49 protein-coding genes, 1 other RNA gene and 2 pseudogenes (1 of these 52 running past the window's edge) are annotated in these 57,671 nt (G+C 60.1%); 25 read left to right on the top strand and 27 right to left on the bottom strand.

Going from position 1 to position 57,671, the window contains the following annotated elements:
* From recB to CGA21_RS26425, 3 genes are all read left to right on the top strand, one after another.
* Positions 1-3,004 carry the 3' portion of an exodeoxyribonuclease V subunit beta gene (recB, locus tag CGA21_RS26435; RefSeq protein ID WP_188265379.1) on the top strand. The gene continues 704 nt to the left of window position 1, outside the view, so only the last 3,004 of its 3,708 coding nucleotides appear in the window; the start codon falls outside the window, past its left edge; the stop codon is at positions 3,002-3,004.
* The gene (gene recD, locus CGA21_RS26430; RefSeq protein WP_188265378.1) at positions 3,001-5,100 is read left to right on the top strand and encodes an exodeoxyribonuclease V subunit alpha; all 2,100 of its coding nucleotides are present in this window, start codon (positions 3,001-3,003) and stop codon (positions 5,098-5,100) included. The genes recB and recD overlap by 4 nt, the downstream gene beginning before the upstream one ends.
* A 224-nt stretch (positions 5,101-5,324) precedes the next feature.
* Complete coding sequence (locus CGA21_RS26425; protein WP_110746664.1) at positions 5,325-6,335, top strand: acyltransferase family protein; 1,011 nt, start codon at positions 5,325-5,327, stop codon at positions 6,333-6,335.
* Positions 6,336-6,351: 16 nt separating this feature from the next.
* Here CGA21_RS26425 and CGA21_RS26420 read toward each other — a convergent pair whose 3' ends face one another.
* Positions 6,352-7,299 carry a LysR family transcriptional regulator gene (locus tag CGA21_RS26420; protein WP_110746665.1) on the bottom strand — a complete coding sequence of 316 codons (948 nt, stop codon included), beginning with the start codon at positions 7,297-7,299 and terminating at the stop codon, positions 6,352-6,354.
* A 150-nt stretch (positions 7,300-7,449) separates the two neighbouring features.
* Between CGA21_RS26420 and CGA21_RS26415 the strand changes: the two genes are divergently transcribed.
* Complete coding sequence (locus CGA21_RS26415; protein ID WP_110746667.1) at positions 7,450-8,976, top strand: CoA-acylating methylmalonate-semialdehyde dehydrogenase; 1,527 nt, start codon at positions 7,450-7,452, stop codon at positions 8,974-8,976.
* A gap of 10 nt (positions 8,977-8,986) precedes the next feature.
* Positions 8,987-9,874, top strand: a complete 888-nt coding sequence (mmsB, locus tag CGA21_RS26410) for a 3-hydroxyisobutyrate dehydrogenase (protein ID WP_179053853.1) — start codon at positions 8,987-8,989, stop codon at positions 9,872-9,874.
* Positions 9,875-10,034: 160 nt separating this feature from the next.
* Here the strand turns inward: mmsB and CGA21_RS26405 are convergent, their stop codons facing one another.
* Positions 10,035-10,379: a cupin domain-containing protein gene (locus CGA21_RS26405; protein WP_007946320.1), complete on the bottom strand. Its 345-nt coding sequence runs from the start codon at positions 10,377-10,379 to the stop codon at positions 10,035-10,037.
* Positions 10,380-10,654: 275 nt separating this feature from the next.
* On the opposite strand from CGA21_RS26405, the gene kynB reads away from it, so the two are divergent.
* A complete protein-coding gene (kynB, locus tag CGA21_RS26400; RefSeq protein ID WP_110746671.1) occupies positions 10,655-11,320 on the top strand; it encodes an arylformamidase in 666 nt (221 codons plus the stop codon).
* Positions 11,317-12,171, top strand: a complete 855-nt coding sequence (kynA, locus tag CGA21_RS26395; RefSeq protein WP_110746673.1) for a tryptophan 2,3-dioxygenase — start codon at positions 11,317-11,319, stop codon at positions 12,169-12,171. The genes kynB and kynA overlap by 4 nt, the downstream gene beginning before the upstream one ends.
* A 182-nt stretch (positions 12,172-12,353) precedes the next feature.
* Here the strand turns inward: kynA and CGA21_RS26390 are convergent, their stop codons facing one another.
* The 4 genes from CGA21_RS26390 to antA are packed head-to-tail and all read right to left on the bottom strand — an operon-like array spanning position 12,354 to position 16,721.
* Entirely contained in the window at positions 12,354-13,757 is a 1,404-nt protein-coding gene (locus CGA21_RS26390) for an amino acid permease (protein ID WP_188265377.1), read from the bottom strand.
* A 43-nt stretch (positions 13,758-13,800) separates the two neighbouring features.
* On the bottom strand, positions 13,801-14,820 hold the full coding sequence (antC, locus tag CGA21_RS26385) for an anthranilate 1,2-dioxygenase electron transfer component AntC (protein WP_188265376.1): 1,020 nt from the start codon (positions 14,818-14,820) through the stop codon (positions 13,801-13,803).
* Between the two features lie 18 nt (positions 14,821-14,838).
* Positions 14,839-15,330: an anthranilate 1,2-dioxygenase small subunit gene (gene antB / locus CGA21_RS26380; RefSeq protein WP_110746678.1), complete on the bottom strand. Its 492-nt coding sequence runs from the start codon at positions 15,328-15,330 to the stop codon at positions 14,839-14,841.
* Positions 15,330-16,721, bottom strand: coding sequence for an anthranilate 1,2-dioxygenase large subunit (gene antA / locus CGA21_RS26375; RefSeq protein ID WP_110746680.1), 1,392 nt, complete (start codon positions 16,719-16,721; stop codon positions 15,330-15,332). The genes antB and antA overlap by 1 nt, the downstream gene beginning before the upstream one ends.
* Positions 16,722-17,099: 378 nt before the next feature.
* Between antA and CGA21_RS26370 the strand changes: the two genes are divergently transcribed.
* Entirely contained in the window at positions 17,100-18,110 is a 1,011-nt protein-coding gene (locus CGA21_RS26370) for an AraC family transcriptional regulator (RefSeq protein WP_110746681.1), read from the top strand.
* Positions 18,111-18,239: 129 nt separating this feature from the next.
* On the opposite strand, the gene CGA21_RS26365 is transcribed toward CGA21_RS26370, so the two are convergent.
* Complete coding sequence (locus tag CGA21_RS26365; RefSeq protein WP_020796471.1) at positions 18,240-18,713, bottom strand: Lrp/AsnC family transcriptional regulator; 474 nt, start codon at positions 18,711-18,713, stop codon at positions 18,240-18,242.
* Between the two features lie 175 nt (positions 18,714-18,888).
* Here CGA21_RS26365 and kynU point away from each other — a divergent pair, with 175 nt between their 5' ends.
* The 3 genes from kynU to CGA21_RS26350 all read left to right on the top strand — a co-directional run bounded on the left by kynU (position 18,889) and on the right by CGA21_RS26350 (position 23,082).
* Positions 18,889-20,139 (top strand): kynureninase, encoded by a 1,251-nt coding sequence (gene kynU / locus CGA21_RS26360; RefSeq protein ID WP_188265375.1) that lies wholly within the window; start codon positions 18,889-18,891, stop codon positions 20,137-20,139.
* A 103-nt stretch (positions 20,140-20,242) separates the two neighbouring features.
* A complete protein-coding gene (locus tag CGA21_RS26355; protein ID WP_110746684.1) occupies positions 20,243-21,556 on the top strand; it encodes an OprD family porin in 1,314 nt (437 codons plus the stop codon).
* Between the two features lie 86 nt (positions 21,557-21,642).
* Positions 21,643-23,082, top strand: coding sequence for an amino acid permease (locus tag CGA21_RS26350; RefSeq protein ID WP_188265374.1), 1,440 nt, complete (start codon positions 21,643-21,645; stop codon positions 23,080-23,082).
* On the opposite strand, the gene CGA21_RS26345 is transcribed toward CGA21_RS26350, so the two are convergent.
* Positions 23,023-23,907, bottom strand: coding sequence for a LysR substrate-binding domain-containing protein (locus CGA21_RS26345; protein WP_188265382.1), 885 nt, complete (start codon positions 23,905-23,907; stop codon positions 23,023-23,025). The genes CGA21_RS26350 and CGA21_RS26345 overlap by 60 nt on opposite strands.
* A gap of 233 nt (positions 23,908-24,140) precedes the next feature.
* On the opposite strand from CGA21_RS26345, the gene CGA21_RS26340 reads away from it, so the two are divergent.
* Entirely contained in the window at positions 24,141-24,905 is a 765-nt protein-coding gene (locus tag CGA21_RS26340; RefSeq protein ID WP_188265373.1) for a sulfite exporter TauE/SafE family protein, read from the top strand.
* Here CGA21_RS26340 and CGA21_RS26335 read toward each other — a convergent pair.
* Positions 24,895-25,209, bottom strand: a complete 315-nt coding sequence (locus CGA21_RS26335; protein ID WP_188265372.1) for a putative quinol monooxygenase — start codon at positions 25,207-25,209, stop codon at positions 24,895-24,897. The two genes, CGA21_RS26340 and CGA21_RS26335, sit on opposite strands and share 11 nt — an antisense overlap.
* Positions 25,210-25,372: 163 nt before the next feature.
* Here CGA21_RS26335 and CGA21_RS26330 point away from each other — a divergent pair, with 163 nt between their 5' ends.
* The 9 genes from CGA21_RS26330 to CGA21_RS26290 all read left to right on the top strand — a co-directional run bounded on the left by CGA21_RS26330 (position 25,373) and on the right by CGA21_RS26290 (position 34,446).
* On the top strand, positions 25,373-25,963 hold the full coding sequence (locus tag CGA21_RS26330; protein WP_110746692.1) for an NAD(P)H-dependent oxidoreductase: 591 nt from the start codon (positions 25,373-25,375) through the stop codon (positions 25,961-25,963).
* Positions 25,964-26,105: 142 nt separating this feature from the next.
* Positions 26,106-27,017 (top strand): LysR family transcriptional regulator, encoded by a 912-nt coding sequence (locus CGA21_RS26325; protein ID WP_020796478.1) that lies wholly within the window; start codon positions 26,106-26,108, stop codon positions 27,015-27,017.
* Between the two features lie 103 nt (positions 27,018-27,120).
* A complete protein-coding gene (locus tag CGA21_RS26320) occupies positions 27,121-28,014 on the top strand; it encodes an NAD-dependent epimerase/dehydratase family protein (RefSeq protein WP_188265371.1) in 894 nt (297 codons plus the stop codon).
* Between the two features lie 209 nt (positions 28,015-28,223).
* A complete protein-coding gene (locus tag CGA21_RS26315) occupies positions 28,224-29,669 on the top strand; it encodes a SulP family inorganic anion transporter (protein WP_188265370.1) in 1,446 nt (481 codons plus the stop codon).
* A gap of 322 nt (positions 29,670-29,991) precedes the next feature.
* Complete coding sequence (locus CGA21_RS26310) at positions 29,992-31,341, top strand: gluconate:H+ symporter (RefSeq protein ID WP_033045481.1); 1,350 nt, start codon at positions 29,992-29,994, stop codon at positions 31,339-31,341.
* Between the two features lie 15 nt (positions 31,342-31,356).
* Positions 31,357-32,217 (top strand): MurR/RpiR family transcriptional regulator, encoded by an 861-nt coding sequence (locus tag CGA21_RS26305; protein ID WP_110746697.1) that lies wholly within the window; start codon positions 31,357-31,359, stop codon positions 32,215-32,217.
* A gap of 1 nt (position 32,218) precedes the next feature.
* Entirely contained in the window at positions 32,219-33,676 is a 1,458-nt protein-coding gene (locus tag CGA21_RS26300) for an N-acyl-D-amino-acid deacylase family protein (protein WP_110746699.1), read from the top strand.
* Positions 33,677-33,784: 108 nt separating this feature from the next.
* Positions 33,785-34,030 (top strand): FitA-like ribbon-helix-helix domain-containing protein, encoded by a 246-nt coding sequence (locus CGA21_RS26295; RefSeq protein ID WP_110746700.1) that lies wholly within the window; start codon positions 33,785-33,787, stop codon positions 34,028-34,030.
* A complete protein-coding gene (locus CGA21_RS26290) occupies positions 34,027-34,446 on the top strand; it encodes a type II toxin-antitoxin system VapC family toxin (RefSeq protein WP_110746702.1) in 420 nt (139 codons plus the stop codon). Before CGA21_RS26295 ends, CGA21_RS26290 begins: the two co-directional genes overlap by 4 nt.
* Positions 34,447-34,565: 119 nt before the next feature.
* On the opposite strand, the gene CGA21_RS30500 is transcribed toward CGA21_RS26290, so the two are convergent.
* Positions 34,566-35,429, bottom strand: coding sequence for a methyl-accepting chemotaxis protein (locus CGA21_RS30500; RefSeq protein WP_411157092.1), 864 nt, complete (start codon positions 35,427-35,429; stop codon positions 34,566-34,568).
* A pseudogene (locus CGA21_RS30495) lies at positions 35,424-36,350 on the bottom strand (methyl-accepting chemotaxis protein); the annotation flags it as partial. The pseudogene CGA21_RS30495 and the gene CGA21_RS30500, both read right to left, overlap by 6 nt.
* Before the next feature lie 386 nt (positions 36,351-36,736).
* Between CGA21_RS30495 and CGA21_RS26280 the strand changes: the two are divergent.
* The gene (locus tag CGA21_RS26280; RefSeq protein WP_188265369.1) at positions 36,737-37,408 is read left to right on the top strand and encodes a histidine phosphatase family protein; all 672 of its coding nucleotides are present in this window, start codon (positions 36,737-36,739) and stop codon (positions 37,406-37,408) included.
* A 26-nt stretch (positions 37,409-37,434) separates the two neighbouring features.
* Positions 37,435-38,280 (top strand): phosphatase PAP2 family protein, encoded by an 846-nt coding sequence (locus CGA21_RS26275; RefSeq protein WP_110746707.1) that lies wholly within the window; start codon positions 37,435-37,437, stop codon positions 38,278-38,280.
* Here CGA21_RS26275 and CGA21_RS26270 read toward each other — a convergent pair.
* Both CGA21_RS26270 and CGA21_RS26265 read right to left on the bottom strand, forming a co-directional pair.
* Positions 38,261-38,527, bottom strand: coding sequence for a DUF6124 family protein (locus CGA21_RS26270; protein WP_110746708.1), 267 nt, complete (start codon positions 38,525-38,527; stop codon positions 38,261-38,263). The two genes, CGA21_RS26275 and CGA21_RS26270, sit on opposite strands and share 20 nt — an antisense overlap.
* A 467-nt stretch (positions 38,528-38,994) precedes the next feature.
* On the bottom strand, positions 38,995-39,918 hold the full coding sequence (locus CGA21_RS26265) for a hypothetical protein (RefSeq protein ID WP_188265368.1): 924 nt from the start codon (positions 39,916-39,918) through the stop codon (positions 38,995-38,997).
* Between the two features lie 14 nt (positions 39,919-39,932).
* On the opposite strand from CGA21_RS26265, the gene CGA21_RS26260 reads away from it, so the two are divergent.
* The gene (locus tag CGA21_RS26260; protein ID WP_317451702.1) at positions 39,933-40,772 is read left to right on the top strand and encodes an APH(3')-II family aminoglycoside O-phosphotransferase; all 840 of its coding nucleotides are present in this window, start codon (positions 39,933-39,935) and stop codon (positions 40,770-40,772) included.
* Between the two features lie 189 nt (positions 40,773-40,961).
* On the opposite strand, the gene CGA21_RS26255 is transcribed toward CGA21_RS26260, so the two are convergent.
* The 13 genes and pseudogenes from CGA21_RS26255 to CGA21_RS26195 all read right to left on the bottom strand — a co-directional run bounded on the left by CGA21_RS26255 (position 40,962) and on the right by CGA21_RS26195 (position 56,488).
* The gene (locus CGA21_RS26255) at positions 40,962-41,234 is read right to left on the bottom strand and encodes a YkgJ family cysteine cluster protein (RefSeq protein WP_188265367.1); all 273 of its coding nucleotides are present in this window, start codon (positions 41,232-41,234) and stop codon (positions 40,962-40,964) included.
* Entirely contained in the window at positions 41,231-42,853 is a 1,623-nt protein-coding gene (locus CGA21_RS26250) for a DNA repair protein (RefSeq protein ID WP_223194271.1), read from the bottom strand. Before CGA21_RS26250 ends, CGA21_RS26255 begins: the two co-directional genes overlap by 4 nt.
* A gap of 66 nt (positions 42,854-42,919) precedes the next feature.
* The gene (locus CGA21_RS26245) at positions 42,920-44,020 is read right to left on the bottom strand and encodes a chemotaxis protein (RefSeq protein WP_188265365.1); all 1,101 of its coding nucleotides are present in this window, start codon (positions 44,018-44,020) and stop codon (positions 42,920-42,922) included.
* Positions 44,021-44,046: 26 nt separating this feature from the next.
* Positions 44,047-45,084: a helix-turn-helix transcriptional regulator gene (locus CGA21_RS26240; RefSeq protein ID WP_188265364.1), complete on the bottom strand. Its 1,038-nt coding sequence runs from the start codon at positions 45,082-45,084 to the stop codon at positions 44,047-44,049.
* Between the two features lie 321 nt (positions 45,085-45,405).
* Positions 45,406-45,615 (bottom strand): hypothetical protein, encoded by a 210-nt coding sequence (locus CGA21_RS26235; RefSeq protein ID WP_188265363.1) that lies wholly within the window; start codon positions 45,613-45,615, stop codon positions 45,406-45,408.
* 815 nt (positions 45,616-46,430) lie between these two features.
* Positions 46,431-47,687: pseudogene (locus CGA21_RS26230) on the bottom strand (integrase domain-containing protein).
* Positions 47,688-47,873: 186 nt separating this feature from the next.
* Positions 47,874-48,272, bottom strand: a transfer-messenger RNA (tmRNA) gene (gene ssrA, locus CGA21_RS26225).
* 96 nt (positions 48,273-48,368) lie between these two features.
* Complete coding sequence (locus tag CGA21_RS26220; RefSeq protein WP_083350114.1) at positions 48,369-48,644, bottom strand: hypothetical protein; 276 nt, start codon at positions 48,642-48,644, stop codon at positions 48,369-48,371.
* 247 nt (positions 48,645-48,891) lie between these two features.
* Positions 48,892-51,705: an FAD-binding and (Fe-S)-binding domain-containing protein gene (locus tag CGA21_RS26215; RefSeq protein ID WP_188265362.1), complete on the bottom strand. Its 2,814-nt coding sequence runs from the start codon at positions 51,703-51,705 to the stop codon at positions 48,892-48,894.
* Positions 51,702-52,373: a lactate utilization protein C gene (locus CGA21_RS26210; RefSeq protein WP_188265361.1), complete on the bottom strand. Its 672-nt coding sequence runs from the start codon at positions 52,371-52,373 to the stop codon at positions 51,702-51,704. The genes CGA21_RS26215 and CGA21_RS26210 overlap by 4 nt, the downstream gene beginning before the upstream one ends.
* Positions 52,373-53,827 (bottom strand): LutB/LldF family L-lactate oxidation iron-sulfur protein, encoded by a 1,455-nt coding sequence (locus CGA21_RS26205; protein ID WP_033044654.1) that lies wholly within the window; start codon positions 53,825-53,827, stop codon positions 52,373-52,375. Before CGA21_RS26205 ends, CGA21_RS26210 begins: the two co-directional genes overlap by 1 nt.
* On the bottom strand, positions 53,824-54,648 hold the full coding sequence (locus CGA21_RS26200) for a (Fe-S)-binding protein (protein ID WP_188265360.1): 825 nt from the start codon (positions 54,646-54,648) through the stop codon (positions 53,824-53,826). Before CGA21_RS26200 ends, CGA21_RS26205 begins: the two co-directional genes overlap by 4 nt.
* Positions 54,649-54,793: 145 nt before the next feature.
* Complete coding sequence (locus CGA21_RS26195; protein WP_110746729.1) at positions 54,794-56,488, bottom strand: lactate permease LctP family transporter; 1,695 nt, start codon at positions 56,486-56,488, stop codon at positions 54,794-54,796.
* Between the two features lie 263 nt (positions 56,489-56,751).
* Here CGA21_RS26195 and CGA21_RS26190 point away from each other — a divergent pair, with 263 nt between their 5' ends.
* Complete coding sequence (locus CGA21_RS26190; RefSeq protein ID WP_020796516.1) at positions 56,752-57,519, top strand: GntR family transcriptional regulator; 768 nt, start codon at positions 56,752-56,754, stop codon at positions 57,517-57,519.
* A gap of 59 nt (positions 57,520-57,578) precedes the next feature.
* On the opposite strand, the gene CGA21_RS26185 is transcribed toward CGA21_RS26190, so the two are convergent.
* On the bottom strand, positions 57,579-57,671 hold a 93-nt coding region (locus CGA21_RS26185), incomplete at its 5' end, for an IS3 family transposase (RefSeq protein WP_188263828.1).

The raw sequence follows: 57,671 nt of genomic DNA, 5'->3' as shown, positions 1-57,671 counted from the left end.
GCTTGAGCTGAAGATGCCGTGGCGCCAGTGGGCCGACGAGTTGCTGGCCCTGTGTCACGAAGGTGTCGCCAGCAAGAGTGTCGACGGGCGCAAGATGCAGGCGCGGTATTTCGAGCCCTGGTTCGAGAAAATCAAAGCCTGGGCCGAAGACGAGTCCCTTGAGCAACTGGACATCGGTACCGGCTTCACGCGCCTGACCCCTGACGGCATGGCAGAAGCCTGGAAGAAAGGCGCCGCGCCGGATCATCCGGGCCTGGACGCCATGCCCGCGCTCAAGGCCTGTCTTGATGGCTTGCCGACGCCCGATGCGGCCGTACTGCAACACGCTGCCCATTGGGTGGGGGCGCGTTTCGAAGAGGAAAAGCGCCGTCGTGCGGAAATGGGCTTCGACGACATGTTGCTGCGCCTGGACGCGGCGCTGCAAAGCGATGGTGGCGAGCGACTGGCGAGCTTGATCCGCGAACAGTTCCCGGTGGCATTGATCGACGAATTCCAGGACACCGACCCGGTGCAGTACCGGATCTTCGAGAGCATCTACCGCATTGAAGACAACAGCCCCGACAGCGGGCTGTTCCTGATCGGCGACCCGAAGCAGGCGATCTACGCCTTCCGCGGCGCTGATATCTATACCTACTTGCGGGCCCGTCAGGCGACCACAGGCCGCCTGCACACCCTGGGCACCAACTTCCGTTCGAGCCATGGCATGGTCGGTGCCGTGAATCACGTGTTCGACTATGCCGAGTCTCGCGAGTCCGGGCGCGGGGCGTTCCTGTTCCGGGAAAACAATGGCGACAACCCGGTGCCCTTCCAGCCTGTCGAGTCCCAGGGGCGCAAGGAAGTCCTGCGCATCGATGATCAGGCAGTACCGGCGTTGAACATCTGGCACCTGTGCGCCGAGCAGCCGTTGTCCGGTGCGGTTTATCGCCAACAACTGGCCGCCGCCTGTGCCAGCGAAATCACCGCCTTGCTCAACGGCGGACAACAAGGGGTTGCGGGCTTCGTGCGCGATGACCAGCCGCTCAGAGGCTTGATGCCTGCGGACATTGCCATCCTCGTGCGTGATGGCAAGGAAGCGCAGGCGGTGCGTACCGAGCTCGCCAACCGAGGCGTGCGTAGCGTTTATCTGTCGGACAAGGATTCGGTGTTCGCCGCGCAGGAAGCCCATGACGTGCTGACCTGGCTCAAGGCCTGCGCCGAGCCGGACGTCGAGCGGCCACTGCGCGCGGCACTGGCCAGCATCACATTGAATCTGTCGTTGGTCGAGCTGGAGCAATTGAACCAGGACGAACTGGCCTGGGAAGCGCGGGTCATGCAGTTTCGCCGCTATCGCGAGATTTGGCGCAAGCATGGCGTGTTGCCAATGCTGCGACGCTTGCTGCATGACTTCAAGCTGCCCCAGGCATTGATAGCGCGCAGCGATGGCGAGCGGGTCCTGACCAATCTGCTGCACCTGTCCGAGTTGCTGCAACAGGCGGCCGCCGAACTTGATGGCGAGCAGGCATTGATCCGGCATTTGTCCGAGCACCTGGCGTTGTCGGGCCAGGCGGGTGAAGAGCAGATCCTGCGTCTGGAAAGCGACGAGCAACTGGTCAAGGTCGTGACCATCCACAAGTCCAAGGGGCTGGAGTACCCTTTGGTGTTCCTGCCGTTCATTTGCTCGGCGAAACCGGTGGATGGCAGTCGTCTGCCGTTGCATTACCACGATGTCGCAGGCAAGGCCCAAGTGACCTTGAACCCCACGGCCGAATTGATCGCCCTGGCCGATGATGAGCGCCTGGCTGAAGACCTGCGCCTGTTGTATGTGGCCCTGACCCGGGCGCAACATGCCTGCTGGCTGGGCGTGGCGGATCTCAAGCGCGGCAATAACAACAGCTCGGTGCTGCACCTGTCGGCGCTGGGGTATCTGTTGGGCGGCGGTGCTTGCTTGAACGAGTCGGCGGGCTTGCAGGCCTGGTTGCGAGACCTGCAACAGGGCTGTCCGGCGATTGGTCTTGAACAAATGCCTGAAGCCTCCCGCGAGCACTACCATCCACCGCAGAACACCGCTGCGTTGCTGGCACCGTTGACCGTGCAACGCAAGGCCAGTGAAAACTGGTGGATTGCCTCTTACAGCGCCTTGCGCATCGGCGACAGCCTGAGCATCGGCAGTGACCAGGCGCCCGAAAGTGCACAGGCACAGAAACTCTTCGACGACGAACGTCTTGACCCGCATACCCCTCGAGAGATGGTGGCCGGCGGTGCCGATATCCATCGATTCCCCCGTGGCCCGAACCCGGGCACCTTTCTCCATGGGTTGCTCGAATGGGCCGGCAACGAAGGTTTTGCCGTCACCGGGCAAGCCGTGGAAGATGCGATTGCCCGTCGCTGCAATCGCCGTGGCTGGGAAGGCTGGATCAGCACGCTGAGTGAATGGCTGCAGCACCTGCTCAAGTCGCCGTTGCCGCTGGGCAGCGGCGAGGCACCGGTGGTATTCGGGCAGTTGACCCAGTACCGGGTCGAAATGGAGTTCTGGTTCGCCAGCCACAAGGTCGATGTGCTCAAGCTCGATGCGCTGGTGTGTCAATACACCCACAACGGTGTGCCTCGGGTGGCCGCCGAGTCGGTGTTGCTCAACGGCATGTTCAAGGGCTTCATCGACCTGACGTTCGAGCATGACGGCCGCTATTACGTCGCCGACTACAAATCCAACTGGCTCGGCGTCGACGACGCGGCCTATACCGCGCAGGCCATGGAGCAGTCGATTCTCGACAACCGCTACGACCTGCAATACGTGTTGTACCTGCTGGCCCTGCACCGCCAGCTCAAGGCCCGGCTTGCCGATTACGATTACGACCGGCATGTCGGAGGCGCGCTGTACCTGTTCCTGCGCGGTACCCGTGCGCCAAGCCAGGGCGTGTATTTTGCCCGCCCACCCAAGGTGCTGATCGAGCAACTGGACCGCCTGTTTCAGGGCAAGCCGCAGCCCAGGGTCGAACCCGCCTGGGAACAGGGAGAACTGCTATGAACCGCACCTTCGCCAATGTGCTGTCGACGCCATTGAGTGCCGACAGCCTGGCGCAACTCAGCCCTTTGACGTGTGCCGAAGACTTGTTGCTGCTGCTCACGCGTTGGGTCGAGCGCGGCTGGTTGCGAGCACTGGACAAGGCCTTCGTCGGTTTTCTTCACGAACTGGCTCCGAACGATGATCCGCTGGTACTGCTGGCGGCGGCATTGACCAGTCACCAGTTGGGTCATGGGCATGTGTGCCTGGACCTGTTCGAAACCCTCAAGGAGCCGGACTTTGCCCTGTCGCTGCCCCCGGAAGGCGACCTGCAAGGTGGCGCGATGTTGCTGCCATCGCAACTGCTGGAAGGGCTGGATGGCGCCCACTGGTGCAAGGTGCTGGCCGCCAGCAGCCTGGTTGCATTGGCGGCGGACGAGCGCGACAGCGTGCATCAGCGGCCTCTGGTGTTGGCCGGCAAGCGCCTGTACCTGCGACGCTACTGGACCTACGAACGACGTATCGACAATGCGTTGCGCGAGCGCCTGGCGGTGCACGAGAGTGCACCGGGGGACTTGTTGCAGCGCCTGACGGGGCTATTCGGTCCGGCCAGGCCCGGTGAGGTCGTCGACTGGCAAAAACTCGCTTGCGCCCTGGCGACTCGCAGCGCTTTCAGTATCGTCACCGGCGGTCCGGGAACCGGCAAGACCACCACGGTGGTGCGCTTGCTCGCCTTACTCCAGGCCCCGGCCGTAGAGGCGGGCAAGCCGCTGCGCATTCGTCTTGCGGCGCCAACCGGCAAGGCGGCGGCGCGGCTGACCGAGTCCATCAGCGCACAAGTGCGAACGCTGAAAGTCACTGAAGCCATCCGCGAGAAAATCCCCTCTGACGTCACCACCGTGCACCGCCTGCTCGGCAGCCGCCCGGGGACGCGACATTTCCGTCACCACGCCGGCAATCACTTGCCGCTGGATGTACTGGTGGTGGACGAAGCGTCGATGATCGACCTGGAAATGATGGCCAACCTGCTCGATGCGCTGCCGGCCCATGCCCGCCTGGTGCTGTTGGGTGACAAGGACCAACTGGCGTCGGTGGAGGCCGGTGCCGTGCTGGGCGATCTGTGTCGCGACGCCGAAGCGGGCTGGTATAGCCCACACACTCGACAATGGCTGCAAACCGTCAGTGGCGAAAGCCTGGCAGACAGTGGGCTGCAGGAAGACACCCAGGGCACCCATCCGCTGGCCCAGCAAGTGGTGATGTTGCGCCACTCGCGGCGTTTCGGCGAAGGCAGCGGCATTGGCCAGTTGGCTCGTTGGGTGAACCAGCAACAGCCCGCGCAAGCCCGCAAGTTGCTGGCGGCGCGAAGCCACGACGATGTGTTCAGCCTGTCCCTGCGCAATGAACAGGATCGGGCGCTGGAGCGCCTGCTGCTCGAAGGTCATGGTGAGGGGCCGCAAGGCTACCGCTATTACTTGAACCTGCTGCGCAACCAGCGTCCAGCGCTCGATTGTCCCCTGGAAGATGCGCGCTGGACCGATTGGGCCCGGCAGGTCCTGCAAGCGTTCGACGCCTTCCAGTTGTTGTGCGCAGTGCGCAAAGGCCCGTGGGGCGTGGAAGGCTTGAACCAGCGGGTGACCGACGCCTTGTTGAAGGCACGGCTGATCGACAGCGACCAGCAGTGGTACGAAGGCCGCCCGGTGCTGATGACCCGCAACGATTACGGTCTGGGCTTGATGAATGGCGACATCGGCATTGCCCTCAAGCTTCCCGAGCGCGAGGGGCCCGAGGCCGGGAAACCGGTGCTGCGAGTCGCGTTCCCGAGGAACGACGGCCAGGGCGGCGTGCGTTTTGTGTTGCCCAGTCGCCTCAATGATGTCGAAACCGTGTACGCCATGACCGTGCACAAATCCCAGGGCTCGGAATTCGCCCACACTGCGTTGATCCTGCCCGATGCCCTGAACCCGGTGCTCACCAAGGAGCTGATCTATACCGGCATCACCCGGGCCAAGGATTGGTTCACATTGATCGAACCTCGGGCTGGCGTCTTCGAAGAGGCGGTGCGACGTCGGGTCAAACGCTTGAGCGGGCTGATGCTGGAACTCAAGGAGGCGAGCGCCTGACAGCGCTCGCAGCGCATCTGCCAAAAAGTGGGCGTTGCACTTCACGCCATGAAAGCAACGTCAAAAAAACAGTTATTTAGCCAAATGCTCGCGACAAAATTTTATCATGGCGTGAAGTGTAAAGCGCAAAAGCTGGCCTAGACTTCAGGCTTGAATGGTCTGGCTTCATGAGATTTTCACTGCTACGACTATTGGGTTTTTATATCCAAAGAGCGAATGCCAATATGAGTGATAGTTCCGTAGCAGGCTCTCGATTAAACGTACTTGATGGATGGCGCGGAATAAGTATCTTGCTGGTACTGGCGTGTCACCTGCTACCACTTGGCCCAAAGTTTTTGCAGTTGAATTCTGCTGCAGGCGTCATGGGCATGGCTATATTTTTTACCTTGTCGGGTTTCCTGATCACAAGTTTTCTGCTCAATAACGACAGCGTCATTGATTTTCTGATTCGCAGGTTCTTTCGCATTGTGCCTCTTGCCTGGCTGTACATGGCAATTGTCTTGCCTATCATGAGCAGCCCTCCGGATTACTACATCGCAAACTTTTTGTTCTTTGCCAACTGGCCACCCATGTGGCTTGGCGAGGTAAACGGCCATTTATGGAGTTTGTGCATGGAGGTCCAGTTTTATGTGGCCATCGCCTTGCTGGTAGTCATGATGAGGAAAAGGTGGATGGTGCTCATCCCTTTTCTTGCCATCGCCGTCACAACCTATCGAGTCATGAATGATGCCCATGTCGTCATCAATACCTATTACCGCATTGATGAAATACTGTCTGGTTGCATACTGGCGCTGATCTATCACAAAAGACTGGGTAATAATCTTGTGAAGGCGCCGGCACAAATGCTGGTCGTGCAAATGGCTTTATTCGCCTTGTTTGTCGTGTCCAGTCATCCCGACGGTGGTTTCATGAACTACTTGCGCCCTTACATTGCCGCCGCAATGGTCGGGAGTACGCTGCTCAATGGCCGGACATTCATTGCCCATGTTCTGAACAACCGCATTCTGTTTTATATCGCCACCATCTCCTACGCGCTCTACGTTGTACATCCGCTGCTGGCGCATACCTGGCTGGGTAGCGGGGATACCATCGTTAAATATCTGAAGCGTCCGTTGTTGTTCGCCGCCATTTTCATCACCGCGCATATCTCAACCTTCTATTACGAAAAATGGTGGATAGCGTTCGGCAAGACATTGTCCAGGAAAGTGGCTGGCCGCCAACCGGTTACAACCTGAACGTTCTTGAACATCCTCAGTCGGCGAACAGCATCTGCCGACTGTCCCCCATCAACAGCGCCTGGTTCTGCTCGGTCACCGCGCGGATGTAATCCCACAACAGGGTAATCCGCTTGAGCTTCCTCAGATCCTCCCGACAGTACATCCAGAATTGCCGGGTGATGTTGATTTCCTGCGGCAACACCGGCAACAACCGTGGGTCCTGGGCTGCCAGGAAGCACGGCAGGATAGCCAGTGATCGCCCTTGTTGCGCGGCCACGAACTGCGCGATCACGCTGGTGCTGCGCAGATTGGCGCTGGCGCCGGGGAGCACGTTGGCCAGGTACAGCAGCTCGGAGCTGAACGCCAGGTCGTCGACATAACTGATGAACGAATGCTTGCCCAAGTCGGCCGGGCGGCGGATTGCCGGGTGCTTGTCGAGGTATTGCTGCGTCGCATACAGCTGCAGGCGGTAGTCCGTCAGCTTGCAGCAGACATAGGGGCCGTGTTCCGGGCGCTCCAGGGCGATGACGATGTCGGCCTCGCGCTTGGACAGGCTGATGAAGTGCGGCAGCGGCAGGATGTCCACTGAGATCGCCGGGTAGGCGTCGACGAAGTGACTCAGTTGCGGGGTAATGAAAAAGCTGCCGAACCCTTCGGTGCAGCCCATGCGTACATGGCCGGACAAGGCCACCCCGGAGCCCGAGACCTGTTCGCAGGCCATATGCAGCGTACTTTCGATCGACTCGGCGTAGCCCATCAGGCGTTGGCCTTCGGCGGTCAGGACAAAGCCGCTGGTCCGGGACTTCTCGAACAGCAGGGTGCCCAGCGAAGCTTCCAGTGAACTGATGCGCCGCGACACGGTGGTGTAGTCGACGGCCAGGCGCTTGGCGGCGGTGCTGGCCTTGCGGGTGCGTGAGACCTCAAGGAAAAACTTGAGGTCATCCCAATTCAGTGAACCCAGAGACGTGATGTTTTTTTGCATGATGGACCGGCTTTTATGTGCGTTCTTATTAGAAGTTTGCACATCTATACTCCAAAAACAGCCCGATAACCAATTCGTGGCACACGTCTTATCGCAGGGTGACTTTTCGCCCTGGCTCCTGAAATAAAAACAAAGATTCGGAGACCCCACATGAACGCTTCGCTTACGCCTGACGAGACCACCGTGCAAAAGGTCAAACTGTTGATCGACGGCCAGTGGGTCGAATCGCAGTCCACCGAGTGGCACGACATCATCAACCCGGCAACCCAGCAAGTGCTGGCCAAGGTGCCGTTTGCCACAGCTGAAGAAGTCGACGCCGCCATCAGTGCCGCCCATCGCGCCTTCCAGACCTGGAAGCTGACGCCGATCGGCGCGCGGATGCGCATCATGCTCAAACTGCAGGCGTTGATCCGCGAACATTCCAAGCGCATCGCGGCGGTCCTGAGCGCCGAGCAGGGCAAGACCATTGCCGACGCTGAAGGCGATATTTTCCGTGGCCTGGAAGTGGTCGAGCACGCGTGCTCCATCGGCAGCCTGCAAATGGGCGAGTTCGCTGAAAACGTGGCGGGCGGCGTGGACACCTACACCTTGCGTCAACCAATCGGCGTTTGCGCCGGTATCACACCGTTCAATTTCCCGGCGATGATTCCGCTGTGGATGTTCCCGATGGCCATCGCCTGCGGCAACACCTTCGTGCTCAAGCCGTCCGAACAGGACCCGATGTCGACCATGCTCCTGGTGGAGCTGGCCATCGAGGCCGGGATTCCGGCCGGCGTGCTCAACGTGGTGCACGGCGGCAAGGACGTGGTGGATGCGCTGTGCACCCACAAAGACATCAAGGCCGTTTCCTTCGTCGGCTCGACGGCGGTCGGCACGCACGTCTATGACCTGGCCGGCAAGCACGGCAAACGCGTGCAATCGATGATGGGCGCGAAGAACCACGCCGTGGTGCTGCCCGATGCCAATCGCGAACAGGCGTTGAATGCGCTGGTGGGTGCCGGTTTCGGCGCGGCCGGTCAGCGGTGCATGGCGACTTCTGTGGTGGTGCTGGTCGGTGCGGCCAAGCAATGGCTGCCTGACTTGAAAGCGCTGGCGCAAAAACTCAAGGTCAATGCCGGCAGCGAGCCAGGCACCGACGTCGGCCCGGTCATCTCGAAAAAGGCCAAGGCGCGAATTCTCGACCTGATCGAAAGCGGCATCAAGGAAGGCGCGAAACTCGAGCTCGATGGTCGCGACATCACGGTTCCCGGTTACGAGAAAGGCAACTTCGTCGGCCCGACCCTGTTCTCCGGTGTAACCCCCGACATGCAAATCTACACCCAGGAAATCTTCGGTCCGGTGCTGGTGGTGCTGGAAGTCAATACGCTCGACGAGGCGATTGCCCTGGTCAACGCCAACCCGTTCGGCAACGGCACGGGCCTGTTCACCCAGTCCGGTGCGGCGGCGCGCAAGTTCCAGAGCGAAATCGACGTCGGCCAGGTCGGCATCAACATCCCGATTCCGGTACCGGTCCCGTTCTTCAGCTTCACCGGTTCCCGTGGCTCCAAGCTTGGCGACCTTGGCCCGTATGGCAAGCAAGTGGTGCAGTTCTACACTCAGACCAAGACCGTCACCAGCCGCTGGTTCGATGACGACAGCGTCAACGACGGTGTGAACACCACCATCAACCTGCGTTAAGGAGCCGGACATGAACATTGCTTTTATCGGTCTCGGCAACATGGGCGCGCCGATGGCGCGCAACCTCATCAAGGCCGGCCATTCACTGCGCCTGGTCGACCTGAACAAGACCGTGCTGGCGGAGCTTGAACAACTGGGCGGCACTATCAGCGCTTCGGCCCGTGAGGCGGCGCAAGGTGCTGAACTGGTCATCACCATGCTGCCCGCTGCCGTGCATGTACGCAGCGTCTGGCTGGGCGAAGACGGTGTGCTCGCCGGTATCGGCAAGGGTGTGCCCGCCGTGGATTGCAGCACCATCGATCCGCAGACCGCCCGTGACGTGGCCGCCGCCGCTGCCAAGCAGGGCGTGGCCATGGCCGATGCGCCGGTCTCCGGTGGCACCGGGGGCGCCGCGGCGGGGACATTGACGTTCATGGTCGGTGCGACCCCGGAACTCTTCGCGACCCTGCAACCGGTGCTGGCGCAGATGGGTCGCAACATCGTCCATTGCGGTGAAGTGGGCACCGGACAAATTGCCAAGATCTGCAATAACCTGCTGCTGGGCATTTCCATGGTTGGCGTCAGTGAAGCCATGGCCCTGGGCGATGCCTTGGGCATCGACACCAAGGTGCTGGCGGGCATCATCAACAGCTCCACCGGACGTTGCTGGAGTTCGGAGATGTACAACCCATGGCCGGGCATCGTCGAAACGGCACCCGCCTCGCGCGGCTATACCGGTGGCTTCGGTGCCGAGCTGATGCTCAAGGATCTGGGACTGGCAACGGAAGCGGCCCGTCAGGCGCACCAGCCGGTGGTACTGGGCGCGGTGGCGCAGCAGTTGTACCAGGCGATGAGTTTGCGTGGGGAAGGCGGCAGTGACTTCTCGGCGATCATCAACAGTTATCGCAAGCCGCAATAAAAACTGTGGGAGCGAGCCTGCTCGCGATGGTCGTTAACAATGACGCGTGTTTCCTGGGTTCACGCGGCGCTCTTGAGTCCATCGCGAGCATGCTCGTATTGCATGTGCGCATCGACATTGACCGGGAAATCACGTCGGGTGATTTCCCGGTTTTTTTGCATCAGGCAAACACGAAGTACTTGCGCACGGTTTCCACCACTTCCCAGGTGCCTTTCATCCCCGGCTCAATGACGAAAATGTCACCGGCGCGCAGGTGGATTGGCTCTTTTCCTTCCGGGGTGATGATGCAGTAACCCTCGCGGAAGTCGCAGTATTCCCACTTCACATATTCCACGTACCACTTGCCTGGCGTGCAGATCCAGGTGCCCATGATCTTGCTGCCATCTTCGCTGGTGTAGGCGTTGAGGTTGACGGTGTGCGGGTCGCCTTCGAGTTTTTCCCATTTGCAGGCGTCGAGTACGGGCAGCGGATGGGTGTCGCGAAGAACGGTAATCGGTGCGGTCATGATGACTCCGGCGTTGGGGGAGAGCTGAAGACGCACCCTATAGGGCCTGCCGGGGGATCAGTTGTCTGTGCTCGACATCGAGGTATCCAGAAACGCAGCGACCCTCACCCGCTTGACGGCTGAAAGCCCCTGCAAGCCCATTGAAATTTCCACTCGATAAACCGCCGATATCTGGCAGTTTGTGCGAAAGCCCCAGGCTTTTTCGAATCTTTTTGCAAGAACATGCACAGGTATCGCTCGTATCATTCACTTCGGAAAAGGCCGAGAGCTGTGCAATGAAAAAAACAATGTCGTGGTGGGACATCAGCCCGCCCTTGAGTACCGCAACACCGACCTGGCCGGGAGATACGCCGTTTCAGGAAGAACGCGTCTGGACACTGGGGCCTGAATGCCCAGTGAATGTCGGGCGCATCACGCTGTCGCCGCACACCGGCGCCCATGTCGACGCGCCACTGCACTACAGCAAGGACGGCGCGGCCATCGGCGACGTGTCCCTCGATGTGTATATCGGACCTTGCCGGGTGGTGCATTGCCTTGGCAGCGGCGCACTGGTGCAACCCGGACAACTGCAAGGTCGCTTGGACAATTTGCCCGAACGCGTCCTGCTGCGGACCTACCAACGCGCGCCGTTGACCACTTGGGACCCCGAATTCACGGCGGTCGCCAAAGACACCGTCGACCTGCTCGCCAGTCTCGGCGTGCGTCTGATCGGCATCGATACGCCATCGCTGGACCCGCAGCAATCCAAGACCATGGATTCGCACAACGCCGTGGCGCGTCACGGCATGGCCATTCTCGAAGGCATCGTGCTCGATGACGTACCGGAAGGGGATTACGAGTTGATCGCGCTGCCGCTGCGCTTTGCCAACCTCGACGCCAGCCCGGTCAGGGCTATCTTGCGTCCACTGAATTCCACGCCACATGAGGAGCCTGCTCAATGAGCCAATGTCCGTATTCGTCTGCCAATCAGACAGAGGAATGGCATAACGCCGAGCTGAATTTTTCCGACTCCATGAGCTACGGCGACTACCTGGACCTGGGCCGTATCCTCAGTGCCCAGCACCCCTTGTCGCCGGATCATAACGAGATGCTGTTCATCATCCAGCACCAGACCTCTGAGCTGTGGATGAAGCTGATGCTGCACGAGCTCAAGGCTGCCCGCGAACACATGCGGCTGGGAGAGTTGCCGCCGGCCTTCAAGATGCTGGCGCGGGTTTCGCGGATCTTTGATCAACTGGTGCATGCGTGGACAGTACTGGCCACCATGACACCTACCGAGTACCACGCGATCCGGCCTTTCCTGGGACAATCGTCGGGCTTCCAGTCGTTTCAGTACCGTGAAATCGAATTCATCCTGGGCAACAAGAGCGCGACGCTATTGCGCCCCCACGCCCATCGGCCGGAGCTGTTGCAGGAACTCGAAAAAGCCATCGCCACACCTTCGCTGTATGACGAAGCTATTCGCTTGATGGCCAGCGCTGGCCTTGCGATTGACCCTCAGCGTTTCGAGCGTGACCCGACGAGCCCGACGCAACATGACGCCTCGGTAGAAGCGGCGTGGCGTGTGGTCTACAAGGATCCGTCGCGTTATTGGGACCTCTATCAACTGGCCGAGAAATTCATCGATCTCGAAGACTCATTCCGCCAGTGGCGCTTCCGCCATGTCACCACGGTCGAGCGGATCATTGGCTTTCAACCAGGCACTGGCGGCACAGAAGGGGTGGGTTACCTGCGCAAGATGCTCGATACCGTGCTGTTCCCGGAGTTGTGGCGGGTGCGTTCGACCCTGTGATCTGACGTTTTTATCCCTGTAGGAGCGAGCATGCTCGCGATGGAGGCCTACGATAACGCGGGAAACCTGACACCCCGCGGCGCGCTTTCAGGTTCATCGCGAGCAGGCTCGCCCCTACAGGGGACGCGCATTAAAAAGCCCCGGCATTCATTGAATGCCGGGGCTTTTTGTTGGGCCAAGGATTATTGCGCGACAGGCAAGCTGCGATCCCGCGCCACACGCATCCGGTAGAACCCGTAGATGATCAACACCCACACCGGGATAGCAATGACAGACGCGCGTATGCCCGGAATCATCCACATCACGCAGATGATAATGGCCATGAACGCCAGGCACAGGTAGTTGCTGTAAGGAAACCAGAACGACTTGAAGCTCGGCACGATGCCTTGCTGGCCCATGATTTTGCGAAACTTCAGGTGGGTCAGGCTGATCAGCGTCCAGTTGATCATCAACGAGGCGACTACCAGGGCGAACAGCAATTCCAGCGCCTCATGGGGCGCCAGGTAGTTGACCAGCACGGAGAGCATGGTGATCAGCGCCGAGATGCCCAGCGCCCGCAGTGGCACGCCCTGTTTGTTCAGTTTCATCAGCGATTTCGGCGCATCGCCCTGTTCGGCCAGGCCGTAGAGCATGCGGCTGTTGCAATAGACGCCGCTGTTGTAGACCGAGAGCGCCGCGGTGAGCACCACGAAGTTGAGGATGTGCGCGGCGGTATCGCTGCCAATCAACGAGAAGATCTGGACGAACGGGCTGCCGCTGTACGCATCGCCGGACGCGCCAAGGGTCTGCAGCAGTTGATCCCAAGGGTACAACGACAGCAGCACGGTGAGTGCGCCGACGTAGAAGATCAACACGCGATAGACCACCTGGTTGATCGCTTTGGGAATCACCTTCCTCGGTTCGCTGGCTTCAGCGGCCGTGATGCCGACGAGTTCCAGGCCACCGAAGGAGAACATGATGAATGCCATCGACATCAGCAGGCCGGTGGTGCCGTTGGGGAAGAAGCCGCCGTGGCTCCACAGGTTACTGACCGACGCCTGTGGGCCACCGGTGCCGCTGAACAGCATGTAGCAGCCCAGGACGATCATGCCGATGATGGCCACGACCTTGATGATCGCGAACCAGAACTCCATCTCGCCGAAGACTTTGACGTTCATCGTGTTGATCAGGTTGACCAGGACGAAGAACACCGCGGCGCTGACCCAGGTCGGGATTTCCGGCCACCAGAACTGCACGTACTTGCCCACGGCCGTCAGCTCGGCCATGCCCACCAGCACGTACAGCACCCAGTAATTCCAGCCGGAAAGGAAACCGGCAAAACCGTTCCAGTACTTGTGGGCGAAGTGACTGAACGAACCGGCTACCGGCTCCTCGACAATCATCTCGCCCAACTGGCGCATGATCAGGAAGGCGATGAATCCGGCAATCGCATAACCGAGGATCATCGACGGGCCGGCCGACTTGAGTACCCCCGCAGAGCCGAGGAACAGCCCGGTACCAATCGCCCCGCCCAGGGCGATCAGTTGAATATGTCGATTTTTCAACCCTCGCTTGAGCGATCCCTGTTGCAAGATTTCATCCGCCATCTCGTTCCCTTCTGGTTATTGTTGTCAGGCCTGGTTTGAAAGATCAGATATTACTCTCGGTGAACTTTTCGTAATACAGGTGAACGCTGTCCAGCGCCTGGGCCTGCAACCAGTCTTTGATCGACTCGACCATCGGCGGTGGCCCGCAGACGTACATGTCGACCGGCGCGTCGCGCAGTTCACTGAGGTCGAAATGCTCGGCAATGTAGCCGCGCTTGCCCGTCCACTGTGGCGATGGATCGCTGACCACTTCGGTGTAGCGAAACCCCGGAAGGCTTTCGGCATAAGCCTCGATACGTGCCCGTTCGCACAGGTCGGCAGCGTCGCGCACGCCGTAGTACAGGTGCACCGGCTGCGTGCAACCGCGCTCGGCGAGGTCGTCGAGCATGCCCAGCAGTGCCGACAGCCCGGTTCCACCCGCCACCAGGATCAGTGGTTTGGCCACATGCCGCAGATAGAACGCACCCAGCGGTGCCTCGAGCATGATTTCGTCGCCTACCCGGCAGCGTTCCCGGATGTAGTTGCTCATCACGCCGTCGGGTAGCAGGCGAATCAGGAACTGCAGTTGATTGTGCTCGCTCGGCCGATTGGCAAACGAGTAGGAGCGCTTGCTTTCAGTCCCCGGAATCGACAGCCGGGCGTACTGCCCCGGCAGAAAATCCAGTGGGCTCGTCGTACCGAGATCCAGGTGCAGGATCGCGGTGCTGGCCGAAATCTGCCTGACGCCGGTCACCGTTGCGCTCAGTTGTTCCGGACCCGAGGCATTGCACAGGCTGGATGCGAAGTCGAAATAAAACGCCGCATCGGACTTCACCCGGGTCTGGCAGGTGAGCATCTTGCGCTGCTGCAGGTCCAGGCTCGAGAGCGCTTCCTCGTCCACATAATCCTGGCTGTAGTCACCCGATTCGCAGCGACCCTGGCACGTACCGCAGACGCCTTCGCGGCAATCCAGAGGAATGTTGATGCCGTTGCGCAGGGCGGCGTCGAGCAGGATTTCGTTGGGTTGTACGGGAAAGAACAGCGTTTTGCCGTCGGCAAAGCTGAACGCCACTTTATGATTCATGCCTCGATCTCCTTGGATTCAGAGGTGGTAGAAGTCGAGTACCGAGTTGATGGTGTCGTTGAGCAGCAGCACATGCTTGCGGCTGATCAGCCAACTGTCGGCGTGGGGCTTGAGCCGGTAGGTTGCACGTCCGTAGAACTGCTCGGAGGTGGCCAGGCGATAGAACAGCGTGTGCCAGTTCAGGCGCACCTCCAGTTCACCGTTTTCAAGTTCGCCGATCCGCACGTTGCTGATCAGGTGCAAGGTGCGCGGCATCGGTGTCGAGGAGGCGGACTTGCCCGTGCGCAGGCGGAACACACGGTCTTCCAGGCCTGAACGGTTGGGGTAGTAGATCAGCGACATCTCGCGCTTGGGGTCGCGGGTGTAGACGTGTTCCGAGTCCCATTGCGGCAGGTGGAATTCGCTCTGCTCGTCGAACAGCTTGATGTAGGCGTCCCAGTCCTGGGCATCGCACAGTTCGGATTTGCGATAGAAAAACTGTTCGATCTGGTACTGCAATTGCGCATTCATCATTGCACCTCACGGAGTTTCAGGGATTTCGCGTCCAGGCCATCGAGCAGGAATTTCTGCCAGTTGCTGTGCTGGTTGACGTAGAGCCCTTCGTGGGTGAATTCGGTGCCGGTCATGGCCGGGGCGATGCCGATCGACTCGCTGTTGGGCGTGGCGCCGGTGGCCCAGCGGTGACTGCCGCGGGAAATGTCGCTCCAGCGCTCCAGGCGGGCCTGGAAACCGCGCTGGGCTTCACGGAATTCCACCAGGTCGTCGGGTGTACCCAGGCCCGACACGTTGAAGAAATCCTCGAACTGGCGAATGCGGTTTTCGCGGTCGGCGTCCGACTCGTTTTTCACCCCCAGGCACTGGCTGATGATCTCGGTCTTGTTCCAGGCCACCGGCCGGATGATGCGCAATTGCGAGCTGATCTGGTCGAGGAAAAACAGGCTCGGGTAGATGTTCAGGTTGCGCAGGCGATGCATCATCCATTCGGCCTTTTCCTGGCCGTGTTCTTCGACGAGGCGCGGCATGATGGTCGCGTAGCCGGAGCGCACGGACGGGTTCGGCATGTCGCTGAAGAGCACGCTGTGGCCATTGTTGAACGCGAACCAGCCGTCATCGGTGTTGGCGTCGCCAGCACCGAGCTTGCTGTAGTCCAGGGTGCTGGCGCTGCCGGTGCCGTTCTCGCTGTTGACCTGCTGGCGATGCTGCACCGTGGCCACGTAGTTATAGTGGACCGTGCTGACGTGATAGCCGTCGAGGCCGTTTTCGTTCTGCAGTTTCCAGTTGCCGTCGTAGGTGTAGGCCGACTTGCCGGGCAACACTTCCAGCTCACCGGTTGGCGACTGGGCGACCATCATGTCGAAGAACACCTTGGCATCGCCGAGGAAGTCTTCGAGGCTGTTGTCGGCGTGTACGTCGAGGCTGATGAACACGAAACCCTTGTAGCTCTCGATGCGCGCCTTCTTCAGGCCGCGCGTGGCCTTGTCGAAGCCTTCCGGATACTCGCCCGGCGCCTTGACCTTCACCAGGCGCCCGTCGCTTTTGTAGCACCAGGCATGGAACGGGCAGGTAAAGGTCGACTGGTTGCCCTTGCCGACGCGGGTCAGGGTCGTGCCGCGATGCTGGCAGGCGTTGATCAATGCGTTGAGCTGGCCATCGCCGTCGCGGGTAATGATCATCGGCTGGCGACCGGCGCGCATCGTGACGAAGTCGTGGTTATTGGCCAGCTCGCTTTCGTGGCAGGCGTAGATCCAGTTTTTCTCGAAGATCAGTTCCATCTCCAGATCGAACAACTGCGGCTCGGTAAAGATGTCCCGGGCGATGCGGAACACGCCTTCTGCCGGACGGAAGTCCAGGCAGCCCTGGATAAACGCTTTCCACTGCTCGACGTTTTTTTCGCCACTCATGGGTGTGCACCTGTTTTTTTTTTGGGGCTAATCGGTGTGCTCATTAGAGGGAGTGGGGCGGGTGGGGGTCTATCCGGTTTGTGGGCGAAGGCAGTCCGTAAAATTTGTGGGGTAACACCCACTCGGTATCAAACTGGGCAGCGACTACCCAGAAGGCGCACCAAACGATGAATGGCTGCACCTGTGTGCAGCAATCAGGTACTGTTTTGCGCAACGTCGAGTGCCTGTTGGGACACGTTCACCGGCTACGTTATCCACATAGTCGAGGATTGCTATCCACTCAGTTGGCGCTGGCGTTTTGTGGCCTGGAACTTGCGTTTTCCACGCCTGAGACGCGCCGTCAGAGCGCGCTGGAAAATAGCCCGTGGGTGCACCGTGATGAACACTAAAACCGATCCGCAGAGTCGCGACATTCGTGTCGACAGCGACGACCTCGAGGCCGCAAGAAGCTGGATGTCCGGTATTTGCGGGCCGCACCGACTCGTGACCTCGACGCCCGAGCGGATCCGCTTCCATCACAGTGCCAACACGTTCAAGTCGATGGCCACGACGCTGGGCACCATCGAATACGGCACCGATGTCACCATCGATATCGAGGATCCCGAGCGCTTCAGCAGCTACAGCCTGAGCCTGCCCCTGGTGGGCGAACAGGAGTTGAGCAAGAACGGCAGCGTGGTGAGATCCGACCGCGACCAGGGGGTGATCATTTCCCCCAATGAAAACCAGTTGCTGGCGATTTCCGGCGACTGCCGCAAAGTCCAGGTGGTGATTACCCGCGTCGCCATGAGTGAGTCTCTGGAAGGCCTGCTGCAGCGGCCCCTGGATGCGCCGCTGCGCTTCGAACCGATGATGGATGCGGTCGATGGCGCGTCCGCTTCGTGGTGGCGCATGGCGCGCTATTTCATCGCTGAGCTGGAGCGCAGTAGCGAACTCTACGAGCAAGTGGCCTTCACCCGGGACATTGAAAGTTCGCTGATCAAAGGCTTGATCCTCGCCCAGCCGAACAACTATTCAGAAGAGTTGCGCGAGGTGCTGGGCGTGAAGTTGCCGCACTACCTGATCCGGGCGCGGCAATACATTCATGACAATGCTCGCGAGGCTTTGCACCTGGAGGACATCGAAGCGGCTGCCGGGGTTTCACGCTTCAAGCTGTTTGAGGCGTTCAAGAAGTACTTCGCATTGTCGCCGATGGTCTACCTGAAGAAGTACCGCCTGAACGGCGTGCGTCAGGAGCTGCTTGAACACGGCTCGGCGCGCAATATTTCCGCGATCGCCATGGGCTGGGGGTTCACGCACCTGGGGCGTTTTTCCGCCGAGTACCGCAAGCTGTTCGACGAGTCCCCGAGCATGACCTTGCAGCGCAATGAAGCCCGGCGCCTGCGCGGCTAAAACACTTACATGTGGGAGCGGGCTTGCTCGCGAATGCGGTGGGTCAGTGAACATTGATGTCAACTGACACTGCCTCTTCGCGAGCAAGCCCGCTCCCACAGGTTTAGCAGTGTATTAGGCATTGCTCTCTTACTTGCGCACCACCAGGTCCAATAACGATTCACGCTCCTTGATCTTCTGCAGGACGATTTCCGAGCGGATATCAGTCACCCCCGCCGTGCGGTTCAAGTGGTTGACGATGAAGTCGGAGAAGTGTTTGAGATTACGCGCCTGGACGCGCAGCACATAGTTGCTCGCTCCCGTAATCACATACGCGGTGACCACTTCCGGCCACGACTGGACCTTCTTGATAAAGGTCTCGTGCCAATCCTCGACGTCCTGTCGCAACGACACATGGACGATAGCTTCCAGTTCGATCCCCAGCCGTTCGGCATTCAACACCGCGCGATAGCCGCTGATGATTCCCTCGCTTTCCAACAGGCGCAACCTTCGTAGACAGGCCGACGGCGACAGGGCGACTTTCTCTGCCAGTTCCTGATTGCTGATGCGGCCATCCTGTTGCAGTTGATGGAGGATTCGCAGGTCTGTCGAGTCGAGATTCATGGCTGGCGTAAATCCGCGTTTATGGGTGTTGGATTCGAATTTTATGCGAAATAACTACCTCGTAGCCGCTTAGTTTGCACGAAAATTCTCCAAGGCATCGTTCATTATTTCTCCACGAAAAAGGGGCCGACAACGCCTGCATAAACGCTACGACCTTCAAAGAACAGGACACCCGATGACAACAAGAAACGATTGCCTGGCGCGTGATGCCCAGGACACTCTCGCGCCGCTACGCCAGCAATTTGCGCTACCCGACGGTGTGATTTATCTCGATGGCAATTCCCTGGGCGCACGCCCGGTCGCGGCATTGGCGCGTGCTCAGGAGGTGATTGCCCAAGAGTGGGGCAATGGCCTGATCCGCAGCTGGAACACTGCCGGTTGGCGCGATCTGTCCGAGCGTTTGGGTAATCGCCTGGCCGGGTTGATCGGCGCCCGTGACGGTGAAGTGGTGGTGACCGACACGACCTCGATCAACCTGTTCAAGGTGCTCAGTGCCGCGCTGCGGGTGCAAGCCACAAGGTCGCCAGCGCGGCGGGTGATTGTCACCGAAAGCAGCAATTTCCCCACCGACCTGTACATCGCCGAAGGCCTGGCCGACATGCTGCAGCAGGGTTACACCTTGCGCCTGGTTGATAGCCCTGAAGAGCTGCCACAAGCGATTGACCAGGACACGGCGGTGGTGATGCTCACCCACGTCAACTACAAGACCGGCTACATGCACGACATGCAAGCGCTGACCGCGCTGACCCATGAGTGCGGGGCGCTGGCCATCTGGGATCTGGCGCATTCCGCTGGCGCGGTGCCGGTCGACTTGCATCAGGCGGGCGCCGACTACGCCATCGGCTGCACCTACAAATACCTCAATGGCGGTCCGGGTTCGCAGGCGTTCGTCTGGGTCTCGCCGCTGTTGTGCGATCTGGTGCCGCAGCCGCTGGCGGGGTGGTTCGGCCACTCGCGGCAGTTCGCCATGGAGTCGCGCTACGAGCCGAGCAGCGGCATCGCCCGTTACTTGTGCGGTACCCAGCCGATCACGTCGTTGGCGATGGTCGAGTGCGGGCTGGATGTGTTCGCCCAGACCGACATGGCCAGCTTGCGCCGTAAATCCCTGGCCCTGACGGACTTGTTCATCGAACTGGTCGAACAGCGTTGCGCGGCTCACGAACTGAAGTTGATCACCCCGCGTGAGCACGCCAAGCGTGGCAGCCACGTCAGCTTCGAACACCCTGAAGGTTATGCGGTGATCCAGGCCCTGATCGAGCGGGGCGTGATCGGCGACTACCGCGAGCCGCGCATCATGCGCTTCGGTTTCACCCCGCTGTACACGACCTTCACCGAGGTCTGGGATGCGGTGCAGATCCTCGGCGAGATTCTCGATCAGAAAACCTGGGCGCAAGCGCAATTCCAGGTTCGCCACAGCGTCACCTGATACCTGCGTTGTCCAGGTCTTGCTGCCAGGTTTCCTGGCGGCAGGGCTTCGCCTGCGATCAATCAACTGTTCTGTGCAAACACAATAATAAGGAGCACGCAGAATGAGACTGTCCCCCTGGCCCGCCTTGTCGCTCGCCATCGGCAGTTGCCTCGGGCAAATGGCCTATGCCGCCGCCGACAATGGATTCGTCGAAGGCAGCAGCCTGACCCTGACCAACCGCAACTTCTATTTCTACCGCAATAACCTCAACAACCCTGGCGGACAGAATTATCGGGATGAATGGGCCCACGGGATCATGCTCGATTACCGCTCCGGCTACACCCAGGGAATGGTGGGGTTCGGGGTCGATGCCTACGCGCAACTGGGCATCAAGCTCGACAGTGGCAAGGGACGCACCGGCACCGGTTTGCTGCCGGTCGATGCCGATGGTCGCCCCGAGGATGAGTACTCCGAAGCGGGTGGCGCGGTGAAGGCGCGGGTATCGCAGACCGAACTCAAGTACGGCAACCTGACCCCGCTAAACCCGGTGTTCGGCACCGGCAATGCGCGACTGTTCACCAGTGTTGCCACGGGCTTCCAGCTGACCAGCCATGAACTCAAGGCCTTGCAACTGGACATCGGTCATTTCACCGCCGGCAACGACAGTAACTCGACCAATGCCGATGGCGCGCTGAAAGCGCTGTACGCTGGCGTGGAAACCCGCAGTGTCGATTATCTGGGCGGTAGTTATGCCCTGAGCGACCAACTGAGCATCAGCCTCTACGGCTCGCAGTTCACCGATATCTGGCGGCAGTACTACGCCAACGGCAACTACACCTTTGCCCTGAGTGAAGGCCAGTCGCTGAACCTGGATTTCAACATCTACCGCACCAACGACGATGGTCAGAGCCTGGCCGGAAAAATCGACAACACCACCTGGTCGCTGGCCACCGGGTATAAGTTCGGCGCTCACCGATTGACCCTGGCGTATCAACAAGTCGATGGCAACGAGCCGTTCGATTACCTGGGGTTCGATCAACAGCCAGGCACTTCGATTTTCCTCGCCAACTCGGTTCAGGTGCTCGACTTCAACGCCCCCAACGAGCGCTCATGGCAACTGCGTTATGACCTGGACATGGCGGCGTTCGGCGTGCCGGGGCTGAGCTTCATGTCCCGTTACGTCAGCGGTGACCATATCGACGACAGCCATTACGACGGTGGTCCCAACGGCGCCTACGGACGCTACGGCGATGACGGCAAGCGCTGGGAACGCGACATCGAGGCGCGCTACGTCGTGCAGTCGGGCAAGGCGCGTGACCTGTCGGTGAGGGTGCGTCAGGCCAGTGTGCGTTCCACCGCGCAAGTGGCGCGGGCCGATACCACGGACAACAACGAAGTGCGCGTCATCATCGAATATCCACTGAGTATTTTCTGATCCGTGTCCTGCTGTGCGTGGCTGATCCCCACCGGTAAAAACCAAGACGTGCTCTTCAAGAAAGACAATATTCAGAGGACATAAAAATGACCGATAACACCGGTTTTGAAACGATATCCAACCGTGAACAGGGCCTGCGGCGTCAGCTGACGTCCGGACAAATGAGCATGATCGCCATTGGTGGCGCGATCGGCACCGGGCTGTTCATGGGCAGCGCCTACGCGATTGGCTATGCCGGACCGAGCGTGCTGCTCAGCTACGCCATCGGCGCGATCATCACGCTGTTGTTGATGGGCTGCCTGGCGGAAATGACCGTGGCCCATTCGACCTCCGGTTCGTTCGGTGCTTACGCCGAATTCTACGTCAGCCCCTTGGCCGGGTTCCTGGTGCGCTATGCCTATTGGGCGGCGATCGTACTGGCGGTCGGTACGGAAGTGACAGCGGTGGCGATGTACATGAAGTACTGGTTTGCCAACGTGCCGGAGTGGGTGTGGATCGTCTCGTTTTCCAGTGTGCTGATCGTGCTCAACGCGATCAGCGTGAAGACCTTCGGCACGTTCGAGTACTGGTTCTCGACCATCAAGATCGGCGCGATCGTCGGCTTCATCATTCTTGCGGTGTACGTGGTGTTCGGTTCCGGCAACCCGGAATACGGCGTGCACAATTACACCGTCCACGGCGGTTTTTTCCCCAATGGCCTGCAAGGCATGTGGGTCGCGGTCATCGTGTCGATCTTCAGTTACCTGAGCGTGGAGATGATCGCCGTGGCCGCCGGTGAAGCGCAGGACCCGGAGCAAGCGGTAAAGAAAGCCTTTCGCGCGACCATCGTGCGCCTGGTGGTGTTCTACCTGCTGACCCTCGCTCTGATGCTGGCGATTGTGCCGTGGGTCCAGGCCGGTCATGCGCAAAGCCCGTTCGTCACGGTCATGCAAGCCATCGGCATTCCGGGCGCCACCGGGGTGATGAATTTCGTGATCCTGATCGCCGCGCTGTCGGCGATGAACAGCCAGTTGTACATCACCACGCGCATGATGTTCAGCCTGTCCCGTGGCGGCTACGCCCCCAAGTCCATGGGCAAGTTGAGCAAGAGCGGGATTCCGCTGAACGCCCTGTTGTTGTCGAGCTCGGGCATTGCCCTGGCGACCTTGCTCAACATCCTGTACCCGGAAAGTTCGTTCACCTTGATGATGGCGATTTCCATGTTCGGCGCCATCTTCACCTGGTTCATGATCTTCCTGACGCACTACTGTTTCCGTCGTTATCACCAGCGTCACGGCGAGCGAAAACTGTCGTTTCGCATGCGCCTGTTCCCCTACAGCACCTGGTTGGGGTTGGTACTGATGGGCGCGGTGATGATCACCACCTATTTCACCGAAGCCTTCAAGATGACCCTGGTGTTCGGTGTGCCGTTCCTGTTGTTGCTGACCGTTGTCTACGGCGTGTTTTTCAGGAAGCCCAAACCGGCCTCACTCAGTGAGCAACGCCTCGAGCAACGCCCTGGCATAACCGGGCAGGCCAGTGAATGATCGCGCGCACAGCAGCAGTTTTCGCTGTGCCCAGTCTTCCTTCAACGTGAAGCTTTTGAGCGGTTGATCCAGTGCCCGGCGCTGGATCGCCGCCAGCGGCACAATCGCCAGCCCGGCGCCGCGGGCAACCATGCGCATCACCCCGTCGAAACCCTCCGCACGGATGCGGATCTGCATGCGCATACCCGCGTGCAACGCCTGTTCTTCGAGGTACACCGCGAGTGCACTATTAGCGGCCAACCCCACGTAGTCGTGCTGCAAGGTATCGCTGAACGTCGGCGGTTCGCCGTCGGCCAACGGATGCCCGGGCGGCATGATCAGCACCAGCGGGTCGTCGCGAAAGGGCAGGGTTTCGAGGGCTTGGGTGTCCACCGCATCTGAGACGATGCCTAGGTCGGCGGCACCCTGGCGCAACGCGTGGGTGATGCGCGTGCTGGGCAATTCCTGCAGGTCGATGTCGAGGTTGGGATGCTCGCGCAGGAAGTCGGCGAGCAACTCCGGCAGGTATTCGGTGATGGCGGTGGTGTTGCACAACAACCGCACCTGGCCTTTGACGCCTTTGGCATATTCGGCCAGGTCCTGCTGCATGCGTTCGGCCTGTTGCAGCAGGACCCGGGCGTGTTGCGCGAGGGCCTTGCCGGCAGGCGTCGGGGTAACGCCGCGACGGCCGCGCTGCAGGAACTCAGTGCCGAGTGATGCTTCCATTGCACGGATTCGCGCGCTCGCGGCGGCCAGGGACAGATGGCTACGCGCCGCGCCGGCGGTGATGTTGCCGGTGTCGAAGATGTTCAGGTAGAGGCGCAGGTCGGTCAGGTCGAAGTGCATCATTGCAGCCTCAAGTGGTGTGTCGTGTGGGCGGGCCTCTTCGCGGGCAAGCCCGCTCCCACAGTAGAAATGCATCGAACATAAATTTGGTGTCCGCCAAAGATCCCTGTGGGAGCGGGCTTCCCGCGAAGGCGTCAGCAGCCACGGCGAATACTCAAGCCTCTTGCTAATCAAGAGGCAGGCTCAGTATATGGCAGATTTTCAACCCGCCAATCCGGGCTCACCATTAGCCCATGAATACCCTCGTCTCGTTCTACCACAATCTCGGCCTGACCCTTTCATTACTGGTCATTGCCACCTTCCTGCTCGCCGGCATGATCAAGGGCGTGATCGGTCTCGGCTTGCCGACCATCGCCATGGGCTTGCTCGGTCTGGCTATGGCGCCTTCACAGGCTGCGGCGCTGTTGATCATTCCCGCGACCCTGACCAACGTCTGGCAACTGGCTTTCGGCGGGCATCTGCGCGGGTTGGTCCTGCGGCTGTGGCCGATGCTGCTGGCGATTTTCATCGGCACCGGCGTCGGTACGCTGTGGATCGGCATGGTCGGTGGTCACTGGGTGGTGCGCGGATTGGGCGCGGCGTTGTTGCTCTATGCGCTGAGCGGCTTGTTCTTGCCGACCATGCGTGTCGGTGCGGGTAATGAGCGCTGGCTAGGTCCGATGTGCGGCGTGCTGACCGGTGTCATTACGTCGGCCACGGGCGTGTTCGTGATTCCGGCAGTGCCTTATCTGCAAGCGCTGGGGTTGAACAGGGACGAACTGGTGCAGGCGTTGGGCCTGTCGTTCACCGTCTCGACTCTTGCCCTCGCGGGCGGACTGCTATGGCTCGGCGCCTTGGGTGGTGGCGAGTTGAGTGCGTCGCTGTTGGCGCTGATCCCGGCGGTGCTCGGCATGTGGCTGGGGCAGTGGCTGCGCCAGCGGATCAGCGCCCTGTTGTTCAAGCGCGTATTCTTCATTGGCCTCGGGTTGCTCGGCGGCCATTTGTTGATCAGCGGCTAGAAGGCGACGGGCTGAGCATCTCGATGGCGCGGATCTCGAAATCCCGTTCCAGGTACTCATCGCGTTGGTCGAGGAACTGCTTCATGTGCGGCAGGTTCGAGTGCACGTCGAGATGTGCCTGGGACTGCCAGATCTCGAAGAAGATAAACAGGGTAGGGTCCTGCTTGTCGCGCAGCATGTGGTACTCGATGCAGCCGGGTTCGGCGCGACTTGCTTCTACGTAGCCGCTGAAAAACGCTTCGAAGGCGTCGGATTTTTCCGGGCGGGTCTTGGCGTGCAGGATGAAACCTTGCATTTCACTCATTGGAAAACACTCCTCAAGTCAGAATCGGCGCCAGTCTAAGGCAACAATCTCCTAGTGATTCGTGCGCGTGGGTCAAATGTATTTTGCGACAGCGGCGCTTACTCCGCGCGAGGCGGATCGTTACGCTGCCGCCATCCAGTTTCTGACCCTTACGAGACCTCTCATGAAAAAAGTCCTGTTACTCAATGGCGGCAAACAATTCGCCCACTCCGATGGCCGCTACAACACCACCTTGCATGAAGCCGCGCTGAGCGTGCTGGATCGCGGCGGTGTGGATGTCAAGGCCACCTTCATCGACGAGGGTTACGACGTTGCCGAAGAAGTCGCCAAATTCCTCTGGGCCGACGTGATCATCTATCAGATGCCGGGTTGGTGGATGGGCGCGCCATGGACCGTGAAGAAGTACATCGACGAAGTCTTCACCGAAGGTCACGGCAGCCTCTACGCCAGCGATGGCCGCACCCGTTCCGACGCCTCGCAGAAGTACGGCAGCGGGGGCCTGATCCAGGGCAAGCAATACATGCTGTCGCTGACCTGGAACGCGCCGCAGCAAGCCTTCGACGACCCGACCGACTTCTTCGAGGCCAAAGGCGTGGACGCGGTGTACTTCCCGTTCCACAAGGCCAACGAATTCCTCGGCATGACCGCTTTGCCGACTTTCCTCTGCGTGGACGTGATGAAGCGCCCGAACATCGAGGCCGATGTGGCGCGTTATGAGCAGCACTTGGCCGAGGTGTTTGGCCTGAAGGTGTAACGCTCAGCTAATATCGGTCGCAATGGCTTAAAAGATCGCAGCCTTCGGCAGCTCCTACAGGTATACGCAATACCCTGTAGGAGCTGCCGAAGGCTGCGATCCTGGCGATTCATGCCATGCCGATTCGTGAAAGAGGACACACGTGAAAGCCAGATCCGATGAACTGCAGATCTTCGTCTGCGTGATTGAGTGCGGGTCGATTTCCGCGGCCGCCGAGCAGGTCGGGCAAACGCCGTCTGCGGTCAGTCGCACGCTGTCGCGGCTGGAGGCCAAGCTCGATACCACGTTGATCAACCGCACCACGAGGCGCATGGACCTGACCGAGGAGGGCAAATATTTCTTCGAGCACGCCAAGCTGATTCTCGATCAGATGGACCAACTCGAAGAACGCTTGTCTTCGCGCCAGCAAACGCCGTCCGGGCGCTTGCGCATCAACGCCGCGTCGCCGTTCATGCTGCATGCCATCGTGCCGTACATCGACGAGTTCCGCCGGCTTTATCCGGATATCCAGCTCGAACTCAACAGCAACGACCTGATCATCGACCTGCTCGAGCAAAGCACCGACATCGCCATCCGCATCGGCACACTCGCCGACTCGACCCTGCACGCCCGTTCGCTGGGATGCAGTCCGCTGCACATCGTCGCCAGTCCCGCCTACCTGGAAAAACATGGCACACCGACAGCCGTGGCGGACCTGGCCGAACACACCCTGCTGGGGTTCACCCAGAACGAAGGCCTCAACCAATGGCCGTTGCGCTATGTGCATGGCGATCGCTGGCCGATCCAGGCGTCACTCAGCGCGTCCAGCGGTGAAACCATCCGCCATCTGGCGCTGGAAGGCCAGGGCATCGCCAGCCTGTCGCATTACATGACCATCGAGGACATTCGTGCCGGGCGGTTGAAGGTCGTGCTGGCCGAGTTCAACAGCGGTTATCGCCAGCCGATCAACGCGGTGTACTACCGCAACTCGCAACTGGCCTTGCGCATCCAGTGTTTCCTTGACTTCATCCAGGGCAAATTGGCGCTTTACGCTTCCACGGATTTCAGCGACTGATTCGTGATTCCTGCGCAAGAGTGAATTGGGTCAGCAGGGATTTTTCGTCTGGGATCACTGCTTGATACTCGTTGCATCACTTATCAACGCAGGGAGTTTCTCCATGAACGTATTCGTTACCGGTGCGGCCGGTTTCATCGGCGGCTCCATCGCCACCGGTCTGGTCAAGGCCGGCCACAAGGTGACCGGCCTGGTGCGCAACGCCGAGCAAGCAGACGAGCTCAAGGCACTGGGCATCACCCCCGTGACCGGTACGCTGGACGACAGCGCACTATTGGCCGAACAAGCCCGGGCAGCCGACGCCGTGATCAACGCCGCCAGCAGCGACCATCGCGGCGCTGTCGAAGCCTTGCTCGATGCCTTGCGCGGCTCCAACAAGGTATTGCTGCATACCAGCGGTTCGAGCATCGTCGGCGATGCCTCGGGCGGTCAGCCCAGCGACGTTATCTATTACGAAGACAATTTGCCGGAACCCACCGTGGACAAGGCTGCACGCGTGGCCATCGACAACCTGATCCTCGCCGCGGCCAAGGACGGCGTGAACTCGGCCGTCATCTGCAACACGCTGATCTACGGCCACAGCCTGGGCGTCAAGCGCGACAGCGTGCAGCTGCCGCGCTTGCTCAAGCAGGCGCGTAAAAGCGGCGTGGTCCGTCATGTCGGGACCGGGCAGAACATCTGGTCCAACGTGCACATCGAAGACGTAGTATCGCTGTACCTGCTGGCGCTGAGCAAAAACGTCCCAGGCACGTTCTACTTCGTCGAAAGCGGTGAAGCGTCTTTCATCGACATGACCACGGCGATCGCCGAGGCGCTGAACCTGGGCAAGCCGCAAGACTGGCCGCTGAAGGACGCCGAAGCCGAGTGGGGTTATGAAATGGCCAACTATGGCCTGGGCTCCAACAGCCGTGTTCGCGGAACGCGTGCGCGGGAAATCCTGGGGTGGGCGCCGAAGCGTACGTCGGTGCTGGAGTGGATTCGTCACGAGATGGTTTGAGTTCGCTCAACACCGAGTCGCTGCCTTCGCGAGCAGGCTCGCTCCCACAGGGAATCTTCGTCGTGCACGAATCTGTGCCCCGCCAAGATCAAATGTGGGAGCGAGCCTGCTCGCGAAGGCGTTTCTGAAGTTGCATAAACTGGCCGGGCCGCCCTTGATTCCGTAACATCCCCACACTCTTTCCTGCTTCTCCCTGCACGCGGTCCCCCATGAAACCAAAACATCTACGCGCCGATGCCCTCGCTGGCCTCACGACGTCTTTCGCCCTGCTACCCGAATGCATTGCCTTCGCGCTGGTGGCTCATCTCAATCCGCTGATGGGGCTGTACGGTGCGTTCATCCTTTGTACCCTGACCGCGCTGTTCGGTGGTCGGCCTGGCATGGTGTCCGGTGCTGCCGGGTCGATGGCGGTGGTGATCGTCGCGCTGGTGGTGCAGCACGGCGTGCAGTACTTGCTGGCGACGGTGCTGCTGGGCGGGTTGATCATGTCGACGTTCGGACTGCTGCGACTGGGCAAGCTGGTGCGAATGGTGCCGCACCCGGTGATGCTGGGGTTCGTCAACGGCCTGGCGATCGTCATTGCCCTGGCGCAGCTTGAGCATTTCAAGAGTGGTGAGACCTGGCTGAGCGGTACGCCGCTGTACTACATGATCGGGTTGGTGGCGGTAACGATGGCGGTTGTCTACGTACTGCCGCGTCTGACCCGCGCGATACCGCCGGCGTTGGCGGCGATCCTGGGAGTGGGGTTGGCTGTGCACTTCCTCGGCCTGCCAACCCGCACTCTGGGCGACATGGCACATATCGCCGGCGGCTTGCCGACATTTGCCCTGCCAGACATTCCTTGGAACCTGGAAACCCTAAGCATCATTGCGCCCTACGCGTTCTTGATGGCGATGGTCGGCCTGCTGGAAACCCTGTTGACCCTCAACCTCACCGACGAATTCACCGAGAGCCGCGGTTACCCCGATCGCGAGTGCGTGGCGCTGGGCGCGGCCAATGTGGTGTCCGGTCTGTTTGGTGGCATGGGCGGTTGCGCGATGATCGGCCAGACCGTCATCAACTTGAGCTCCGGGGGGCGCGGGCGGTTGTCCGGTGTGGTGGCCGGGGTGTCGATCCTGCTGTTCATTCTGTTCCTGTCGCCGTTGATCGAACGTATTCCTTTGGCGGCGTTGGTGGGGGTGATGTTCGTGGTTTCGCAGCAGACCTTCGCCTGGGCTTCGCTGCGGGTGCTGAATAAGGTCCCGATGAACGATGTACTGGTGATTATCATGGTGACGGTGATCACGGTGTTCACCGACCTGGCCATGGCGGTGTTGTGCGGGATCATCATTGCGGCGCTGAATTTCGCCTGGCAGCAGGCCCGGCAGCTGTACGCCGACAGTCACCTGGAAAGCGACGGGAGCAAGCTGTACCGCGTGCACGGCACCTTGTTTTTTGCCTCGACCACGCCGTTTCTCAACCAATTCGACGCGGCCAACGACCCCGTGCAAGTGACCCTCGATTGTCGCCACCTGAGTTTCGTCGATTACTCCGCCATCGCTGCATTGGAAACCTTGCGCGAGCGCTACAGCAAGGCTGGCAAGCACCTGCGTGTGCTGGGCCTGTCCGAGCGCTGCAAGAAACTGCTCAAGCGCGCCCGGGTACAACACGACTGAGATCCGCCTGCCTGATCGTTCCCACGCGCAGCAAAGGATGATCGTTCCCACGCTCCGCGTGGGAATGCCTCTTCGGACGCTCTGCGTTCGGCTGTGAAGGGACGCGGAGCGTCCGGGGATGCATTCCCACGCAGAGCGAGGGAACGATCCGTGGTGATGAAAATATACCTGCCTGATTTTCATTAATTGCGACACGACATATCTCTGAGCGACATCCCTTACCTCTGCACGAAAATTACTTTCACCTCGTTTGAAAATCGCGTCTCGAAATGTTTTAAGAGTTTCACAAAACTTTCGACGTGACCCTCTCGAGGAGTACCGCATGACCCCGTCCTTCGGCTATTGGCTGCTGGTGTATGCCGCTGTCGCCATCATCGCGCTGATCGTGCTGATCGCCCGTTACCGGCTCAATCCGTTCATTGTCATCACCCTGATCTCCATCGGCCTGGCGCTGGTGGCGGGCATGCCGCCGTCCGGTGTGGTCGGCGCCTATGAGGCGGGCGTCGGCAAGACCCTGGGACACATCGCCCTGGTGGTGGCGCTGGGTACCATGCTCGGCAAGATGATGGCCGAGTCGGGCGGCGCCGAGCAGGTGGCGCGCACCTTGATCGACCGCTTCGGCGAAAAAAACGCGCATTGGGCGATGGTGTGTATCGCTTTCCTGGTCGGGCTGCCGTTGTTCTTCGAAGTCGGTTTCGTATTGCTGGTGCCGATCGCGTTCACCGTGGCGCGGCGGGTCGGCGTGTCGATCCTGATGGTCGGCCTGCCGATGGTCGCCGGCCTGTCGGTGGTGCATGCGCTGGTGCCACCGCACCCGGCGGCGATGCTGGCGGTGCAGGTGTATCAGGCGTCGGTGGGGCAGACCTTGCTCTATGCGATTGCGATCGGTATTCCCACGGCGATCATCGCCGGGCCCTTGTACGCCAAATTCATCGTGCCGCGCATCCAGTTGCCGGCGGAAAACCCACTGGAGCGGCAGTTCCTCGAACGTGAACCGCGCGACAGTCTGCCAAGTTTCGGCCTCACCATGGCAACCATCCTGTTGCCGGTGGTGTTGATGCTGATCGGCGGCTGGGCCAACCTGATTTCCACCCCTGGCACGGGTTTTAACCAGTTTCTGTTGTTCATCGGCAACTCGGTCATCGCATTGCTGCTGGCGACTTTGCTGAGCTTCTGGACCCTTGGCCTGGCCCAGGGCTTCAATCGCGAGTCGATCCTCAAGTTCACCAACGAATGCCTGGCGCCGACTGCGAGCATCACCTTGCTGGTGGGCGCCGGCGGCGGCCTGAACCGGATTCTGGTGGACGCCGGTGTCACCGACCAGATCGTCGGCCTGGCTAACGAATTTCACTTGTCGCCGTTGCTGATGGGCTGGTTGTTCGCCGCCTTGATGCGCATCGCCACCGGCTCCGCTACCGTGGCCATGACCACCGCCTCGGGCGTGGTTGCCCCCGTGGCGATCGCGATGGGTTATCCACACCCGGAGCTGCTGGTGCTGGCAACGGGGGCGGGCTCGGTGATCTTTTCCCACGTCAACGACGGCGGCTTCTGGCTGATCAAGGAATACTTCAATATGACGGTGACCCAGACCTTCAAGACCTGGACGGTGCTGGAGACCCTGATCTCGCTCGTCGCCTTCGGCCTGACCGTGGGCCTTTCCTACCTGATTTAACCGGAGCCGCCCGCCATGGACATCCTCTACCAGATCCGCGCCCGCCAGGATTCCTTCAGTGCCGGGGAAGGACGCATCGCGCGCCTGATGCTCGACGATGTGGGGTTTGCCGCCTCCGCCAGCCTGGATGAGCTGGCGCTGCGCGCAGAGGTCAGCACTGCCACGCTGTCGCGTTTTGCCCGTACGGTCGGCTGCAAGGATCTGCGCGACCTGCGGTTGCAACTGGCCCAGGCCAGCGGCGTCGGCAGCCGTTTTCTCGATCCGGCGGGCACACCGGAGCAGTCAGCGTTCTACGGGCAGATAGTCGGCGACATCGAATCGACCCTGCGCCAGCACCTGTCAGCCTTCGACGAGTCGCGGTTCGCCGATGCCGTGAAACTGCTGGGCAAGGCGCGGATGATTCATGCCTTCGGCATGGGCGGCTGTTCGACCTTGTGCAGCGATGAGTTGCAAGTGCGCCTCGTGCGCCTTGGCTACCCGATCGCGGTCTGCCACGACGCGGTAATGATGCGGATCACCGCGGCCAGTCTCAGCGCCGATCAGGTAGTCATCGTCTGTTCACTGACCGGGATCACCCCCGAACTGCTGGAAACCGTGGAACTGGCCCGCAGCTATGGTGCGCCCGTTCTGGCCATTACCCGAGGCGATTCGCCGCTGGCGCAACTGGCCGACATCGTGCTGCCGCTGCAAAGCGCCGAGACCTCCTTCATCTATAAACCGACAGCAGCACGCTACGGCATGTTGCTCGCCATCGATGTGCTTGCCACCGAGCTGGCACTGGCCAATCCTCAAGACAATCAAGAGCGCCTGCGGCGGATCAAGCTCGCCCTGGACGATTACCGCGGCGGCGACGATCACTTGCCGCTGGGAGACTGACATGATGTACGACACGCTGATTCGCAATGCCCTGGTCATCGACGGTAGCAACAGCCCTGGCTATCCGGCCGACGTGGCGATCCGCAATGGCCGCATCGAGCGCATCGGTGACTTGCAGGATGCCCGTGCCACCGAAGAAATCGACGCTGCTGGCCGCGTGTTGGCGCCCGGCTTCATCGATGTACACACCCACGACGACACGGTGGTGATCCGTCAGCCGCAGATGCTGCCCAAGCTCAGCCAGGGCGTGACCACGGTGATCGTCGGCAATTGCGGGATCAGCGCCTCGCCGGTGAGCCTGCGCGGCGATCCACCGGACCCGATGAACCTGCTCGGCAGTGCTGCGGCGTTTGTTTATCCAACATTCGGCGATTACCGTGCGGCAGTGGAGGCGGCAAACACCACGCTGAACGTCGCCGCGCTGGTGGGCCACACCGCGCTGCGCAGCAACCACCTCGACGACCTGTTTCGCACCGCTACGCCCGATGAAATTGCCGCCATGCGCGAGCAACTGCGCGAAAGTCTGGAAGCTGGCGCCTTGGGCTTGTCCACCGGTCTTGCCTACGCCAGTGCGTTCTCGGCATCGACCGATGAAGTGATGCAACTGACCGAAGAGCTGACAGCGTTTGGCGCGGTCTATACCACCCATTTGCGCAGCGAATTCGAGCCGGTGCTGGACGCCATGGACGAGGCATTCCAGATCGGCCGGCATGCGCAGTCCCCGGTGATCATTTCCCACCTCAAATGTGCCGGCGCCGGTAACTGGGGGCGCAGCCCGCAACTGTTGGCGTCCCTTGAGCAGGCGGCGAAAACCCACCCGGTGGGCTGCGATTGCTATCCGTATGCCGCCAGTTCCTCGACCCTGGACCTCAAGCAAGTCACCGATGCCCACCGCATTACCATCACCTGGTCAACGCCGCACCCGCAGATGGGCGGGCGCGACCTGATGGATATCGCCGCCGAGTGGAACCTGTCCCTGCTCGATGCCGCCCGCCAGTTGCAACCGGCGGGCGCTGTGTACTACGGGATGGACGAAGCCGATGTGCGACGGATTTTGGCGCACCCTTTGTCGATGGTCGGCTCCGACGGCCTGCCGGAAGATCCGTTTCCTCATCCACGCTTGTGGGGCGCCTTCCCTCGGGTGCTCGGCCATTTCAGCCGTGACGTAGGACTGTTTCCCCTGCACACCGCCGTGCACAAGATGACCGGCTTGTCGGCGGCGCGGTTCGGCCTCAAGCAAAGGGGCGAGATCCGCGAAGGCCATTGGGCCGACCTGGTGCTGTTCGACCCGGCAACCATTCGCGATGTCGCGGACTTCAACGACCCGCAACGGGCGGCCGAAGGCATCGATGGGGTGTGGGTCAACGGGGTATTGAGTTACCAGGACGGTCAGGCGAACGGGCGCAGGGAAGGGCGGTTCCTGGCGCGGGAAGGGGATTTGCGTGGGGGATTCTTGTGACATTGGTGTTTACCAAATACCTGAGTCCGTTGGGCGTCTTAATGGGTTTTTAGCGGGACATGATGTGCTAGTCTGAAATCAATGATTTCATTGATTGCGGGAGGCGTCATGGCCAGTATCACGATTCGAAACCTCGACGATCAGGTCAAGGAGCAGTTGCGAATAGCGGCTGCTCATAACGGGCATTCGATGGAAGAGGAAGCTCGCCTTATCCTGGGTAGGGCATTGGCTACCGTCGATCGTGCGGGAGGGCTAGGCAGCAGAATCCGCAACAGATTTGGTGTGTGCGGTGGAGTTGACCTGGATCTGCCCGTACGGCAGGAGAAAGCAACCGCGGTGGATTTCTCCGAATGATAGTGCTTGATACCAATGTGCTTTCGGAGTTTATGCGGGTTGAGCCTGACGCTCAGGTTCTGGCCTGGGTAGATGCACAACCTGCCATGGAACTGGCAATTGCTGCCATTACCGTGGCGGAAATTCTCCATGGCCTCGCCCGACTCCCATCCGGCAAGCGCAAGCAAAAGCTTGAAGCCCATGCGATGGCGATGTTTGAAGAGGACTTCGCCGCGAGGATATTGCCTTTTGATGTGCATGCCGCCGTTGAGTACGCGACGTTGGTGGCGGGTTGTGAAGCCAAGGGGCGGTCTGTGTCGATGGCTGATGCGCAGATTGCCGCCGTCTGCCGAGTTCACGGAGCACCGATTGCCACCCGCAATGTTCGTGATTTCGAGTTTCCCGGGCTGGAAGTAATCAACCCGTGGCAAGCCTGAGTGCCTTCATTGACAGCTGGATCGCCTTCGCGAGCAGGTTCGCTCCCACAGGATGCTCATTGAACCTGTGGGAGCGGGCTTGCTCGCGAATGGATCTTTCATTCACTGCGCAGTGAATCTCAGACGCGGAAGTGGCTGACCATCATCTGCAACTGATTCCCCAGTCGCGCCAGTTCCACGCTGGACTTGGCCGTCTCATCGCTGGCCGCAGCGGTCTGTTCCGACACGTCGCGCACGTTGATGATGCTGCGGCTGATCTCTTCGGCCACCGCGCTTTGCTGCTCGGCCGCGGCCGCGATCTGCTGGTTCATCGACTGGATGTTGGACACCGTGCGGGTGATGTTTTCCAGTGAGGTGCCGGCCTTGCGGGTCAGGGCCACGCTACTGTCGGTCAGGGTGCGGCTGTTGTTCATCACGGTCGCCACTTGCTGGGTGCCGTTCTGCAGGGCCGCCACCAGGCCTTCGATTTCCTCGGTGGATTTCTGCGTGCGTTGCGCCAGGCCCCGCACTTCGTCGGCCACCACGGCAAACCCGCGTCCGGCTTCACCGGCGCGTGCCGCTTCAATCGCAGCATTGAGGGCCAGCAGGTTGGTCTGTTCGGCCACGGCCTTGATCACGTCCATGACGCTGCCGATCTTGTCGCTTTCCTGTTGCAGCAGGCCCATGGCTTCGGTGGAGCGTGCCACTTCGCTGGCCAGGCGTTCGATCTGGGTGATGGCTTCGCCGACAACCTTGTCCCCTTCGCGGGCTTCACCATCCGCCGCGGCGGCGGCCTGGGAGGCTTGTTCGGCATTGCGCGCGACTTCCTGCACGGTGGCGGTCATCTCGTGCATGGCGGTGGCGACCTGGTCGGTCTCGACTTTCTGGCTGTTGACCCCGGCGCTGGTCTGCTCGGTCACGGCCGACAGTTCTTCGGCCGCGCTGGCGATCTGGGTGACGCCGTCGCGAATACCGCTGATCAGGTCACGCAGGGTCACGCCCATGCGCGCGATGCCTTGTTGCAAGACACCCAGCTCATCGCGGCGGGTCACCCTCACGTCCAGGGACAGGTCGCCACTGGCGATGCGATCGACCACGGCCAGGGTTTCGCGCAGCGGGCCGGTGATCTGCCGGGTAATGAGAACGGCGGCAATAATGCCGACCAATAGAGCCAGCAGCGTGCTGATCAATTGCAGGGTACGCGCCTGGGCGCTTTCGGCATCGCGACGGTCGAGCTGGATCTGATATAGCTGTTCGCTCAGGCTCACGATGGCCGCGCCCTGGTCGGTCATTTCCTTGCGCGCCTGCACGGCGTCGCTGTTCGCGGCTTTGTAAGCCTGCAAGGCGCTGCGGTAGTTGCCCAGTGCGGTTTCCAGCTGACGCAGGGTTTCGGGCTGGGCGTCGGTGAAATGCACGTTGAGCTGTTTCAGGCTGGCAATGGCGGCGTCCAGTTGAGCGACGGCTTTTTGTTCGGTTTCGGCATTGGTGGTCGCGGTGTAGCCACGCACTTCGTAGCGGGCCAGCAAGAATGCTTGCCGGGCGGCGGTGATGGCCTGGAACTGCTCGAAGCGCTGATCACTCGGTGGCAGTTGTTGCACGCGGCTGTTCAAATCGTCGATCAGCGTGCTGGCCGTTTCGGCGTTGGCGCCCATGACGTCGCGTGCGCTGTTGCCGGTGCGATAGGCGCCACGCATCTTGGCCAGGGACGTTTTGTAGGCGTCGATGACAGTGCCTTGCTCCTTGAGCAGCTTGAGGTTTTCCGGGCTCTTGAACTTCGCCAGCAAGGCCTGTTGCTGGTCGGAAAAGGCCTGCAGCGTGGTCTGCACATTCTGCGCGGCGGCTTCGTCGCCGTTGGTCAGCATGTACTGCAGGCGCACCACGCGCAGCTTGGTCAGGCCGGCGTTGAGCTGGGTGATGTCGCTCATCCAGTTGCTGCGGTCGATCAGACTGCCCAAGCTGGTCCAGCCGGTCAGGGCAAGGACGCAGGTCAGGGCCAGGACCAGGCCGAAGCCCAGGCCCAGTTTCAGGTTCACGCTGATGTTGCCGAACCAGCTATTCATCAAATTCCTCCAGGAACGTGTGTTTCTTGATCGTCGGTTGGCTGGAAGATTGTTGTTCTTAGGCGCCAGCAAGGTGGGTTGCAGGTCTGTATCGGCAGCAATCGTGAGAGCTGAAAGGATTTTGTCGGGCGGATTCTGTAACAAGCTTTTTGCCGCAGGCTTAAGCTTTTTTTCACATTGGTTTCACTGGTAGCCGACGCCCGCCTCCTTACCCTCACGGCACCTGATGAAGGGCTGCGAGGCGGCTTGATGTGGAACTGAGACTGAGTCTGTTCGGAATAACCCGCTCGATCGACCTGAGGCGTTTAGCCCGGTATCGCAATGCGCTAGTGGTGCTGGCGTCGGCGCTGCTGGCGATTACCTTGACAGTATTGCTGTTACGGCCTGCCGCCGTGCCGGACCTGGCCCATGGCAATGTGCAGGGCGCGCGGGCGCTATTGGTGGGTTGGGCCAAGGGTGACATGATCGTGCTGGTTCGCCATGTCGAGCGTTGCGATCACTCCAGCGCGCCCTGTCTGAGTGGCGATGATGGCATCACCGATCGCTCGCGCAGTGTTGCGGTGGCCGTCGGGGCGCAATTCGAGCGACTGGGTCTGGCGCGGGCCGACATCTACAACAGCCCGATGGTGCGTACCGCGCAGACCAGCGGGTACATGTTCAACAGGGTCGACGCTGGCGATGACTGGTTGATCAACTGCAAAGGCACGATGTTGCGCGACGCCCTGGCGCACAAGGTCGCCGGGCGTAACCTGATCCTGGTGACCCACAGCGAATGCATGGCGCAACTGCAAAAGGATCTCGAGGTGCCCACCTCGACCTTCGGCTACGGCGCCGCGCTTTTCGTCACTGCCCAAGCACTGCAAGCACCACACGTACTTGGATTCATCGAGGCCTCGGACTGGCACTCGGTGACCACCGAATGAATTCACACTCTGAACCAGGACACACGATGCAGACGGCTTCCCGCTCCCGTTTTTACTGGCTGAACTTTGGTATCCCACTGGCCTGCGCGGTCGTGGTGTTCCTGATGTTCGACCTGACCCAGATCGACATCGCCTTCAACAATCTTTTTTATGATCCGGTGACGCAGACGTTCCCGCTGGACCATGTGCACCTGTTCGAAAAAATCACTCATAAATGGGCGCGGATCATTCCGAACTGGACCGGCGAAATCGCCATCATCGGTGCCTTGCTGTCGTTTCTCTGGCCGCGTTTGAAGGCGGAAAAACACGCGAAAATCATCGCCTTTCTGGAAAAGATCAAAGTTGCGCCGGTACTGCGTTTCGCCACCCGGCATCGTCGGGATTTCCTCTACGTGGTGCTTGCGTTCTCCATCAGCACCGGCGTGATTCACTACCTCAAGGGCCACACCAGTGTGTATTGCCCGATCGAGACGACCCAGTACGGTGGGAAGATCGAGCATAAGGAATGGTACGAGAATTTCGATCTACTCAAAGTCGCGGGTGACGGTCGCTGCTGGCCGGGCGGGCATGCCTCCGGTGGCTTCACCATGCTCGCCTTGTACTTTGTTGCACGCCGTTACCGCTGGCGCTATTCCAAGGCAATCATGTACGGCTCGCTGGCCCTCGGGTTCGTGTATGGCACGACGCGGGTGGTACAGGGTTGGCACTACATGTCCCACACCTTCTGGGCCGGGATCTTCGTGTGGCTGGCATGTTTGCTGACGGCGCTGGCGTTTTACGGAAGAGCACGGCTGGAGATGCCGGTGCTGCACAAGGCTGAAAAACCGGCATTGGTGGCTCAACCTGTCGGACTTACTCCTGCGGATCAATAGTATCCAGCGCCCGGTTCACAGCCAGCTCCGCCAGCATGACGATCTGCGCAATCCCCAGCGCGGTGTTGCGCTGGGGGCCGCTGAGGTAAGTGGCGAAATCATTGAGCATGACGCTGGCTGAAGCCAATGATTCGCACGCGTGGGCGAGTAGGCTTTCGGATTTTATGTCGGGGTGGAGCGTGAAGAAGGGGCTGGGGCGGTAGGGTTTTTCAGTTGTGAAAGGCGGATCCGGGATAAGTTTATCCATCTGAGTTCTCCACTCGATTTGAGAACCACCACAATCACCGATCTCACGCGGAGAAATGGGTGGCAGCTATGTGCGGAGTGAGATTACCGGGAGTAGGAAACCGGCCAGACCGAAGTCTGCCCGCACACAGCCGCCATAAAACATTGCTGACAGCGCATAGCTGGCGGCAATTATGGTGGTACTGGCACTGGATTCATACTCCCGGGATCTCACACCCGATCACTGATTTGTCAGTGACCACCAAAGGCTAAACAGCCCCCTTCCGAGCGACAACCTGAAAGACCTGTGGGATTTTTCTCCTCAATTCGTCCCGGAGTAGGACTTTTCGCAAGACAAAAAAAAGCCCGCGGGAGGGCGGGCAAACCGTAGTTTCTTGAATGAGCGAGGGCAAATTTACAGGGAGTTGCCTGAACGCGGGGTGAAGAAAAGTTCATGTGTTGCCCGGGGGGGCGAAAGCGGAAAGTGGCTCAATACTCCGTCACCTTCTGCCTGCGCAAGATCCACCCAGCTTCGCCCGGCATCAACCGGTACTGAATCTCGCGCATCTTCCCGGTCCTGCCCGCCGAGGTGTCCGCACTGTCATACAGCGCAAACCGCTGCACCAATGTGTTTTCCACCACGGCAAACTCATCCTCTCCCCGATACCCCTTGGCAATCGTCGGGTCTTCGCTGACCGGTGGCAGATAGATCGCACTCAGCGACTTTTTACGATTGGCGGCGTAGGCCACGAGTTCGCCGGGTAGTCCGCGCCCTGGTGACCTGACGAAGACGTAAATTTCCGGTGAGCCATCTCGATCAAGGTCCGCGACCTCCGCCCGGGCAATGTCGCCATTCAGGGGGTGAGTCATGGCTGAGTTATCTATTTCCAGGCCTTGGGGAGAGATGCGTATTGCCCGGCTACCGTCGATCGACTCATCCGTCACATGAAAGACAATGCCCTGCAGTTCCAGCGTCTGGTCGAAAGGCCGGCCGCCTTTGCTGGCATCGGGGGCACCAAGGTTCAACGAGAGACTGTAGTTCGCCACTTCGTTGCGCCGGGCGGCATTGCGCATGAGGTAAACCTGAACAACGTATTGGCCATCGGCGGGCAACGGTCCGAGAAAGTGATTGCCCATGATCGAGCCGTTGAACAGCGCGTATTCCTCGCCTTTGGCGGTGATATTGAAATAGGCTGAAGCATTGGAAGGCTTGAGGTCGACCGTCAACATCTGGCCCGCCTTGGCGCGCAGGCGGTACTCGGCGGTCAGCCGGCCCTTGATGGAGTCTGAGAACGTGGCGCTGTCAGCACCGTTTTTGAAAACGACGTGCTCGACCCGAGGGGCAACTTCGCTGGCGGCCTGAGCGGGCAGGTAAACCATTGCAGCAAGAAGGGCGAGAGTCCGGATGGTCATGTCTGAATTCCTGAATGCTTCTGTTGAATGCCAAGGTCAGTTCGCTCAGCCGTAAATCCGCCATCATTTTCGTCAGTGACAGTATGTACATTCCTGCCCAATGGTCCCAAACATTCAGTGCATCACCCATTGAACGACAATCTGTCGGAGAGTCAGGCGCCGAGGTTTCTCGCATCCGCAACACCAATGGCGAGCACCTGTTCCTGAAATCAGAGCCCATCGGCGCGCACAGCGAACTGCCGCAAGAGATTGAGCGTCTGCGATGGATGAACCGGCTTGACCTGCCTGGGCCAACAGTTCTTGAGACCACGACAGAAAACGATCGCCATTGGTTGCTCATGAGTGCCGTCCCCGGACAAGATCTGGCCAGTGCCAACAGTTTGTCTGCACCCCAAGTGATCAGCATCCTGGCGAAAGCGCTGCGTACCCTGCACCAGGTGCCAACAGAGACATGCCCTTTTGACCACTCCCTGGAGCAGCGTATAGAGGCCGCTTGGAGCCGAGTGAGAGCCGGGCTCGTTGACGAGTCAGACTTTGACGATGAACGGCTGGGTCGGACCGCTGAGGATGTTTTCGCAGAGCTGCTGTCGACGCTTCCCGAAACCTATGATCTGGCGGTCACCCACGGCGATGCCTGCCTGCCGAATTTCATGGTCGAAGCAAGCCGCTTTACCGGCTACATCGACTGCGGCCGATTAGGCATCAGTGACATCTATCAAGACCTTGCCCTGGCTGCCCGAAGCATTGAAAGCAATTTGGGACCGGCATGGGTAGCCCCTTTTTTTCGTGAGTACGGTGTCGAGCCAGATCAGCAACGTATAGCGTTTTACTGTTTGCTGGACGAGTTCTACTGAGTTTGGCTGGCCTCTTCGCGGGCAAGCCCAACCCCGCCTTGTCCGCTGAACCAACGAGACGCCGTGCACGCATGGCGACGAAATCGAGGGATCCCATGTCAACCAATTGAGGGTAATCTGGCTCCCACAGAAATCAGTTGCTCCCACAGGGGGGGGGCCGCAGTGCTCTTGTGAATGTGGCGGCTTAGCTCACTCCTGCGCCTGACGCTGCAGCAGCTTGCAAACCTCCACATTCACCTCTACAAACGCCTCCCAGCTGAACCGCTGCGCATAGTGCATCTGGTACTGCCGGTCGACCCGGCAGATATCCGGCCGGGTCTCGTAGATCAGGCAGTGCTTGTTGGCATCACTGTAATGCCGGCAAGCCCCATCCCCCCGATCCAGATACTGCGTCTGTTCCGCCAGGTGCACATTGCGGCAACACAGCCCGCACTGCGTACAGGGAAACGCCGGCAGCGTCATACCAGCGAAGCCAACCAGTTGCGCGTGCTGGTCGCGTTACCCACCTGGAACGGCAACTCTATCCCACGAGCCTCCACAGCCTGCTGCAGTATCGCGCTGCGCTCGATCTCGTCATTGCACGCCTCAAGCTCCTGGGTAAAGGCATGCAACTCCTCTACGTCCAGGTTGAACTCCAGCCGGCTCAGCTCCAGCAGGTAACGGTCCAGCTCCGCGTTGATTGCCTGGAACTCGCGCACCGTGCCGGCGTGCGGCGTCAGCGATTCGATGAAGGCCCAGAGCTTGCGCGCCATCGCGCTGTGCAGCAGGAAGTAGTTCAGGCCCAGAGTCACCAGGCCCGTCACCAGCGCACCGGCAAACGCGGCCAGCTCGGTGCCGAACGGGAAACTGAGGAACGGCACTAGCTGGGTGTAAGCCATGGTGCCCACCACCGTGGCAACGCCCACCGACAGCAACGACGTCACCGCCTGGCACTGCTCCACGAAGCTTAGTTGGTCAGGGTTGAACACCATCAGCTTGATGGCCTTGACCAGCTGACCCCACAACTCGCGGATGATCTTGATCGCCATCGCCTGAGTGGTGGCGAAGATGTTGAACATGGTGGTGGTCAGGCTCCCGAGCACTCCAGCAAACACGCCATCCTTGAATGCCACCAGGAAGTCGTTGAAACGCGCCTGCACCCGCTTCCAGATGCCCTTGAGCGACTTGTTGATGCTGTCGACGAAGGCCTCCAGGCTGAAAGTGTGCTTGAGCTTGTTCAGCAGGGCCGGCAGTTGCTCGCGCAGTTCGAACCACACTTCCGCCATCACCAGCCCGAGCATCTGCCGGGTACCCATGGCCAGGCCTGCCGAGCCGGCGGCATGGGCAGTATGGTGGAGGAATTTGCTGCTGGTGTAATAGGCCTTGTTGATCTGCTGATCGTAAGGGGCCCGTGCCTCGGCATCGCGCTTGAGCATGGCATCGGGGTCTACGGTCTTGAGTTCCTTGATCTTGCTTTCGGTCTTGCGAATTTTGTCTTCCAGCGCACGGGCTTCATGTTGCTGCTGCGGCGTTTCGCGCGGCATTTTCGTCAGGCGCGCGCGGTCGCCCGCCAGCGACTTCTCATGGTTGGAGATCAGGCCCGGCAGCTTGTCCAGATACTCCTTGATCGGCGTCTGCTTCTTCGATTTGTTGACCGTCTCGTGGGTGGTCTGCAGGTTGCTGCTCTGGTTGGCCAACTCCACACCACTGAGCCCGGCCAGCACCCGTCCGGCATCATCGTGGATTTCCTTGGCGCTGATCACGTGGTCCAGGTTGCGCTGTTCATGGGCAGCCATCACCTTGCTGCGGTAAGGGTCCTTCAGCGTGCCTGCCGCTTGGCTGGCCTTGTCTTTCTGGCCAGTGGCGATGTAATTCGCGTGTTGGTGGTAGGGCGTGGAATCGTACTCGCCAAGCTGCTCGAAACTCTGCTTTTCTGCGTCGGTCGCCCATACGCCGTTGCGCACGTTGTGGATGGTGTCCACCTTGCCGCCCTGCTTGTCCTTGAACAGCAGAAAGTCCAGGCCAAAGCTGGTCGTGAGGCTGGTGATTACAGTTTTTTCGAGCTCTTCGGCCCAGGGGAAGTCTTGCGCTGCGGCGTGCATAAGGGCATCCATGACGAATGAGTGAAGGCGAAGCGGAGGCGGGGCCTTTCGGCTCCGCACAGGGCCTCAGGCGGGCTCTACGCCTTGCGCCTTGGTCTTGGTTTCGCTGATCTGCTCGTCCAGCTTGGTGCTGTTGAGGATCATCGAGCCATCGGCATCGGTAGCCATGACCGGGACGTCGTTCTTGTCCTTGACCACATTGCCGTTCACTTCCTTGACCTTGAACAGCGGGGTGGTGATCAGGTCGACCAGGATGGCGGCCAGGGCAAAACCGTTGTTGATCGCGCGCAGGATGGTTTCGCTCATGCTGGCCATTTCAGCGTGCGGGTCGAGCTTGCGGGAGCGGATGTCTTCAATACGGCGGGCTGCGTACTTGAGGTGTTCGAAGTACTTGTCGAACTGTCCGTACACCGACTTCAACACGTCATTGATGTCGAAGGCGTAGTCTTCTGCCTTGCTCAGCTGCTGCTGGGCTTTCTGCAGCTTGGTGATCGCACTGTCCACTTCGCGGTCAGCCTTGTGGGCATTCTTCAGCGCTTCATCGCCATGGCTGTCGTAAGCCCAGCCGGCGATAGCCAGCACCGGGCCTGCCACGGCGGCGCCCAGGATTGCGGTACCGCCAGCCATGCCCAGGCCGCCTGTGGCGAGCGAGCCGCCGCCGATTGCCGCCAGCGTCGCGTTGGTCGCCGCCACCCCGGCCAGCGAGGAGATGGCGGTGCCGGTGGATGCCGCGCCCAGCGCCATGACGCCTCCATATACGGCAAACCCGGCCGCCGCGCCGGCAATGCCTGCTCCTGCGGTGGCGCCCAGCACGCCAACAGCGGTGTAGCTGTAGCTCTCGATGCTCTGCAGCTTGTGCTTCGGAATATTGATCTTCAGCTTGTCCTGGCGGTCTGCGTTGAGCTTGTCCAGCAAATCGTTGGCGAGGGTCTTGAACTCGTCGAACTTCTTGCCGATCTCGAGTTCTTCCCGGCCCAGCGCCTCAAGTGCCGTGTTAGTGGCTTTTTCCTGTACGTCGAACGCTTCCTTTTTGTCGGAATAACGCGCTTTGGCAGCGTTGACGATGTCATCGGCTTCCGAGTGCTTCTGGTAGCCGTCGTAGCCTTTCTTGGCACCGTAGGCAGCACTGACCAGCGCGGCAGCGCCGAGGATGAGGGGTAGTGGCATGGCAATGTCCTTTCGATTGTTGAAGGTCAGGCGGGTTGCAGTTGCGGGGTTGCATGAGTGTTCTGGTACAGCGCCTGCATCGAATTCAGTCGCTCGCGCACTTCGTCCACCCACACACGGGGCGCATGCAGGCGAATGTTTTCATTCAGGGCGAAGATCCACCACAGCGTTTCGCGGTCTAGCGGCACAGTGGCGTGCAGGCGGTGCCAGCCCTGCTCAGAAACGCTGCTCAAAGTCTGCTGCTGGCTCAGCGGCGTTTCGTTGAGCAGGGCAGCGATCTGCGGGCGTACATCCGCGATCAGCTCGACCTGGGCCTCGGCTTCTCGATAGCTGAAAACGCCGCTTGCGATGTAGGCATCCACGTCGAAGCTTTCATGTTCGTGACCGGCCTCTTCGAGCACGCTCACTTCGGTGATCCGGTGCAAGGCGAATTGGCGCAGATCGCTGTAGCCATCCACAGAGGCCAGCAGGTAGCTCACCGCGTGGCGCGACACCAGGCCAGCCGGGTGCAGGCGAAAACGCTTGAGTTCACCCTTGCTGCGGCTGTGGTAGAACACTTCCAGCTGCTTGCGCTCCAGCAGTCCAGCCGACACCTGGGCCCAGGTGTGCGCGCTGACTTGCGCCGGGAGCAGGGTCTTGCCGTTGGGCAGTGAGCGAACTCGCTTTGCCCAGTCGGCCAGGCCGTTGCCACCCAGGCCATTGAGGAAGTTGCGGGCCCGGCGGAACTGCGGGCCCAACTGGTCCAGAACGCTTTGCGGCAGGATCGGGCTCAAGTGGCTTTCCGAGAGGAACAGCGCCAGTGCGGTGGGCGCGTCCATGTCTTCCAGCTTGAGTGGTGCCTCGCGGGTGAAGCTCCAGCGGAAGGGCGTTTCGCTGTCGTCACACTGCAGGGAGAACGGGATCGACAACCGGCTCAAGTCACGCTGGATCGAGCGCAGGGTGACCGAGAAGCCTCTGTCTCGGAGCTTTTCTAGCAGGGTCGGGGTTGCAATACGCTGAGGTTCGGTGGGTATCAGGCGTAGCAATGCAAACAGCCTGAGCAGCGTATCCTTCGCTTGGGACATGGTAACTTCCTGGTTTTATGTCTCTACTGAGCGCCAGCAGGCTGGCGTCAAGTTGACGTGAATCCTACTCAATTGAATGGCTTTATGCCATCAATTGTTCAGGGGATGGTAGCTAGTATTTCGCTTTGTTTCAGTCTGCGGCAGGCCGCTGCGCTTCGCGTTCGCGCTTCATTTCGCTGTATTCGCGGTAGAACGCGTAGCCTTTGGTCAGCACCACGAAGAGTCCGATGGTGGCGAGCAGATTTTTCATCGTTGGGTCCTCTTGAAGATGTGGGTCATTGTCCGGGCTGGCGCGACAACCTGTGTCGAGCTGGCGAAGATTCAGCCGTGGAGCGTCAGGAATTCTTCCAGCCGTGTTTTGAGCACTTCCTTGGGGGTGGCCGTGCGACGGTGAGGCGAAGGGGTGTTGCAGGTGGGGCAGTGGGTGAACCAGTCGCGGTTCAGCACTAGCACGTCACTGCGTGGGAGGAAGGTCTTCTTCCAGAAGCAGTATTGGCATACGAGGGTAAAGGGCGGGGGAGCGATTGGCATGGCTGCACCTAATGATTAGCAAGTGCAGCCAGGATGGCAGTGGGAGGCGACAGCTTATGTCGTGCTTGCTGAGGTACTTCGGAAAGGTCCTACTCATCCCTGGGTAGAATACGGCAGCACTCTCTCCACCGAATGAGTTTTCTGACGCTCCACTTTCATGAGGGCCATTTCCATGTCCGTAGCCAACAGTGCCCTGTCACCGAAGAAATTTCTGCTATGTCCTCTACCGTTCCACGCTTCCACGTGGTGTCGGTAGCGAAGTTCATCTGCATGATATCCCTGACCTGAGGCCGTTACCTCACGTACCTACGTCACCTTGTGTGGCGGGGTTGGCGGAATCTGCCCATGTCGTGAGTAGCAGATCTATACAGATCGCCGAGAACATGCAGGATGCCGCACGAGCTGCGGGATGCGAATCGCCCTTGGGAGAACCACCACGGGGAGCGGCGTGACCTTGAAGGTTCGGGCCACCTCGTTGCTGCCAACGGCAGCGTTTCGATGTTTTTTCTAGCGCCATTGCGATGGGTGGGTCAACCGAGTTAGGTGCTGCTCATTGCGCCAGTCTTTGATAGAGGAAAGCCGTAGCCTTGAATGGTGGTGAGTGGGGATAAGCCGTTTGTCGCCTTATTGATGCGAGTCCCCGCGCATGGGAATGCGGAGCCTTCCTATGCTCGGGGGCTTTGCCTGAAAAGCGCAGAGCGGGCAGAAAAATGGCGACGGTCGCTGCATCTGTCGCCATCCCGTATCCCGCGCATTTCGCGGGGTAGCGCCGTTGTCGCCGCTGTCGCCAAAACAGTTGTCTTGCGCCAGCTGGGTTAGCGAATCGGCACCACGTTCCTGTCTCTGACTTGACCGTATGCTGAGGCGAGCAGGCTGCCGGTCGCGGCTTTTTGGATGTACTCACTCCACCAAGCCATCATCGGACGCCGGCGCTCGATGTAGTCGGCGCGGTTGTAGGCGCTGCGCACCTCATCCTTGTCGACATGCGCCAGTGCGACCTCAATGAGTTCGGGGTCCCAGCCATGTTCATTCAAGATGGTGCTGGCCATCGAGCGCATGCCGTGGCTGACCAAGCGATCCTGGAAGCCCATGCGTTTCAATGCCATGTTGGCGGTTTGGCTATTGGCATGGGTGCGAGGATTTCTGTCTGCTGGGAAGACGTATTCGCGATGGCCGCTGTGAGTTTTCAGTGACTCCAACAGTGCGACAGTGTGATCACTCAATGGGATGCTGTGTGGGCGGCGCTTCTTCATCCGCTCCGGTGGGATGGTCCAGACACGCCTTTCAAAGTCGATGTCTGCCCAGCGAGTAGTTGCCGCCTCGGCGGGGCGAGTCATCGTGTGCAACTGCCATTCGATCAGGCAGCGGGTCGTGCGTTTGATACTGGCGTTCGCGATCTCCAGCATGAGCTCGGGTAGCTCCTCGGGCGGGAGCGCGGCCATGTTTTCTTTCTTGGGCTTCTTGAAAACCGCCCGGATGCCACTGAGCGGGTTGGCGAAGATCAGGCCGGAGTTCACCCCGTAGGTCATGATCTCGTTAAGTCGCTGACTGAGACGCTTGACCGTCTCTAGGCTGCCTTTCGCTTCGATTGGACGAAGCAGATCGATCACCATCGGCGCGGTGATTTTCGCGAGCGGCGTCGTCTTCAAGTCCGGGAACACATGCAGCGTGAGCGACCGCCAGATGTCCTCGGCGTAGGCAGGCGTGACCGAGTCTTTCTTCAGCTCGAACCAGGCGGTGGCCACGTTCTCGAAGGTGTGTTCGGTTTCTGCGCGCTTGGCTTCATTCAGCGTATTGCGCTGCACCTTCGGGTCGATGCCTTGGGCCAGCAGCTCGCGTGCTTCGACCGCCATCTTTCGAGCATTTGCCAGCGAGAGCTCCGGGTAGGTACCAAAGCCCATGTTGATTCGGTTCTTGGTCACCGGTTCACGGTAATTGAAATTCCACAGCAACGAGCCGATGCTGCGTACGCGGAGCTGCAAACCGTCACCGTCAGTAAGGACGTAATCCTTGGACGCCGGTTTGACTCCCTAGAGCTGTCGATCGGAGAGGCGGAGGTTTTGAGCAGGCATGAGATTGTCCTCAGGCACTGATTCGGTATTCCAAAGATTAGCACCGGGTGGGCTGGAATCCGTCTGGAATACCCGAACGGCTGGAACTCAAAAACTCTCAAAAGACCGCAAAAGCGCTGGATGCCGCCTATTTACTGGATCGCAGGCACAAAAAAAGACGTCCTTGGACGTCTTTAGATGTTTGATTGGTGGAGCCGGGGGGATTTGAACCCCCGTCCGCCAGTACTCCGCTGTCGGTACTACATGCGTAGCCGTGTCTATTAAGTTAACCCTCAGCGACCCGACGGGCAGGGTGCTTTGGGCGAGTTGTGTAAGTTTTAGCCGCTTCGTCCACAACGTACTGCACGGCGATTCTGTTCTATATGACAATCACTTTGGGTTTACAGACATCCCCTGGTGATTGCTGGACCCGAAGGTACCAGAAGCTCAGGAATCTAAGGCTGCTTACGCAGCGAGAGACATTTCCTGGCCGTAGGTTTCGTCATTGGCAACTATAAGAAGTTGCAACAGTGGATTTACGAGTTCTGTTACCAACTCGGCATGCACCTAAAGTTTCGCAACCGGCGTCGAATCCTAAACGGCCCCGAACTCATTGCCCGAAAATCTCGTTGAGCAACAAGCCAGTACAGTGTACGCCAATGAGGCGCGGAAGGCCAACCCGAAGGTTGGCCTCGCCTGACATCAGTTGCGCGTTGGGTTTCGAATCTGCATTTTGGTGATCATGCCAGAGGTGATTTCGACGCAATCCTTGTCGTTACCGGCCGCCTGGGCAGCTTTGGATTTTTCCAACGCGGCTTTGACGTTGTCCAGCGAGTTTTCCGGTAGAGACGGCGCGCTGTCCACGAAGTCGCTTATCTGTTGAATATTTGCCGCACAAAGATCCTTGTCTGCCGCGAATACGGGCGATGCCAGCAGTGCCGCAGTGATAAACAATCCAGCCATTGCAGAGTGCTTCATGGGTATCTCCTTGCGCATGAGGGCTCGGTGCTGCCGGTCGATGAGGCTGCTGGCCGAGGGGTTTTTAAGCCCGTTCGCAGGGCCTAATTAAATGACTATAGCCGCGCGCAGGAATTCGGTTTTCTTTTGCGATTGCGTGGGGGATATGAAGATTGTAGGGGCGAGTTTGCTCGCGATGGCGCTGAGGCAACGCGTTTGGCCAGAAAACACGCGTTATCGTTGACGTCCATCGCGAGCATGCTCGCTCCTACAGGGGCGGGCGGGCTTGGGTTACGCGGTCCACCAGGTAAACCAGGCTGTGATAATCGATTCCGCCGTGCTGGCTAAGGCCGATTTCACAGGTGCGGCTGGTGGAGATGCCTTCGCTGCAATACTGCACCGCATCCTTCAAGGTACGCAGCGAATGTGCGTTCAGCTCCGGGGTGGTGAAGCCTTTGTCGCCGGCAAACCCGCAGCAGTGAATACCTTCGGGAATAACTACGTTATTGCTGCACTTGCGCGCCAGATCGATCAGCGCCTGGCTTTCGCCCAGGTGCTGGGTGCTGCAGGTGACATGCACGGCAATGGGGGCTTCCTGCGGTGTGAATTGCAGTCGATCCATCAAGTGTGTGCGAATGAAACGTACCGGATCGTACAGGTCCAGGCGCGCATCGCCGAGGTCCTGGGTCAGGCGCAAGGTGCAGGGGCTGGTGTCGCAGTAAATCGGATCGAGCCCGCCACGGCTGGCGTGGAGCAGGGCGCCGATCAGTTCCTGGCGTTTGTGTTCGGCCTGTTCGGCATAACCCTTGGAGGCGAAGGGCTGGCCGCAGCAGAGGTTGTCCAGATTGTCGGGGAAAACCACCTGATAACCGGCTTTTTCCAGCAGGCCGCGGGTCTTGTCGTACAGCGACATTTGCTCCTTGTCGCCCGCCGCCGGGCCCATGGCGCGTGAAACGCAGGCTGCCAGATACACCACGCGCGGGCGTTCGTCGGTCACCGACGGACTGAAGCGAATGGCTTTTTCCGGCTGCGGCATGGCGTTGGTCCATTGCGGGACCTGGCCTTTGGACAAGCGGGTCAGCGTTGCCGACAGTTTTGCCAGGCGTGGCGCGCCCAACAACATCCGTGCACCGTTGGCCACGTGGAGGGTGAAGCGCGCCCCTTGCAGCGCCGTGGCGAAATTGCCTTCAAGCCAGGTGGCAGTTTTCCTATGGGTAGCGTTCTGCCCACGAAGCTTTTTCACCAGCTCGCCGGTGTTGATGCCTACAGGGCAGCGTTGGGCACAAAGACCGGTGGCGGCGCAGGTATCGATGCCTTGGTATTCAAAGGCAGCTTCGAGTTCGCGGGTATCGACGCCGGCGCGTTTCTTCGCCTGGATGTCACGCCAGATCACGATCCGCTGGCGCGGGCTCAAGGTCAGGCCTTTGGAGGGGCAGACCGGTTCGCAGAAGCCGCATTCGATGCACTTATCCACAATCTCGTCGGCTGCTGGCAGCGGCTTCAGGTGTTTGAGGTGGATTTGTGGGTCTTCGCTGAGCACCACGTCCGGATTGAGAATACCGTTGGGATCGAGCAGGCGCTTGAGCTGCCACATCAACTGGTAGGCGTCGCTGCCCCATTCCAGTTCGACGAAGGGCGCCATATTGCGCCCGGTGCCGTGCTCGGCCTTGAGCGAACCACCGAACTCGACCGCCACCAGTTGCGCCACGTCGTCCATGAACGCCTGGTAGCGTGCGACTTCCTGGGGATTGTTGAAGCCTTGGGTGAAGACGAAGTGCAGATTGCCTTCCAGTGCATGTCCGAAAAGGATCGCTTCGTCGTAGTGATGTTTGTCGAACAGTTCGATCAGGCGGTTCACGCCGATGGCCAGTTGTTCCACCGGGAAGGTCACGTCCTCGATGATCACCGTGGTCCCGGTTTTACGCACCGCGCCAACGGCGGGGAAGGTGTCCTTGCGGATCGCCCAGAGTCGGGCGTTTTCCAGCGGGTCTTCGGTGAAATCGACTTGTTTCTCTACCGGGAACGAGGACAGTGACGCCATGATCTGCGCCAGTTGCTCGTGCAACAAAGAGGTCGATGCCGCGCGGGATTCGATCAGCAGGGCGCAGGCATTGTTCGACAGGTGTTGTACGAAAGCGGGCATGCCGGGCTTGTTCTGTACCGAGCGCAGGCTGCGGCGGTCCAGCAGTTCTACCGCTGAGACCGGTTGGCTTTTCAGTACGGTGACGGCGTTGCAGCAGGTTTCCACGTCCGGGAATACGATCAGCGCCGAGGCTTTGTTCGGGTGATCGATCACTGTGTCGTAGGTCACCGCGCTGATGAAGCCCAGAGTGCCTTCGGAGCCCACCAGCAAGTGACTCAAGATATCCACAGGCTCGTCGTAGTCCACCAGGGCGTTGAGTGACAGGCCCGTGGTGTTTTTCAGACGATATTTGTGGCGAATTTTTGCAGCCAGTTCGGCATTGGCGCGGGTCTCGCGGCCCAAGGTCGCAAGACGCTCCAGCAGGTCGCCGTGACTGGCGCGAAACGCCGCGACACTGGCGACATCTTCGGTATCGACACGGCTGCCGTCGGCCAGCACCAGACGGATGCCCGCCAGGGTGTGATAGGTGTTTTGCGCCGTGCCGCAGCACATGCCGCTGGCATTGTTGGCAACGATGCCGCCGATTTTGCAGGCGTTGATCGACGCAGGGTCCGGGCCGATCTTGCGCCCGAACGGTGCCAGCCAGGCGTTGGCCTGCGCGCCGATCACCCCCGGTTGCAGGCGGATTTGTGTGCCCTGGCCACGGATCTCGCGACCGTTCCAGTTATCCCCAAGTACGATCAACACCGAATCGCTGATGGCTTGCCCGGACAGGCTGGTGCCGGCGGCGCGGAAGGTCACGGGGACCCGGTCGCGCTGTGCCAGTTGCAGCAGCGCCACCACTTCGTCTTCGGACTCGACGCGAATGACCAGTTGCGGAATCAGTCGATAGAAGCTGGCATCGGTGCCGAAGGCCAGCGTCGACAGTGGATCGTCGAAACGCCGTTCCCGAGGAATCAGTTGCTGCGCATCGCGCAGGAAAGCGGCCGGTAGACTCATTGGTCCTCCAGGATCAACACCACGAGGTCTTTCGGGCCGTGGGCGCCGTAAGCCAGGACTTGCTCGATATCAGCGGTTTTCGAGGGGCCGGAAACCAGCAAGGCGTTGGTCGGCATGCCCTGGGACCATTCGAATTCCTGTTGTACCTGATAGAAGTTATCGCGGATTTCACTGGCCTTGAGCAAGGCGAAATGCACCGGTGGCGCCAGGCTCATGAGGCGCGGTTCTTCTCGCGTCGGCCAGAGAATCAGGCTGCCCGTGGCGGCGATTGCGCCAAGGGTGGTGGTCAGGCTCGCCGGGGTGTCGTTGAACAGTTCTGCTTTCCATTCCTCAACCGGGCGGTCGTAGGCCTTGAGCGTCGGCAGGCCGGGATTTTTCGCCCAGTGCTGCGAGACGCGTTGCCCGTGCGGCGTAGTCGGGGCGATCAACAGGCTAGGCAACTGGCGGTCTTGCAGCAGTGTTGCCAACAGGGTCGGCCAGTGCTCGCCCGAAGTCAGGTGGATTTCCGTGTGCACTGCTTCCATCAATTTGCGCAGTTGCGGGATGCGTTGATCTGGCGTGTAGGTATAGGGCTTGGTCACCAGTTCGACGTCGAAGTTGTCAGGCACCGGCGTGGTGCCTGTCAGGCTTGTGCGCAACTTGGTTAGGATATTTTGCTTGGCGCTCATCAACGATCTCCCTGTTTGGCCAGATGCTCGCGAGCCATGTCATGCAGTGAGCGGGCGGCGGGTTTCGGGGCACTGTGGTTCTGCGTCCATGGTCCGACATTGCTCGGCGTAAGGGCACGCAGGCGAGTTGCGGCCAAAGCGAACAGGCGATACAGCGTCGGTGAACTGTTGAGCCTGGCCCAGGCGTTCCAGATGAATCGTTCCTTGCGCGAGTACTTGCTGCCCTGGCCACGCATCACTTGATCCGGGCTGTCCGGCGCTTTCACGTTCTCTTCGCGCAAACGGCGCAGCAAAGACGGGATCGGGATTTTGACCGGGCACACTTCGCCGCAGGCACCGCACAGCGAAGAGGCGCTCGGATGATCCGGGACTTTCGCCAGGCCGACCATGTGCGGGGTGATGATTTTGCCGATAGGGCCGGGGTAGACCTCGCCGTAGGCATGGCCGCCGATTCGAGTGTAGACCGGGCAATGATTCATGCAGGCGCCGCAGCGGATGCAGTTCAAGGTCTGGCGCAGTTCGCTGTCGGCAAACGCCTGGCTGCGACCGTTGTCGAGCAGGACCAGGTGCACTTCCTGCGGGCCGTCGAGCTCATGTTCCTTGCGCGGACCGGAGATCATGTTGACGTAGGTGGTGATCGGGATGCCCAGGGCCGAGCGGGTCAGCAACGACAGCAGCGGCACTACGTCGCGCAGGTTCTCTACGACTTTCTCGATGCCGGTGACGGCGATGTGCACCGGTGGCACAGTGGTCGTCATGCGGCCGTTGCCTTCGTTTTCCACCAGCAACAGGGTGCCGGTTTCGGCCACGGCGAAGTTGACGCCGGAGACGCCGATGTCCGCTTCGAAGAACTTCTGCCGCAGGACCCTGCGACCGATCTGAATGAGTTGGTCAACGTCCTTGGTGTATTCCACGCCAAGTTTGTCGTGGAACAAGGACGCGACCTGACCGGCGTTCTTGTGGATCGCCGGCATGATTATGTGTGAAGGCTTCTCGTGGTCGAGCTGGACGATGTACTCGCCCATGTCCGATTCCAGGCATTCAATGCCCTGTTCAGCGAGGACGTGGTTCATCTCCATTTCTTCGCTGACCATCGATTTACCCTTGATCACTTGCCGCCCCTCGTGAGCGCGGATGATCGACAGGACGATGCCATTGGCTTCGTCCACCGTTTCCGCCCAGTGCACTGTCACACCGTTGCGGGTCAGGTTCTGTTCAAGTTGCTCGAGCAAATCGGGCAACTTTGATAACGCACGGGCGCGGACAGCATTGCCCAGCGCTCGCAGATGTTCTCTTTCGTGGGCATCGCTGAAAGCCGCTGCCCGCTTGGTCATCAGTGAATCCATCGCCTTGCGGAAGTTGCCCCGCAATTGCGCGTCGCCCAGGGCCTCGTGCGCCCGGGTGCGAAAGTCTTCTTCTACGGCGACCGTAGGAATAATCTCGGCGGCACTCATTGGGCACCTCCGGTACGCTGCCAGAGGAAGCTGGCCAGGTGTTGACCGCGCAGCGCTTCCTTCTGTTTCTCCAGCGAGCCGTTGATGTTCATCAGGCAACCGCAGTCGGCACTGAGTACCTGGTGCGCGCCGGATTCCTTCAACGAGCGGGTCTTGTCAGCCACCATCGCCCCGGAAATATCTGGCATACGGACGCTGAAAGTCCCACCAAAGCCACAGCATTCGCTTTCGTGGCTGTGTTCGACCCGCTCCACGTTGCCCAGTTGCGACAACAGCTCGCGGCCGTGCAGGTGGGTGTTCATCTCACGGCGTGCCGAACACGACGTGTGCAACGCTACCTTCACCGGCATGCCGCTGTCCTTCAACTGCACCTTGCAGACAAATAACAGAAACTCGGCCAGCTCATAGGTCCTGGCAGCCAGTGCCTGGACCTGTTGCAAGGTGTCCGGCTCATCCTTGAACAAGTCGGCATAGTGTTCGCGCAACATGCCCGCGCAGGAACCCGAAGGCACCACCACCGGATAATCCCCGGCGAACAGCGCCAGTTGCGAGCGCGCGACGGTCCTGGCCTGCTCGGTGTAGCCCGAGGTGTAAGCCGGTTGACCGCAGCAGCTTTGCCCTTGCGGGTACTCGACACGAATGCCCTCGCGTTCCAGCAGGTGGATCGCGTCCATTCCGGCTTGCGGGTAGAACAGATCCACTACGCAGGTCCCGAACAGGTACACCCGTTGTGGTTTCTCGCTGGGGTATTGCCGAGGCTCGGGCAGTGGCGGGGCGACACGGGTCGCATTCGGCACAGCGTTGTAAAAAAGCTCGCTCATCAGGCGTGTCTCTCGGCCGGTTATCCGTCCGTCGAGGCCACTGAATATAGAGAGAAAATCTTTCAGCAGCCTTGCAGACCGGGTAGTGAATAGCTGACGCCGGGGTCGTGGCCCGGCGTCGTTTTTTCCATGTCGCTTGTAGCGCTTAGTGCACCAGCATGCCGGTGAACCAGTAGGCCTGGGCCAGGGTGATCAGGCCGACAATCGTTGCAAAGAACAGGCTGTGCTTGAGGGTGAAGCGGAACAGGTCCGATTCCTTGCCCACCAGGCCAGTTGCCGCGCAGGCCACGGCGATCGATTGTGGCGAGATCATCTTGCCGGTCACGCCACCGCTGGTGTTCGCGGCCACCAGCAAGGTGTCGTTGACGCCGATCTGGTGGGCGGTGGTCGCCTGCAACGAACTGAACAGCGCGTTGGATGAGGTATCGGAGCCGGTCAGAAATACGCCCAGCCAGCCGAGGAACGGCGAGAAGAACGGGAAGGCTGCACCTGTACCGGCCAGGACCAGGGCCATGGTCGACGACATGCCCGAGTAGTTGGTGACGAACGCGAAGGCCAGCACCATGCCGATGGACAGGATCGGCCAGCGTAGTTCGTAGAAGGTCTCTTTCAAAGTGGTCAGACCAGTTTTGAAGTTGATCTTCAGGACCAGCATCGAGATCAGCGCCGAGAAGAAAATCGCGGTGCCGGTGGCGGAGATCGGGTCAAGCTTGAACACCGCCGGGAGGGCAGTCGGCGCGGCCACGATCGGTGCCACCTTGATGACCAACTGGTCCAGGTGCGGGATGGCGAAATTGAACACGAAGCTGTACATCGAGCCGCCCGCGGCAAACATCGCCTTGAATGGCTTGAGCGTCCAGATGGTCACCAGCACGGTCAGGATCAGGAACGGCGACCAGGCCTTGAAAATCTCCCCGAGGCTGTAAGGCGAAGCCACGGTGGTGCGCTTCTGGCCGAAACCACCGGCGCTGGCGCTGACCACGGAAGCCGAGACGGCGCCGACGATGTGTTGGCCGGCAGCGCGTTTTGGCTGCCAGACCTTCAGGAACAGGGTCAGGGAAACCAGGCTGGCCAGGGCCGACGTGATGTCCGGCAGTTCCGGGCCGATGAAGTTGGAGGTGAAGTATTGGGTCACGGCGAAGCTCAAGCCCGCGACCAGCGCTGCCGGCCAGGTTTCACGCACGCCGCGCAGGCCATCCATCATGAACACCAGCCAGAATGGCACGAACAACGACAGCAGCGGCAACTGGCGACCGGTCATGGCGCCAATCTTGAAGGCGTCGATGCCGGTCACTTGCCCGGCAACGATGATCGGAATGCCCAGGGCGCCGAAGGCGACCGGCGCGGTATTCGCGATCAGGCACAGGCCCGCGGCGTACAGCGGGTTGAAGCCCAGCCCTACGAGCAGTGCGGCGGTAATCGCCACCGGTGCACCGAAGCCGGCCGCACCTTCGAGGAAGGCGCCGAAGCAGAAGCCGATCAACAGGACTTGCAGGCGCTGGTCGTCGGTAATCGACAGCACCGAGCTGCGGATCACTTCGAACTGGCCACTCTTGACCGTCAGTTTGTAGAGGAACACGGCCGCCACGATGATCCAGGCGATTGGCCACAGACCGTAGGCGAAACCATACCCGGCGGCGGCGAACGCCATGTCGACTGGCATCTTGAAGGCAATGATTGCCACCAGGATCGACAAGGCCAGGGTGATGCTGCCAGCCACGTGTCCTTTGAGACGGAACACGGCCAGGGCCAGGAAGAAAAACACGATGGGAATAACGGCTGCGAGTGCGGACAGGCCGAGGCTGCCGAGCGGGCTGTAGAGCTGTTGCCAGGTTTGCATATGGGGTGGCCCCTAATTGTTGTTGGTCAGGCACTGATCAGCGTTCTTGGTTAATTGGTAATACCAATTTACAATCGCTGTTGGCTAGGGTAAAAGCGTTGTAGGCGGTGTGTCAATTTGCCGCCCTAAAACTTTTGTCGTAGGCAGGGATTTGCAGAAGGTCTGGCCCGTTTGGGTAATGGTCGCTTGGCAGGTGCCTGCGTAGCCCGGATAGGCCAGAATAGAGCCCCGGCGCGCCGTCGGGATGGTGGAGAAATCGAGTTATGGGGTTTGATCAGATTCGGCAGCGCCGTTTGTCTGACGATATTGTCGAGCAGCTCGAGGGCATGATCCTTGAGGGCACGCTGAAAGCCGGTGAGCGCCTGCCGGCGGAACGCGCGCTGGCCGAGCAATTTGGTGTCTCTCGTCCTTCGTTGCGTGAAGCTATTCAGAAATTGACCGCCAAGGGGCTGCTGGTCAGCCGTCAAGGTGGCGGCAATTATGTGGTGGAGTCCCTGGGCACGACGTTCAGTGATCCGCTGTTGCATCTGCTGGAAAGCAACCCCGAAGCGCAGCGCGATCTGCTGGAGTTTCGCCACACGCTGGAAGCGTCCTGCGCCTATTACGCAGCGTTACGTGCCACCGACGTTGACCGCGAGCGACTGGCTGCCGCGTTCAATCAATTGCAGGACTGCTATTCGCGTCACGACGAAGTCAGTCGGGCGGAGGAGGGCGCGGCGGATGCAAATTTTCATCTGGCGATTGCCGAAGCCAGTCATAACGCGGTGCTTTTGCACACCATTCGCGGGTTGTTCGACCTGCTCAAGCGCAATGTGGTCACGAACATTGGCGGCATGTACAAACAGCGCACAGAGACCCGCGACATGCTGATCACGCAGCACCGGGAGCTGTATCAGGCAATTATCGAGGGCAGGGCGGAACAGGCCCGGGAAGTCTCCAGTCGACACATTCTGTATGTACAGGAGGTGCTGGAGGAGGTGCGTCAGGAAGTGCAGCGCGTGGCTCGGGCGGAGCGGCGCAAGGGGATGTAGTCAGCTGGTGATCGTTCCCACGCAGTGGACTGACCCCGAAATGTTGGACGATCGTAAATCTATACCTGAACAGATCGAGCCCTGTATTCAACAGGGCTCAGTCCGTTTAGCTTCAGTTTGATGCGTTGGTGATTGTAATAGTGGATGTAGTC

The organism is Pseudomonas sp. PSB11, assembly GCF_014596605.1.
Lineage (GTDB): Bacteria > Pseudomonadota > Gammaproteobacteria > Pseudomonadales > Pseudomonadaceae > Aquipseudomonas > Aquipseudomonas umsongensis.
This window is presented reverse-complemented; position numbering and strand designations above follow the sequence as displayed.

Coding starts and splice junctions, on each gene's coding strand:
- CGA21_RS26290 (WP_110746702.1), top strand. CDS start 34,027: ATGATAGTGCTTGATACCAATGTGCTTTCGGAGTTTATGCGGGTTGAG.
- CGA21_RS26370 (WP_110746681.1), top strand. CDS start 17,100: ATGAACACTAAAACCGATCCGCAGAGTCGCGACATTCGTGTCGACAGC.
- CGA21_RS26425 (WP_110746664.1), top strand. CDS start 5,325: ATGAGTGATAGTTCCGTAGCAGGCTCTCGATTAAACGTACTTGATGGA.
- CGA21_RS26190 (WP_020796516.1), top strand. CDS start 56,752: ATGGGGTTTGATCAGATTCGGCAGCGCCGTTTGTCTGACGATATTGTC.
- CGA21_RS26295 (WP_110746700.1), top strand. CDS start 33,785: ATGGCCAGTATCACGATTCGAAACCTCGACGATCAGGTCAAGGAGCAG.
- antC (WP_188265376.1), bottom strand. CDS start 14,820: ATGAATCATAAAGTGGCGTTCAGCTTTGCCGACGGCAAAACGCTGTTC.
- kynA (WP_110746673.1), top strand. CDS start 11,317: ATGAGCCAATGTCCGTATTCGTCTGCCAATCAGACAGAGGAATGGCAT.
- CGA21_RS26235 (WP_188265363.1), bottom strand. CDS start 45,615: ATGCCAATCGCTCCCCCGCCCTTTACCCTCGTATGCCAATACTGCTTC.
- CGA21_RS30500 (WP_411157092.1), bottom strand. CDS start 35,429: ATGGGCGTGACCCTGCGTGACCTGATCAGCGGTATTCGCGACGGCGTC.
- CGA21_RS26210 (WP_188265361.1), bottom strand. CDS start 52,373: ATGAGCGCCAAGCAAAATATCCTAACCAAGTTGCGCACAAGCCTGACA.
- CGA21_RS26305 (WP_110746697.1), top strand. CDS start 31,357: ATGGACATCCTCTACCAGATCCGCGCCCGCCAGGATTCCTTCAGTGCC.
- CGA21_RS26195 (WP_110746729.1), bottom strand. CDS start 56,488: ATGCAAACCTGGCAACAGCTCTACAGCCCGCTCGGCAGCCTCGGCCTG.
- antB (WP_110746678.1), bottom strand. CDS start 15,330: ATGAATGCGCAATTGCAGTACCAGATCGAACAGTTTTTCTATCGCAAA.
- kynU (WP_188265375.1), top strand. CDS start 18,889: ATGACAACAAGAAACGATTGCCTGGCGCGTGATGCCCAGGACACTCTC.
- CGA21_RS26420 (WP_110746665.1), bottom strand. CDS start 7,299: ATGCAAAAAAACATCACGTCTCTGGGTTCACTGAATTGGGATGACCTC.
- CGA21_RS26310 (WP_033045481.1), top strand. CDS start 29,992: ATGACCCCGTCCTTCGGCTATTGGCTGCTGGTGTATGCCGCTGTCGCC.
- antA (WP_110746680.1), bottom strand. CDS start 16,721: ATGAGTGGCGAAAAAAACGTCGAGCAGTGGAAAGCGTTTATCCAGGGC.
- CGA21_RS26205 (WP_033044654.1), bottom strand. CDS start 53,827: ATGAGTGCCGCCGAGATTATTCCTACGGTCGCCGTAGAAGAAGACTTT.
- CGA21_RS26200 (WP_188265360.1), bottom strand. CDS start 54,648: ATGAGCGAGCTTTTTTACAACGCTGTGCCGAATGCGACCCGTGTCGCC.
- CGA21_RS26255 (WP_188265367.1), bottom strand. CDS start 41,234: ATGACGCTGCCGGCGTTTCCCTGTACGCAGTGCGGGCTGTGTTGCCGC.
- CGA21_RS26415 (WP_110746667.1), top strand. CDS start 7,450: ATGAACGCTTCGCTTACGCCTGACGAGACCACCGTGCAAAAGGTCAAA.
- CGA21_RS26335 (WP_188265372.1), bottom strand. CDS start 25,209: ATGAGTGAAATGCAAGGTTTCATCCTGCACGCCAAGACCCGCCCGGAA.
- CGA21_RS26365 (WP_020796471.1), bottom strand. CDS start 18,713: ATGAATCTCGACTCGACAGACCTGCGAATCCTCCATCAACTGCAACAG.
- CGA21_RS26240 (WP_188265364.1), bottom strand. CDS start 45,084: ATGTCCCAAGCGAAGGATACGCTGCTCAGGCTGTTTGCATTGCTACGC.
- recD (WP_188265378.1), top strand. CDS start 3,001: ATGAACCGCACCTTCGCCAATGTGCTGTCGACGCCATTGAGTGCCGAC.
- CGA21_RS26355 (WP_110746684.1), top strand. CDS start 20,243: ATGAGACTGTCCCCCTGGCCCGCCTTGTCGCTCGCCATCGGCAGTTGC.
- CGA21_RS26345 (WP_188265382.1), bottom strand. CDS start 23,907: ATGCACTTCGACCTGACCGACCTGCGCCTCTACCTGAACATCTTCGAC.
- CGA21_RS26350 (WP_188265374.1), top strand. CDS start 21,643: ATGACCGATAACACCGGTTTTGAAACGATATCCAACCGTGAACAGGGC.
- CGA21_RS26340 (WP_188265373.1), top strand. CDS start 24,141: ATGAATACCCTCGTCTCGTTCTACCACAATCTCGGCCTGACCCTTTCA.
- CGA21_RS26390 (WP_188265377.1), bottom strand. CDS start 13,757: ATGGCGGATGAAATCTTGCAACAGGGATCGCTCAAGCGAGGGTTGAAA.
- CGA21_RS26215 (WP_188265362.1), bottom strand. CDS start 51,705: ATGAGTCTACCGGCCGCTTTCCTGCGCGATGCGCAGCAACTGATTCCT.
- CGA21_RS26275 (WP_110746707.1), top strand. CDS start 37,435: ATGCAGACGGCTTCCCGCTCCCGTTTTTACTGGCTGAACTTTGGTATC.
- CGA21_RS26270 (WP_110746708.1), bottom strand. CDS start 38,527: ATGGATAAACTTATCCCGGATCCGCCTTTCACAACTGAAAAACCCTAC.
- CGA21_RS26245 (WP_188265365.1), bottom strand. CDS start 44,020: ATGCCACTACCCCTCATCCTCGGCGCTGCCGCGCTGGTCAGTGCTGCC.
- CGA21_RS26300 (WP_110746699.1), top strand. CDS start 32,219: ATGATGTACGACACGCTGATTCGCAATGCCCTGGTCATCGACGGTAGC.
- CGA21_RS26330 (WP_110746692.1), top strand. CDS start 25,373: ATGAAAAAAGTCCTGTTACTCAATGGCGGCAAACAATTCGCCCACTCC.
- kynB (WP_110746671.1), top strand. CDS start 10,655: ATGAAAAAAACAATGTCGTGGTGGGACATCAGCCCGCCCTTGAGTACC.
- CGA21_RS26315 (WP_188265370.1), top strand. CDS start 28,224: ATGAAACCAAAACATCTACGCGCCGATGCCCTCGCTGGCCTCACGACG.
- CGA21_RS26405 (WP_007946320.1), bottom strand. CDS start 10,379: ATGACCGCACCGATTACCGTTCTTCGCGACACCCATCCGCTGCCCGTA.
- CGA21_RS26260 (WP_317451702.1), top strand. CDS start 39,933: ATGCTTCTGTTGAATGCCAAGGTCAGTTCGCTCAGCCGTAAATCCGCC.
- CGA21_RS26265 (WP_188265368.1), bottom strand. CDS start 39,918: ATGACCATCCGGACTCTCGCCCTTCTTGCTGCAATGGTTTACCTGCCC.
- mmsB (WP_179053853.1), top strand. CDS start 8,987: ATGAACATTGCTTTTATCGGTCTCGGCAACATGGGCGCGCCGATGGCG.
- CGA21_RS26320 (WP_188265371.1), top strand. CDS start 27,121: ATGAACGTATTCGTTACCGGTGCGGCCGGTTTCATCGGCGGCTCCATC.
- CGA21_RS26220 (WP_083350114.1), bottom strand. CDS start 48,644: ATGAAGCACTCTGCAATGGCTGGATTGTTTATCACTGCGGCACTGCTG.
- CGA21_RS26250 (WP_223194271.1), bottom strand. CDS start 42,853: ATGCACGCCGCAGCGCAAGACTTCCCCTGGGCCGAAGAGCTCGAAAAA.